The following is a 57,671-nucleotide window of genomic DNA, read 5'->3' as shown; positions in this document are numbered from 1 at the left end:
AGGCCGCTCGGATTTTCCAAACCAAGTAAATAATGTGTTAGCATTTCCGGGAATTTTCCGAGGTGCATTAGATGTAAGAGCCACGCATATTAATGAACAAATGAAAATGGCTGCTGCAAGTGCAATAGCTTCTCTCGTATCAGAAGAGGAATTACGGTCTGATTATGTCATTCCAGCTCCTTTTGATTCAAGAATTGCCCCAGCAGTCGCCGCAGCAGTCGCAAAAGCGGCTATGGAAACAGGTGTTGCTCGTATTAAAGTGGATCCGAAAGAAATTGAAGAAAAGACGAAAAAGCTTGCGATTATTGAGGAAAAGTGAGTGATTGAAACGTGACACCTTCAAATTCGAAGGTTTTCCTAAATACGTTAAAGGAAATTCGAGATATTATCCAAAACGATCAATTAGTGCCAGGCGATAAAATTCCTTCCGAACGGGAATTGGCCGAGCGTCTCTCCGTTGGTCGCTCATCTGTTCGTGAAGCTTTGAGGGCTCTTGAACTTTTAGGGATTATCGAAACAAGACGAGGTGAAGGGACATTTTTAAAAAATGTTCATGAAAATCATCTCATTCCGCTATTAGGAACATTCATTCTTCAAGAGGCAAATACAAAAAATGATTTATTAGAAATGAATGAAATGTTAGAAATGAATGCACTTATGTTAATACTAAGAAAAAGGCCGAAAAAGGAATTATATGATTTAAAAAGTCGAATGAATGAAGCACATGTCCAGTCTATCATGGCTCATTTACTATTATTAGCAGACAACAAATTATTATTTAAAATTTGGACTGTGCTCAACCAATACGTAAGGTCTGTACTTCCTGCTAACAATCATGTTTCAAAAGATTTATTCGGAAAATTAATTGATAAGTTAATGGAAGAAGATCAACAAAGTGTTATGGAGGTATATAAGCAACTATCTTCCAAAACAGTATAAGGTTTAAAGAATCTTAGCTTCGATTCTTTAAAAGGGAGGTTTCTATAGTGATCAAAAATATTTTTACAAAGAAAAAGAAATATGCAACCATCCCGTCTGAGCAAGCAAAGCAAGAAATTCCTGAAGGGATTATGACGAAATGTCCAAGCTGTAAAAAAATTATGTATACAAAAGAATTAAATAAAAATTTACGTGTATGTATGAATTGTGGACATCATCATCAGATGGGGGCAAAAGAGCGGATAGCGAGCTTATTTGATGAAAATACTTTTGTTGAATACGATAAAGGCTTAACATCGAAAAACCCGCTTGGCTTTCCAAGTTATATGGAAAAGCTTGAAAAGGATCGTGAGAAAACGGGTTTAAATGAAGCGATCGTTACAGGAGAAGGGAAAATAGAAGGTTTCCAAGTTGTAATGGCTATCATGGATTCAAATTTCCGCATGGGGAGTATGGGTTCAGTTGTAGGTGAAAAGATAACGAGAGCGATTGAAAAAGCAAATGAAAAGCAAGCGCCATTCATTATCTTTACAGCATCTGGTGGTGCTCGCATGCAAGAAGGTGTATTAAGCCTTATGCAAATGGCCAAAACAAGCTCTGCTTTAAAACTATTTAGTGAAAGCGGTGGTCTGATTATTTCTGTTATGACACACCCAACAACAGGTGGAGTATCGGCAAGCTTTGCTTCATTAGGCGATTATAACTTTGCAGAGCCTGGTGCTTTAATCGGGTTTGCTGGTCGCAGAATTATCGAACAAACGATTCGTGAAGAGTTACCAGATGATTTTCAAACGGCTGAATTTTTACTGAAGCATGGACAACTTGATGCCGTTATACATCGTCACGACTTAAGAGATACGCTCGTTAATCTTCTTGATATTCACTATGGAAAGGGTGAAGTCACGTGGTAGGAGAACTAGAGTTTGAAAAGCCGGTTATTGAGCTTAGGGAAAAAATCCGGGAATTAAAAGAATTTACCGAAACAGCAGATGTCGATCTATCTTCTGAAATTGAGAAGCTAGAAAAGAGACTTCAAAATCTTGAACAAGAAATATACCATCATTTAACTCCATGGAACCGAGTGCAAATTGCTAGACACCCAAACCGTCCAACAACTTTAGACTATATCGATCGTCTCTTTGAGAACTTTTTCGAATGTCACGGTGATCGTTATTATGGAGATGATCAAGCAATTGTTGGTGGCGTTGCAAAGTTCCATCATGTCCCGGTCACTGTCATCGGTCATCAACGTGGAAAAGACACGAAAGAAAACCTTCGCCGTAATTTTGGGATGCCTCATCCAGAAGGTTATCGGAAGGCACTTCGGTTAATGAAGCAAGCGGATAAATTTAACCGTCCGATTATTTGCTTTATTGATACGAAAGGTGCCTATCCAGGAAAAGCCGCTGAAGAGCGCGGTCAAAGTGAAGCTATTGCCAAAAATTTATTTGAAATGGCTGGGTTACGTGTTCCTGTTATTTGTATTGTCATTGGAGAAGGGGGAAGTGGTGGAGCATTAGCTCTTGGAGTTGGAAACCATATTCATATGCTTGAAAACTCGACTTACTCTGTTATTTCTCCAGAAGGTGCTGCTGCACTACTATGGAAGGATGCAAGTTTAGCTCAAAAAGCAGCCGAATCGATGAAAATTACTGCTCCAGACTTAAAGGAACTTGGGATTATTGACGAGATCATTCCTGAAGTAAAAGGAGGAGCTCATCGGAATATTGACGAACAAGCTCGTTTTATAGAAGAAACATTAAAGCGTTCATTAAAGGAATTAATGGCGATGGATGATGAACAATTAATTCAACATCGTTTCGAAAAATATAAAAAAATCGGTGAATATTCTCACGATGAATCTTTTGTAACCTCTTAAAATTTTTATTCTTTTTTACGTTCACTTACATTTTTATGGATGAAATTGTGTAAGCTAAGAAAGCGTGTACTCTTTGGTCAAAAGAGACACGTTTTCTTTTTCACAAAACAAAATTTTATCTTTAATAAAGTTTTCAATGGTGAAAGGAGTCTTTGGTGATCAGGACAAGATACCATCGGCTCAGATGGTCACAAGCTAATCCGCCCGAAAGGAAAAAGCATATTTTAGTCGGCTAGTTTGTGCTTGTCGGTGGTGAGCAAGGCGCTTGCGCTTTTCTTCCAAATGTAACATTAATGGCACAAAACTCCCCTTACATAAGTGCTAGTTTTGTGTATAATAGTAAAGGGTTAAAGTCGAACAGAATGAAGACTTTATTGTACCTTTATGTGCATATGTTATGTTTTGTAATATAGTATTTTCGAGGTGATAATGATGAAGAAAATTGGTGTGTTAACGAGTGGTGGCGATTCACCTGGAATGAACGCGGCAATACGTGCAGTTGTTCGTAAAGCGATTTATCATGATTTAGAAGTTTACGGAATTTTTCATGGTTACTCAGGATTAATTTCTGGTAACATCGAAAAGCTTGAGCTAGGTTCAGTTGGGGACATTGTTCACCGTGGAGGGACGATGCTTTACACTGCTCGTTGTGAAGAGTTTAAAACAGTTGAAGGTCAACAAAAAGGTATTGAGCAGTTAAAAAAGCATGGGATTGAAGGTCTCGTTGTTATCGGTGGCGATGGCTCATTTATGGGCGCGAAAAAACTGACAGAGCATGGATTTCCATGTGTCGGTGTTCCAGGAACGATTGATAATGATATTCCAGGAACGGACTTCACGATTGGTTTTGATACAGCCTTAAATACAGTTATTGATGCGATAGATAAAATTCGCGATACCGCAACATCCCATGAACGTACATATGTCATTGAAGTAATGGGTCGCCATGCTGGGGATATTGCTCTATGGTCAGGGCTTGCTGGTGGAGCTGAGTCCATTTTAATACCAGAAGCAGATTATGAGATGGACGATATCATTAATCGTTTAAAAAGAGGGCATGATCGCGGGAAAAAGCATAGTATTATCATCGTAGCTGAAGGTGTTGGCAGCGGTGTTGAATTTGGAAAAAGAATCGAAGAGTTAACAAAACTTGAAACGCGTGTGTCCGTATTAGGTCATATTCAACGTGGTGGTTCACCGACAGCGTTTGACCGAGTTTTAGCAAGTAGATTAGGTGCATATGCTGTAGAGCTTTTAATAAATGGCCAAGGTGGTCGCTGTGTAGGAATGCAAAACAATAAACTTGTTCATCACGATATTTTAGAGATTTTAGATAAAAAGCATGACGTTGACCAAAATATGTATAAACTATCACAGGAGTTATCGATATAAAGAGAAATACTTTATAGGTGGAATCGTTTCCATAACTCTTTTAGGAGGTTTCATTTTAAATGCGTAAAACGAAAATTGTTTGTACGATCGGCCCTGCTAGTGAAAGTGTTGAAACACTTGAAAAATTAATGGAAGCAGGAATGAATGTTACACGTTTAAACTTTTCACATGGTGATTATGAAGAGCATGGTGCACGTATTGAGAACATTCGTAAAGCGGCTCAAAAATTAGGGAAAAATGTTGCGATATTACTTGATACAAAAGGTCCAGAAATTCGTACACATACAATGGAAAATGGAGCTATAGAGCTTCAAGCTGGATCGAACCTTATTGTATCTATGACAGAAGTAGTAGGAACAACAGAAAAAATTTCTGTTACGTATGAAGGATTAATTGATGACGTTCATCTCGGTTCGACGATTTTGTTAGACGACGGTTTGATTGGCTTAGAAGTTGTTGACATTGATAAAGCGAACAATGAAATAAAAACAAAAGTATTAAATAGCGGAACGTTAAAAAATAAAAAAGGTGTAAACGTGCCAGGTGTTAGTGTAAAGCTTCCTGGAATCACGGAAAAAGATGCAAAGGATATTGTATTTGGAATAGAACAAGGTGTTGACTTTATCGCTGCATCGTTCGTTCGCCGTGCATCTGATGTATTAGAAATACGTGAACTACTTGAAGAACATCGCGCAGAAAACATCCAAATTATCCCGAAAATTGAAAACCAAGAAGGAGTCGATAATATCGATGAAATTCTTGAGGTTTCTGACGGATTAATGGTTGCTCGTGGTGACTTAGGGGTTGAAATTCCAGCTGAAGAAGTACCGCTTGTGCAGAAAGAGCTCATTCAAAAATGTAATAAATTAGGAAAGCCGGTTATTACGGCAACTCAAATGTTAGATTCAATGCAACGTAACCCACGACCTACTAGAGCAGAAGCGAGCGATGTTGCAAATGCAATTTTTGACGGTACGGATGCGATTATGCTTTCGGGGGAAACCGCAGCTGGTAGTTATCCAGTTGAAGCAGTTCAAACAATGCACAATATTGCATCACGTGTTGAACAAGCGTTAGATTATAAACATATTCTCTCAAAGCAGAGTAAAGAGGCGAGCACAACGATTACAGATTCCATTGGTCAATCTGTTGCACATACAGCACTAAATTTAGATGTATCTGCAATCGTTGCTCCTACGGCGAGTGGTTACACTGCAAAAATGATTTCGAAATATCGTCCGAAAGCACCGATTGTTGCTGTTACTGATTGCGAAGCAGTATCTCGTAAGCTAAGTTTAGTTTGGGGGGTATATTCTCGCAAAGGTGCAATTGCTACAACAACGGACGAAATGCTTGATATTGCCGTACGTGAATCGATTCAGACAGGTATTGTTAAGCATGGTGATCGTGTCGTTATAACCGCTGGTGTACCAGTAGGTGAAACAGGTTCAACGAACCTTATGAAAGTTCATGTTGTCGGTGATATTGTAGGGAAAGGTCAAGGAATTGGCAGGAAGTCAGCGTTTGGTAAAGTTGTCGTTGCCAATTCACCTGAAGAAGCAAAAGCGAAAATGACAGATGGTGCTATTCTCGTCACGGTAGGAACGGATCGTGAAATGATGGAATCGATTGAAAAAGCGGCTGCGATCGTTACAGAAGAAGGAGGCTTAACGAGCCATGCGGCTGTTGTAGGATTAAGCTTAGGAATTCCAGTCATTGTAGGAGTTGAGAATGCGACAACTGCGGTGGAAGACGGTTTAGAAATTACAGTCGATGCAACGCAAGGGATGATTTATAAAGGTCATGCAAGTGTACTGTAAAGTTGCAAGAGAAGGATGAATGTATTCACCTTCTCTTTTTTCTTTTTTTGCAATATACTTAAGTCAATACATGACAAGAGGGTGTATGTATGCGGTGGTTAGTAACACTTATCATTATTGTGCCAGCTTTAGAGATTGGATTATTGCTTTTCTCAGGGAGAACGTTAGGAGTAATGGCAACTATTTTTCTTATTATTTTAACAGGCGTACTCGGAGCTTATCTCGCTAAACGACAAGGACTTGAAACGATTCGAAGAGTACAGGAAGAGCTTCGTTACGGATCTATACCTGGGAATGCGATTTTAGATGGTCTTTGTATTTTAGTAGGAGGAGTCGTTTTATTAACGCCAGGCTTTATTACGGACACAATTGGTTTTCTTCTTTTATTTCCAAGCACAAGAAATATGCTAAAGCCTATCATCGAAAAAATCATCCGAAAATTAATCGACCAAAATCGTATTACCATTATTCGACCATAGGTACATCGTTCAAGTGAGAATTATGAGTGAAATTTAGAAATTAGAATAAAAATATAACGGGCTCTAAAAGCCCGTTATATTTTTATCTTCTTATCAACACAATTGTTATTATTTTGAAAAAATTTTCAAGGATTAGTGAAAGTCACGTCCCCTTCCTCGAGTTAAATAAGCTTATACCATAAAGACAAAGAGCTCTTTTTCGTTGTAAAAACAATTTTGTCTAAGGCTGAATAAGGCGCTTGTGCTTTTCTTATCTCTCAGCTCCTTTAATAAAGGTCCAAATATCTTGAAAAATACCAACTGTATGCAATGTTTTTAAAATGACTAAAACGACAGGGCCAATAATTAGGCCTAAAAACCCTACGAGTTTAAAGCCGACGAAAAGAGCAACCAATGTCGCAAACGGATCGATTCCGATATTAGTTGATAAAATTTTCGGCTCCATAAATTGTCTTTGAAGTAAAACGATTACATACAAAATGCTGATTCCAATTGCTAACGGTAAATTTCCACTAAAAGTAAGATAAATTATCCATGGAACAAAAACGAGGCCGGTTCCAAGATAGGGCAAAAGATCTACAAGTCCGATTATTAATGCAATGGTCATGGCATATTTAACTTTTAAAATAACGAGTCCGATTAATACAATGACGGTTGTAATAGAGATGAGTGTCAATTGAGCTCTCACAAAACCAAACAATGCCTTTTGTAATTCTTGAATAATCGTTAAACTACTCTTTTTTGCTCGGTCGGGCAAAAGGCGACTAAACAATCGCTGCCACCTGTTCCAATCTTTACTAATGAAAAAAGTAGCCAACAGTGAGAAGACAAGTACAGAAGTAGCGTCAGGCAACCAGCTTAATAAAGAGGGGATATTTTCAAGAGCTTCTTTTATAAATGTCCCAACGCTTGTAGTAATTTGCTCGCCAACATTTTGAATGTTTGTTAAAATGGTTTCTTGTTGATTGGTTTCTAAGGAGCGGAACATCGTCGTCATATTGTTATATACCGGGATAAGTTGATGAGCGATGAAATTTTCCATATATGAAATCAGTTTTTGAAAGTGATCTGGAACAACTTTGGCTAAGTGCGTTGTACCGTTAATGATTTCTGCTATCAGTAATGTAAGTAAACCAGCAATCATGCTCACCATTAATATGATAACGATGAAGACTGCCAAACCTCTAGGCATCTTCGTTCTAACTTCAAAAAATTGAACGATCGGGTTTATTAAAAAAGCGATGATAAAGGCGATAATAAAAGGGTATGTCAAAGTAGATAAAAGGAATGTAATATATCCACCTGCTATGGCAATAGCAATAACAAATATAAATCGTAAAAAACGAAACAAAAATGTACGATCCAATGTATCTCCTCTCCTCCTATAAACCGTTTCCGAAAATCGTTTTACAAACATTATATACGAAAATAGTGGTTAGAAGGGTTCATTTGATCGGGATATACTTCAAAGAAAATTATAAAAATGAAATAATAATGAATAGTGAAGGTGTGTATATGTTTAGTCAATCAACGTTATTTTTGTTGTTATTACTTATCATCGGTTTTATTGCAAAAAATCAATCGCTAATCATAGCAGTTTCCGTATTACTTATCATTAAATGGATTGGGCTTGATGACAAGCTTTTACCACCCATTCAGAAAAGTGGTATAAATTGGGGAGTAACCGTCATAACGATAGCTGTCTTAGTACCGATTGCAACAGGTGAGATTGGATTTAAACAATTAATTGATAGCCTTAAATCTCCGTATGCATGGATTGCTCTATTATCAGGAATAGCCGTTGCATTAATTGCCAAAAATGGACTTTCATTATTAGCAAACGATCCTCATATTACGACAGCTCTTGTTTTAGGAACGATTTTAGCTGTGGCTCTTTTTAAAGGGGTTGCAGTCGGTCCGCTAATAGGAGCAGGAATTGCTTATTTAGCAATGCAACTTGTAAAACTTTTTTCTTAGTAAAATATCAGAGTATATTGTATAAAAAATCCTTTTAAATGATGTTATGAGACGTGCTTTGAACAATCCAGATGTTCAAAGCATCATTTTATGAAAAAACTTTAAATTTTATTTTATTAGATAAAGGAATTTATTTAATTTGTCTAGAATGAATATATATAGAGGAAAAATATAACCTATTCAAAAATGTTTGGATAAAATAGGTTTAAACGGATATGCTGGTTTTTGTATAGCCTTTGTTTTCTTCTATAAGAGATAAGGGATACTTATTTAGAGTTATAAGTATTGTTTATTAAAAAAATAATTTTCTTAAAAAATATCTTATTTTTTGGATTCACAAAAGTCTGATAATTGTTTATAATAGAGTTGAAACAATTAATAAATATTGGATATTACTATTTAATTGTTACGTTTTCCATGATTTTTTTCGTTTTTTTAAAAAAAAGAAATGAAAGCATTTTCTTTTTTAGAGCTTTTCTTGTTTTTTTATGAGCATGCGCTCAATGATAGAAAGTATTCACATATAATTCCAGTGCCATTCGAGAAGAATACTTATATAGAAAAGGAGAGATGTTTATGACAGCAACACGCGGTCTTGAAGGGGTCGTTGCAACTACTTCATCAATTAGTTCCATTATAGATGACACGTTAACGTATGTAGGGTACAACATTGATGATCTAGCAGAAAACGCAAGCTTTGAAGAAGTCATTTATTTGCTTTGGCATCGAAAATTACCGAATAAAGAACAACTACATACGTTAAAACAGGAACTTGCTTCAAATGCGAAAGTCCCAAACGAGGTTATCGAGCATTTGAAATCATATCCAGTTGAAAAAGTACACCCAATGGCAGCACTTCGTTCAGCTATATCGTACTTAGGTCTATTTGACGATGAAGCGGATGAAATGTCACCTGAAGCAAATTATCGAAAAGCAATCCGACTTCAAGCGAAAATCTCTACCATTGTTACAGCTTTTTCTCGTATTCGAGAAGGGCTTGAACCGGTTGATCCGCGAGAAGATTTAAGTTTTGCTGCTAACTTCTTGTACATGTTAAAAGGGAAAGAACCTGATGAAATAGCAGTTGAAGCTTTTAATAAAGCACTCGTTCTTCATGCAGATCACGAATTAAATGCGTCAACCTTCACAGCTCGTGTTTGTGTTGCGACACTTTCTGATGTTTATTCTGGAATCACTGCAGCGATAAGCGCACTAAAAGGTCCATTACATGGTGGTGCCAATGAACGAGTGATGAAGATGTTATCCGAAATTGGTGAAGTGGAAAACGTAGAACCGTACATTCGAGAAAAGCTTAACCGAAAAGAAAAGATTATGGGCTTTGGGCACCGTGTTTACCGTCAAGGAGACCCTCGTGCGAAGCACTTAAAAGAAATGTCTCGAAAATTAACGGCTCTTACAGGTGAATCGAAATGGTACGAAATGTCTACAAAGATTGAAGAGATTGTAACGGGTGAAAAGTCTCTACCACCAAATGTAGACTTTTATTCCGCTTCTGTGTATCATAGCCTAGGCATTGATCATGATTTATTTACACCTATATTTGCTATTAGCCGTGTATCTGGATGGTTAGCGCACATACTAGAACAATACGATAATAACCGTTTAATTCGTCCTCGTGCAGACTATGTGGGTCCTGATAAACAAGTATATGTACCAATTGACGAGCGTCATTAATTGAGGGGGTCTCCCCCTCATTTGATAAATAAAATTATACATAACATTTAGGAGGTAATACTCGTGGCTGAAGGTCAAAAAATTACAGTAACTAATGGTGTATTAAACGTCCCAAATAATCCAATTATTCCTTTTATTGAAGGGGATGGAACAGGTCCAGATATCTGGGCTGCAGCTTCGAGGGTATTAGAAGCAGCGGTTGAGAAAGCATACAGTGGAGAAAAGAAAATTGTTTGGAAGGAAGTACTTGCTGGTGAAAAGGCTTTTAACGAAACAGGTGAATGGCTGCCTTCTGAAACGCTTAATGTTATCCAAGAATATATGATTGCGATTAAAGGTCCTCTTACAACGCCTGTAGGTGGAGGAATTCGTTCGTTAAATGTTGCTCTTCGCCAAGAGCTTGATTTATTTGTCTGTTTACGTCCAGTACGTTACTTTGATGGAGTTCCTTCACCAGTTAAACGTCCTGAAGATACAGATATGGTTATTTTCCGAGAAAATACAGAAGACATATATGCAGGCATTGAATACGCAAAAGGTTCAGAAGAAGTCCAAAAGGTTATTGAATTTTTAAAAAATGAAATGGGTGTTAATAAAATCCGTTTCCCTGAAACATCTGGTATTGGTATTAAACCAGTTTCTGAAGAAGGAACGAAGCGTCTCGTACGTGCCGCGATCAATTATGCCATTGATCATGGCCGTAAATCAGTTACTCTCGTCCATAAAGGAAACATTATGAAATATACAGAAGGTGCTTTCAAAAATTGGGGCTATGAGCTAGCTGAGCAAGAGTTTGGTGATAAAGTATTTACTTGGGCTGAGTATGATCGCATTGTTGAAAAAGAAGGGAAAGAAGCTGCTAACAAAGCACAAGATGAGGCAGTAGCTGCAGGGAAAATTATCATTAAAGATGCGATTGCGGATATTTTCTTGCAACAAATCTTGACTCGTCCACGTGAATTCGATGTCGTTGCAACGATGAACTTAAATGGTGACTACATTTCTGATGCCCTTGCTGCTCAAGTAGGTGGAATTGGTATTGCACCAGGAGCAAACATTAACTACGAAACAGGTCATGCTATTTTCGAAGCGACTCACGGTACTGCGCCTAAATACGCTGGTTTAGATAAAGTAAACCCATCATCCGTTATTTTATCTGGCGTATTAATGTTAGAACATTTAGGATGGACAGAAGCTGCCCAACTCATTATGAAATCAATGGAAAAGACGATTGCTTCAAAAGTTGTCACATATGATTTTGCTCGTCTAATGGAAGGGGCAACAGAAGTAAAATGTTCTGAGTTCGGAGATGCGCTTATTAATAATATGGAGTAAAATGGAAAAGAGGCTGCTTTCTGCAGCTTCTGCTCTTTCACGTTGAAAGAGACGATACATAATGACAGTAAAGGGGTTGCGTAATTATGATGAAACGCAAAAAGATTTCTGTTATTGGTGCAGGGTTTACTGGTGCTACAACTGCTTTCTTACTTGCTCAAAAAGAGTTAGGAGACGTTGTACTTGTGGATATCCCACAAGCAGAAAATCCGACAAAAGGTAAAGCGTTAGACATGCTTGAAGCAAGTCCAGTTCAAGGTTTCGATGCGAATATTATTGGTACATCAAACTATGAGGATACTGCTGACTCTGATATTGTCGTGATTACTGCAGGTATTGCTCGAAAACCTGGCATGAGTCGTGATGATTTAGTACAAACGAATCAAAAAGTCATGAAAAGTGTTACGAAAGAAATCGTGAAGTATTCTCCAAACTGCATAATCATTGTGTTAACAAATCCAGTAGATGCGATGACCTATACAGTGTATCAGGAATCTGGATTTCCGAAGCATCGCGTAATTGGACAATCTGGCGTATTAGATACAGCGCGTTTCCGTACATTCGTTGCACAAGAATTAAACTTATCTGTCAAAGATATTACAGGATTCGTGCTAGGTGGACATGGGGATGACATGGTTCCATTAGTACGGTACTCTTACGCAGGTGGTATTCCGCTTGAAAAATTAATTCCAAAAGAGCGCTTAGATGCCATTGTTGAAAGAACACGAAAAGGTGGCGGTGAAATCGTCAGCCTACTTGGCAACGGAAGTGCTTATTATGCACCTGCAGCTGCATTAGTAGAAATGGTAGAAGCAATTGTAAAAGATCAACGTCGTGTGTTACCTTCAATTGCTTATTTAGAAGGAGAATATGGATTTGAAGGTATTTATTTAGGTGTTCCAACCATTTTAGGTGGTAATGGTTTAGAGGATATTATTGAGCTTGATCTGACAGATGAAGAGAAAGCAGCGTTGCAAAAATCTGCAGACTCTGTTAAAAAAGTCATGAACATCTTAGTGTAAAAATGAATATGAGGAGCTTTGTTAGCTCCTCTTTAAAAACGATTGATGTAAGCGATTTCAAATAAACGGTTAGGTGGTGGAACATATGTTATTAGGCAAAAAACGAAAGCTTGGACGGCAAATTGAAGAAATGAATGTAGGTGAAAAACTCACCTTAACGGAAAAAATCGAAGATAAAGATTTACTTTTATACTTAGGGTTAACGAATGATGCAAATCCTCTTTTTATTCAACACGATTTTGCTTCCCAAACGTCATATGAAAAACCAGTCGTTCCAACCATTATGTTAACAGGAATCGTAACTTCGGCTATTTCAAAGTATTTACCTGGGCCAGGAAGTTATATTAAGTCTCAAACATTTGCATTTCCTTTACCAGTCTATCATTATAGTGTTGTTCATTTTTTATTTGAAGTAATAGAAGTTAATGTGAAAGAAAATGAAGTAGTTATTGAAGTGACAGCGAAAGATGAAAAAGAAGCTGAAGTGGTAAGGGCACGATTAATCGTTTGTCCACCAAAACAAATGGATACAATGAACGGAAGAGCGCTTGAAAATTTCTGATGATAATGAATAATGAGAATAAATATGCTGCTGATTAATCAGCAGCTTTTTTGATAAGATCAAAATTTATATCATTTTGACAAAGTTTTCAGGGATGAAGGGAATCTATGGTGTCCTGTGAAAGTGACCTCCCCCTCGAGTTCAAATAACTTTCATCCAATAAAGGAAAAGAGCACCTTTCTTGGTGAAGAACATTTTTGTCTTAGGTCGGGCAAGGCGCCTTGCGCTTTTCTTAATTTCGCTTACAATGGTTGTCGAATCAACTTTCTTTTCGTTAAAATAATAAATAGTTGTGTAACAAAAAAATATATAAAATAGTATGATAAGTGCGATTGGATGAAGGGAAATACAAGTAGAAAGTTGGATGATTTTAGTATGAGTAAAAAAGTATTAGTTGTTGATGATGAACAATCCATTGTTACTCTTCTTCAATATAATTTAGAGCAAGCAGGCTTTGAAGTTGTTACAGCTTCAGACGGCGAGGAAGGGTATAATAAAGCGTTGGAGGAAAATCCAGATATTATCATTCTCGATCTCATGCTACCGAGTATGGATGGAATTGAAGTGTGCAAACAACTTCGTCAACAAAAAGTGCAAATCCCTATTTTAATGTTAACAGCAAAAGATGATGAATTTGATAAAGTTCTAGGCTTGGAGTTAGGGGCAGATGACTATTTGACCAAACCATTTAGTCCTCGCGAAGTGGTTGCAAGGGTAAAGGCCATTTTAAGACGTGTTACGACAACTGTAAAGCAACAAGAGCGTCCTGAAGTAGAAGATAATAAAAACAAAATAACGATTGGACAATTAATCATCATGCCTGAACACTATGAAGCTTATTTTGCTGGTGAAAGATTAGATTTAACTCCGAAGGAATTTGAGCTATTAGTATATTTAGGGAAGCATAAAGGTAGAGTGTTAACACGGGATCAGCTATTAAGTGCTGTCTGGAATTATGATTTTGCTGGTGATACGCGAATTGTTGACGTTCATATTAGTCATTTGCGGGAGAAGGTGGAACGAAACACAAAAAAACCGATTTATATTAAGACGATCCGGGGGCTAGGGTATAAGCTGGAGGAACCGAAGCTCGATGAATAAGTTTCGTTCTCGATTACTATTTGCTTTAACGATGTTAATCATTGCCGTATTAGTAGCACTAGGGTTAATTCTTGGCCAATTATTTAATTCTTTTTACTTACAAACATTTGAAGAGCGGTTTGAAAAGGAAGTAGAATTCGTTGAGGCATTGTTAAGTAGAAATCCAACGACGTTTGAAAAGGAAGAGATATTGAAAAAGGCGAATGAAACGTTAAATTCCCATATTATCCTTTATGATGCAAAGGGAGAGGTTCAGTTTCATACAGATGCGTCTTATATAGATCGAAATGATGAAATGATTGCTGAAATTATCATTGCCAACCATCGTAACAAGAAAGATGGATTTCGAATCTGGGAAAAAGATAAAGGTTTTTTCTTTTATGGCAAACCCATACTAAAAAATAGTGAGGTTGACGGATATATTGTATTAGGAGCTCCCGTACAGTCCATAAATTCGGTAACGAAAGAAGTATGGTTCTTACTCATTGCCAGCTTAGGACTTGCACTACTTGTGATTATGATATTAGGTGTTCGCATTACTCGCGAATATACGAGACCAATTGAGTCTGCTACGAAAGTTGCCATTGAATTAGCGAAAGGGAATTATAAAGCTCGAACTTTTGAAGATCATTTAGATGAAACAGGAATGCTAAGTCAGGCGATCAACATATTAGCTCGTAATTTACAAGATATGACTCGTGCACAAGAAATGCAGCAAGATCGGTTAAAAACACTTATTGAAAATATGGGAAGCGGCCTAATATTAATTGATGGAAGAGGCTATATAAATCTTGTGAACAAAGCGTATAAAGAATTGTTCCATGTGCAGCCGGAAGAATTTTTATATAAATTGTATTATAATGCGTTTCACCATAAAGAAGTGATCGACATCGTGAAAGAAGTTTTTATGACGGAATCAAAAATACGAAAACACTTAATGATACCGTTAGATCTTGAACTTAGGCACTTTGAAGTATATGGAGCCCCAATTATTGGACACAACGACGAATGGAAAGGGATTGTTCTCGTTTTTCATGATATTACAGAGTTGAAAAAGCTTGAACAAATGCGTAAAGATTTTGTAGCTAACGTTTCGCATGAACTAAAGACGCCAATCACATCGATTAAAGGGTTCTCTGAAACGTTGCTAGATGGTGCAATGAATCATCGTGATACGTTAGAATCGTTTTTATCTATCATTTTAAAAGAAAGTGAACGTTTGCAAACTCTCATTCAAGATTTACTCGATTTATCTAAAATTGAACAACAAGGATTTAAATTAAATATACAAGATTGTGATATGAAGGAATTACTTACAGAAATTTACACTTTATTAGAAAGTAACGCGAATGAGAGAAATATTGATCTCTCCTTAGTGTTACCTTCCGAAAAAGTATGGGTGAAAGGAGATCCCTATCGTCTAAAACAAGTATTTATAAACCTTATAAACAATGCTTTAACATACACTAAGGCAGACGGTAAGGTGACAATTGAGCTAGAACATAGTGATGGAGAAGTCGTCGTTCGTGTAATAGATACAGGTGTCGGCATACAAAAAGATGAACTTCCACGCATTTTTGAAAGGTTTTATCGAATTGATAAAGCTAGAACGAGAAACTCTGGCGGAACCGGTTTGGGGCTAGCGATTGTGAAACATTTAGTGGAGGCACATAAAGCAGAAATTAAAGTAGAAAGCGAAGTAGGAAAAGGGACCAAGTTTACGTTAATCTTTCCAAAAAATTATATTGAAGAATAGTTTACAATATATTTACAACTTATTAAATTTAGCTTAATAATAAGCTGTTAATATAATAGATGAAAACCCCTTCATCCAAGGAGCCAATCGTTTAGGCGAGAACATCCACTGTTCTCGTCCTTTTTTTTGTATAAATTTTTTGAAACTTTAAAGAAATCATTTCGTAATAAATAATGACAGCACATTGATAGGAGGGGTAAGATGACGAGCATAAAAAAGGTTTATACCATTGTTGGCTTTTCGGTCGGAATCATTTTATTAGGCATTATTGCATTCACAACATGGTATACGGTTGATGAATCAGAACAAGCGGTCATCATTACATTTGGTAAAGTAGAAGAGGATGTTAGTGAGCCAGGTCTTCACTTTAAATGGCCATGGCCTGTACAATCAGTCCAAAAATTATCAAAAGAAACATTTAGTTTACAATTTGGGTATGAAGAAAAAGATGGGGAAATTAAAGCTTATCCAAAGGAAACGAAGATGATTACAGGTGATGAAAACATTGTATTAGCAGATATGGTCGTTCAATGGAAAATTACGGATCCTGGAAAATATTTGTTTAATTCAGATAATCCAAAGGAAATATTAACTGATGCGACTTCTGCTAGTTTAAGAAGTATCATTGGAAGCTCTAAAATTGATGATGCCCTTACATCCGGAAAAGTAGAGATTGAAGCAAACGTTCAAGAATTGTTAACATCGTTAATGGAAAAGTATGATGTAGGAATCTCCATTTTAGCCGTTAAGCTTCAAGATGTAGATTTACCGAATGATGATGTCCGAAAGGCATTTACGAATGTGACAGATGCCCGCGAAACGATGAACACAAAAATAAATGAAGCAAACAAATATAAAAATAAGCGAACGAAAGAAGCTGAAGGGGAAAAAGATGCGATTATTTCTAAAGCGCTTGGTGATAAAGCGGCTCGTATTGAAGCAGCAAAAGGAGATGTTGCACTCTTTAATGCTTTATATAATGAGTATAAAAATGCCCCTGAAATTACGAAAAAACGTATTATTTTAGAAACCATTGATGAAGTGATGCCTAATGCCAAAATTTATATTATGAAAGATGACGGAAATACGATGAAATATTTCCCGATTACACAAATGCAAAAACCGGAAACAGCACCTGTAGCTCCTCAGGAAGGAAGTGGTGGGAATGGGCAATAATAATGTAATCGATATGGAGAAATCAAAAGATAAATTTAATTGGAAAAAATATACACGATCTAGTATTGCCGTTGTGATTTTCATTGTCATTGCAATCTTTGTTTTTAGTAACCTTTTTATTGTAAAAGAAAACGAATATAAAGTAATCAGGCAATTTGGAGAGGTTGTTCGGATTATAAAAGAACCTGGTTTAAATTATAAAATCCCTTTTATTCAATCTGCTGAATCTTTGCCTAAATATCAAATGACATACGATGTAGAAGAAGCTGAGATTAATACGAAAGATAAAAAGCGAATTTTGATTGATAACTATGCGGTTTGGCGAATTGAAGACCCGAAAAAAATGATTTCGAATGCAAGAAATGTTGTAAATGCAGAAGCGAAAATGTCTGAGTTTATTTTCTCGACAGTGCGTTCAGAACTAGGGAAATTAAATTATGATGAAATTATTAATGACGAAAAGTCATCACGAGGAAGCATTAATGATAAAGTAACAAAAATTGTAAATGAATTGCTTCAGAAAAACAATTACGGGATTGTTGTAACAGATGTTCGCATGAAACGAACGGACTTACCGGAAGAAAACGAAAAATCTGTCTTTACCCGTATGATTTCTGAACGTGAATCGAAAGCACAAGAGTATTTATCAATGGGGGATGCCGGAAAAAATCGAATCATTGCTGAAACAGACCGTCAAGTAAAAGAAATGCTTGCAAAAGCAGAGGCAGAAGCGAACCGTATTCGAGGAGAAGGGGAAGAAGCGGCAGCAAAAACCTATAATGAAGCTTATTCAAAAGATGCCAACTTCTATAGCCTTTTTAGAACATTAGAATCGTATAAGAAAACCATTGATGAAGAAACGGTACTTATCATCCCGTTCGATTCTCCATATGCCAAAATATTAATGGGCGAAGAAAACTGATAAGACTTGCCATGCTTTTTCTTTCTATTCATTCTCATGATAGAATAGAGGAACAGCATGGCTTTTTACTTTGAACATAATGTCAAATACATAATACAAACTTTATGAAATGGGAGGAACCTTTGTGACAAAAAAACTTGTACTCATTGATGGAAATAGTATAGCCTATCGGGCTTTTTTTGCTCTTCCATTATTAAATAATGATAAAGGAATACATACAAATGCTATTTATGGATTTACGAACATTTTAACGAAGATTTTAGAAGAAGAAAATCCAACCCACTTACTCGTTGCATTTGATGCTGGAAAGACGACATTCCGCCACAACACGTATAAAGAGTATAAAGGGGGAAGACAAAAAACACCACCAGAACTGTCTGAACAATTTCCGTTCATTCGTGAATTGCTCGATGCGTATAACATATCCAGATATGAGCTTGAAAATTATGAAGCGGACGATATTATTGGTACTCTCGCAAAAAAAGCAGAGCAAGATGACTTTGAAGTAAAAATTATTTCGGGAGATAAAGATTTAACCCAGTTAGCAACAAAAAATATAACCGTATCGATTACGCGAAAAGGTATTACGGATGTAGATGATTACACACCTGATACGATTAAGGAAAAATATGGGTTAACCCCTTTGCAAATTATTGATATGAAAGGGTTAATGGGGGATAGCTCCGATAATATTCCGGGGGTTCCTGGAGTCGGTGAAAAAACAGCTATAAAACTTTTAAAGCAATTTGGAAACGTAGAAACATTGTTACAGTCCATTGAAGAAGTTAGTGGCAAGAAATTAAAGGAAAAGCTTCAAGAGAATAAAGATTTAGCCATCATGAGTAAAGAGTTAGCAACAATTAATTGTGAGGCGCCTGTAACGATATCGGTAGACGACTTATCGTATGAAGGATATGACGTAAAGGCTGTATCAAAAATTTATAAAGAGCTAGGGTTTAGCTCGTTGTTGGAAAAACTCGGTGTGGAAATGGAGAAATCAGAAGAAGTAAAGGACATTCCATTCGAAATTGTGCGTGAAGTATCAAGCGATGTGTTAACGAGTGATGCCGCGTTTATCGTTGAGATGCTTGAAGAAAATTATCATCTTGGCAAAATTATTGGATTCGGTATTGCAAATGAAAAGGGGAATTTCTTTATACCAGCTCAAGTTGCGCTCGAATCAAGTGATTTTAAAGAATGGGTACAAGATGAAAGAATGCGAAAAGTCGTTTACGACGGAAAAAAAGCACTCGTCTCGTTAAAGTGGAAGGGTATTGATCTAAAGGGGATTGAATTTGATGTATTAATTTCTTCCTATATTTTAAATCCATCTCTTTCGTCCGATGATTTATCGTTAATTGCAAGCGAACATGAGCTGAAGATTGTCCAATCCGACGAAGCTATTTATGGAAAAGGAGCAAAAAGGCACGTACCAGATGAAGCTACGCTAGCAGAGCACATTGCAAGAAAAGCATATGTCGTCTATCGACTACAAGAGAAATTAGATAAAGAACTAAAAGAAAACGAGCAATACGATTTATTTCGGGATCTTGAACTGCCACTTTCGAAGATTTTAGCTGAAATGGAAGTAACAGGTGTTCGTGTAGATATTGATCGATTAAAACGAATGGGAAAAGAATTAAATGAACAGTTGCAGTTATTAGAGCAAAAAATTCACGAGCTTGCGGGAGAATCGTTTAATATTAATTCACCGAAACAGCTCGGAGTAATATTATTCGAAAAACTTAAGCTCCCGGTCATTAAAAAAACGAAAACAGGCTATTCAACTTCTGCGGATGTGTTAGAGAAGCTAAAAGATGAACATGAAATGGTTGAACTAATTCTTCATTATCGTCATCTCGGCAAGCTTCAATCAACCTATATTGAAGGACTATTAAAAGTTGTTCATGGAGACACCGGTAAAGTGCATACACGATTTAATCAAGCGTTAACACAGACAGGGCGGTTAAGTTCTACAGATCCAAACTTACAAAACATTCCAATCCGATTAGAAGAAGGGAGGAAAATTCGTGAAGCTTTTGTCCCATCTGAAAAGGATTGGGTCATGTTTGCAGCAGATTATTCTCAAATCGAATTGCGTGTATTAGCTCATATTTCTGGGGATGAAAATCTCATTGAAGCGTTCCGTCAAGATTTGGACATCCACACGAAAACAGCTATGGACGTTTTTCATGTAAGCGAAGAGGATGTAACGGATCACATGAGAAGACAAGCGAAAGCTGTAAACTTCGGAATCGTATACGGCATTAGCGATTATGGTTTGTCGCAAAACTTAGGAATAACGCGAAAAGAAGCGGGAGAGTTTATTAAACGTTATTTTAATAGCTTTAAAGGTGTTAAAGAATATATGGATGAAATCATTCAGGAAGCAAAGCAAAAAGGATATGTAACGACTTTGATGCAACGTCGACGTTATATTCCAGAAATAACAAGTAGGAATTTTAATGTTCGAAGCTTTGCAGAACGTACGGCCATGAATACTCCAATTCAAGGAAGCGCAGCTGACATTATTAAAGTAGCGATGATTCATATGGCTGAAGAGTTAAAAGCACGTCATTTAAAAACGAGACTTTTATTACAAGTGCATGATGAATTAATTTTTGAAGCACCGAAAGAAGAAATTGAAACGTTAAAGAAACTCGTGCCCGAAGTGATGGAACAGGCGTTGCAATTAAAAGTGCCGTTAAAAGTGGATTATTCATATGGTCCATCATGGTATGAGGCGAAATAAATTGAGTGCAATCGCTCACGAACAGATTGCCTTCTTTAATTAATAGCGAGGTGAAGGTCAGATGCCTGAACTACCAGAGGTTGAAACCATCCGAAAAACGCTACTTGCTTTCGTAAAGGAAAAAACAATTGAACACGTTACGGTAAATTGGCCAAACCTCATTAAAGGGCCCCATCCCGTGGAAACATTTTGTTTCCTACTAAAAGGCCAAACGATTCGACAAATTGGGAGAAAAGGTAAATATTTAATATTTTATCTAGATGATTACGTTTTTCTATCCCATTTACGTATGGAAGGGAAATACGGTTATTTTTCTAAAGAGGATCCTGTTGAAAAACATACTCACGTAATTTTTACGTTTACGGATGGGACAGAATTACGATATAAAGATGTTCGAAAGTTTGGGACAATGCATCTTTTCAAGAAAGGGGAGGAAGAAAACGAGCTTCCGCTATCTCAATTAGGTCCAGAGCCGTTTTCTGACCAATTTACACTAGAGTACTTCAAAGAAAAACTCGCCTCAACACAAAGGAAAATAAAGCCAGTTTTGTTGGATCAAACAGTTGTAGCAGGTTTAGGAAATATTTATGTCGATGAAGCACTGTTCCGTGCGAACATCCATCCGGAACGATTAGCAAAGGATATTCGTGATGAAGAATTAGTACTATTACGGGAACAAATAATCGAAACATTAAAAGAGTCTGTAGAAAAGGGAGGAAGTACGGTTCGTTCTTATGTAAATACACAAGGGCAAATTGGTATGTTTCAGCTTAGCTTATACGTATATGGAAGAGAAGAAGAACCGTGTAAACGATGTGGAGCGGTCATCCGTAAAACGGTAGTAGGCGGCCGAGGAACACATTATTGTATCAATTGTCAAAAATAACCATAATCAGTCCTTTCTGATGTCCGATGAACATTTTTTTTGTCGTCACAATATACTATGTTATTAATTGGATTGGAAGGGGCGATAAAAATTGATACAATACACGTCTCTTATTCTTTTGGCATTGGCCGTCAGCCTAGATAGTTTTTCTGTAGGACTGACGTATGGATTAAGAACATTAAAAATACCGTTTAAGTCGATTGTTGTCATTGCGTGTTGTTCTGCTATTACACTACTTGCCGCAATGATGGTCGGCCAACTGCTACAAAACATGTTACCAGCCGTTTTAACAGAGCGTTTAGGTGGTTTTATTTTAATTTTGATTGGTGCGTGGGTTTTGTATCAATTTTTTCAGTCAAATGAACAAGAAGATCATGAGGATAAGACGCACGAAAAGACGATTTTAAATGTGGAAATTAAATCGATTGGTGTTGTCATTCAAATTTTACAAAAGCCAACAACTGCTGATATGGATAAGTCAGGTACAATTACGGGCATAGAAGCGCTGCTTTTAGGTGTTGCCTTATCTTTAGATGCATTCGGTGCAGGTATTGGTGCGGCATTACTTGGATATCCACCGCTTTATATGGCCGTTCTTGTGGCTACGATGAGTTCTTTATTTGTGTATGTCGGCATACAAATGGGTCATGTTTTTTCAAAAATATCGTTTGTTGAAAAGATAACGTGGTTACCTGGGCTTATCCTTATTTTAATTGGCATATTAAAGATGTAATAGGAGAGGAGCTGGAAGCATCGATGTCCCTAATTGTTGGATTAACCGGAAGTATTGCAAGTGGTAAAAGTACTGTAGCGAACATGATGAAAGAAATGTCTATTCCAATTGTTGATGCAGATAATATCGCAAGGGATGTCGTGTCTATTGGCGAGCCTGCTTATTTAAAAATTGTAGACACGTTTGGAAATGAAATTTTACAGAAGGATAAAACGATTGATCGTGCCAAGCTTGGTTCCATTATTTTTCAAGATGAAACAAAGAGGAAACAGTTAAATGAAATTGTTCACCCTGCTGTTCGTTCTGAAATGAAGCGTAAACAACAAATGTACGTTGAAAAAGGTGAACCGCTTATCGTATTAGATATCCCACTCCTGTTTGAAAGTAAGCTGACACATTTTGTGGAAAAAATTCTTGTAGTCTATGTCGATGAACAAACACAGCTCGATCGATTAATGAAAAGAAATGGATTTACAAAGGAAGAAGCGTTAGCCCGTATCAATGCGCAAATGCCCCTTAAAGAAAAAGCTGAAAAGGCTGATGAAGTTATTGATAACAACGGTTCTCTCGATGAGACGAAACAACAATTAATGAAGATCCTTGATAAGTGGGGGGTTCAATCATCAACGTCTCGTTAAATAATGGATACTAAAGCGTAAAAAAGTTCACTTTATAAAAGTGGACTCTTTTTTTAGCCTAAAATTGTAGTTTATAAAAAAATATTTAATTTTATTATTCCATTTTTAAATCAATATGATATACTGTTTATCAGAAAGTGTTTTAAAAGTATAACACAATTAGCTGGAAGGGGATATATATGAAAGCTAAAGTCGCGATAAATGGATTTGGACGAATTGGAAGAATGGTATTTCGTAAAGCAATTCTTGAAGAGGATTTAAATATTGTTGCCATTAATGCGAGCTATCCTGCAGAAACGTTAGCGCATTTAATAAAATATGATACAAATCATGGGAAGTTTGAAGGAGAAGTTATTCCAAACGATGACCATTTACTTGTTAATGGACAGAAAGTGTTGTTATTAAATAATCGTGATCCGCGCGAGCTTCCTTGGAAAGAATTAAATATTGATATCGTCATTGAAGCTACAGGTAAATTTAATGCACGTGATAAAGCAATGATGCATGTTGAAGCTGGGGCTAAAAAAGTAATTTTAACAGCACCAGGGAAAAATGAAGACGTAACAATCGTTATGGGTGTAAACGAAGATCAATATGATCAAGATAAACATGTCATTATTTCAAATGCATCTTGTACAACGAACTGTTTAGCTCCAGTTGCAAAAGTATTAGATGAGCAGTTTGGAATTGAAAACGGTTTAATGACAACGGTTCATGCTTATACAAATGATCAAAAAAATATTGATAACCCACATAAAGATTTACGTCGTGCTCGTGCATGCGGTCAATCCATCATTCCAACGACGACGGGTGCAGCAAAAGCATTATCATTAGTACTTCCGCAATTAAAAGGAAAATTACATGGACTTGCTTTACGTGTTCCTACAACAAATGTATCATTAGTTGATTTAGTTGTGGACTTAAAGAGAGAGGTAACGGCTGAAGAGGTAAATGAAGCGTTTATTACAGCGTCTCGAGGAGAGCTTAAAGGAATTTTAGACTTCTCGTCAGAACCTTTAGTTTCCATTGATTATAATACAAATGAGTTTTCGGCAACAATTGACGGTTTAACGACAATGGTGATGGGAGAACGAAAAGTAAAAGTGTTAGCATGGTATGATAACGAATGGGGTTATTCTTGCCGTGTCGTAGACTTGACGAAAATGGTTGCTTCCAAACTAAAAAACTTAACGACGGTTTGAGAGGAAAAGGGTGACTAAATAAGTCGCCCTTCATTCGTTATACGGTGCGGTATATAAGGATATTTAACTTCTGTCGGATAATTCATTGTGGTTAGGAAAGGTTAATATTAATCACCGCAAAACTTAACCCTTTAACGATAAAGTATTTTTTTTTGAGAAAAGTGTGTTGCAAAAACAAAATAAACCATATATACTATTTTTCGTGAACTTCTTAAACGCAAGGTAATGTGACTACTTAAAGGGTTAGGACCTCTTTGGACTAACTTTCCCCCGTGGTAGTTAAACATGCCGTAGTGCGAAGAATTCATAAATAAAAGTTAAAGGGGGACCATAACGATGGAAACAATGGGACGTCACGTTATCTCTGAGTTATGGGGATGCGATTTTGATAAGTTGAATGATATGGATTTTATTGAAAAAACATTTGTTAATGCAGCGTTAAAATCGGGTGCGGAAGTTCGCGAAGTAGCTTTTCATAAGTTTGCACCACAAGGAGTTAGTGGTGTAGTCATTATTTCTGAGTCGCACTTAACGATTCACAGCTTTCCTGAACATGGATATGCAAGCATTGATGTTTACACATGCGGTGATTTAAACCCAAATGTTGCAGCAGACTATATTGCGGAGGCTCTTGGTGCTGATACGCGTGAGAATATTGAAATTCCTCGTGGAATGGGTCCAGTTCAAGTAAATCAAGGGAAAGTAAACGCATTATAAAATTGTATGAATAGTTTAGAGGTGTCAGATATGAATCTGCACCTTTTTTTGTTATATGATATAAACATAGGTCGGTTTACGCATAATGGAGGTTTTTCGATGAAAGTGTCGCAAAAAATTCAATCCGTATTTTCTACACAACAAGAAACGAGGGAACATCACGAAGATCCACAGTTAAAGAGTAAATATTATAAAGTAAATAAGAAGTCTGCTCTTGAAACGATTCAATTGATTTTGAACGAATTAGATGGTTATCACATTTCGTCCATTTCTGAAGAACATGGAGAGATCAGTGTCGATATACAAATGAAGAAAAAAGCGTTTATGGTTATTTCTGTTGTAACGGTTCGTCCGTTTGAAACAGCCATTGATTTAACGGTGACAACTGAAACTTTGTGGCCACTTGATTTTGGTTTTAGTAAAGCGATCATTGTCGAATTATATAATCGTCTAGACGAGCAGTTGCCGAAATTGGAAAAGAAGTAAAAGTACGTAAAGGACTTTCTAATGCTTGTATCAAGGCGTTCTTTTTAATATGATGTTTAGTAGGAAAAGTGATTCGTATAGAATGGAGCTGGTCGTATGAAGTGTCCTTCCTGTCATCATCAAGGGACAAGAGTATTAGACTCACGTCCCGTAGATGAAGGAAAATCGATTCGAAGACGGAGGGAATGTGAAAGCTGTCAATATCGGTTTACAACATTTGAAAAAGTTGAAGAAATCCCTCTTATCGTAGTGAAAAAAGAGGGAACACGTGAAGAATTTAGTCGTGAAAAGATGCTTCGCGGCTTAATTAAAGCTTGTGAAAAAAGACCGGTAGCATTAAAGCAGTTGGAAGAGATTGTCCAAGAAATAGAAAAAGAGCTACGAAACCAAGGTGTTTCAGAAATTAGCAGCGATACTATTGGTGAAATGGTGATGGATCGTCTAGCTAAAGTTGATGATGTAGCCTATGTAAGATTTGCTTCCGTTTATAGACAATTTAAAGATATAAATGTGTTTATAGAAGAACTAAAAGAATTAATTAAAAAAGAACGTTGAAGAGCTTAACGAGCAATTAAGCTCTTTTTTTAAAATTAAAGAAAGAAATTTTTGCCCGAGGGTGAGAAAGGGCGCCCCTGCGCTTTTCAAACAAACGTAGAGGAAGTGGGAGGTTTGAGTATAATATGAATTATCATTGGAAGGAGCTTGTTCCCATTGACCGATACGTTGTACGATCCAATGGTATGTTGCATGATTACGATCGGAAAATTTTAACCTTGTTATATCAACCGTTAGTTGGAGCAAAAGCTTATAGTTTATATATGTCGTTATGGAGTGAACTAGAGGAGAATCGTCTATCTGCAGAGGAGTCAACACATCACTCCTTAATGGCAATTATGCAGCTTCCGCTAAATGAAATTTATCAAGAACGTCTAAAATTAGAAGGAATGGGGCTATTAAATACGTATCAAATGGATGCGGAAGATCCAAAAAAGTTTATTTATGAGCTTCAGCCACCATTATCCCCAAAGTGGTTTTTTAGCGATGGAATGTTAAATGTGTACTTATATAATCGTGTTGGTAAAAGGCGTTATCAACAATTAAAAGAATTTTTCTCCGATAACCAAATGCCGAACAATGTAAAAGATATAACGAAGGATTTTAATGAAGTGTTTCAATCCATTCTCATGTCTGAACTGAAAACAATTCCAGAAGATGACGAAAGCATATTAACGAAAGAGCTTATAAATCGTTCGGATGGGAAGTCTGTTATCGTGCATGACGAAACATTTGATTTTCAACTATTTTTAGCGGGGTTATCGGAAAATTTAGTCCCGAAAAAAGCGATTACGCCAGCTGTAAAAGAAGCGATTAAAAAGCTAGCCTATATATATGGCATTAGCCCAATTGATATGAAAAATGTCGTCTTGGATGCCGTCGATGAACGAGATGAAATCAATATTGAACAATTGAGAAAATCAGCGAGGGATTGGTATCAATTTGAATGTGGGGAAGATCTTCCGGCGTTAATGGAAAAAGTCCAGCCCCTTCCTTACCGTTTAAAAAAGAATGAAGTCTTGGATGTTAAAGATAGGGAACTCATTGAAAAACTTGAATCGCTTACTCCTCGTCAATTTTTAATTGATATATCAGGTGGAATCGAACCGTCACAATCAGACTTAAAAATAATTGAAGAAGTCATGTTTAAATTTCAATTACTTCCAGGTGTTGTTAATGTTCTTATTTACTATGTTATGCTAAAAACAGATATGAAGCTTTCGAAAGCATATGTAGAAAAAATCGCAAGCCATTGGGGAAGAAAAGGAGTAAAAACAGTAAAAGATGCAATGGAACTAGCGAAAAAAGAACATCGTCAATATCAAGAATGGGCCGAACCGAAACCGAAACAAAAGAAACGTAGACAAATTGTTCGAAAAGAAAAGCTCCCTTCATGGTTGAAAAATGAAGAGATCGTTGAAGAACATAACTTGGAAGATGAATCATTTGAATTAGAGCGTAAAAAATTGGAAGCGCGTATTCGAAAATTTAAAAAGAAACCTAAATCATAAGAAAGGGGGATAGCCCTTTGGAGCCTATTGAAAAATCATTAAGGAATATCATTGGTAGACAGGACTTCAATGAGCGTTTTATGCAATTAAAGCAAATGGTATTAGCAGATTCGCATATTCAACAGTTTTTACACGATCATTCGAATGAAGTCGATAACGCGATGATTGACCGCAGTCTTGTGAAATTGTATGAATTTGTTCAGCAAAGTAAAAACTGTGAGCAATGTCTGAATTTGACTGAATGTAAAAATATGATTAAAGGATATACACCAACATTAATCATACAAGGAAAAACGATCGATTGTGCGTACAATGAATGTTCAAAAAAAATGATCCATGACGCGAGAAAACGTCAAGAGGCATTAGTCAAAAGTATGTACATTCCGAAGGATATATTAAATGCACATTTAGATGATATTGCGCTAGATGAGCCGAGTCGTTTAAAGGTTGTATCATTAGCTCAAGATTTTATTGAACAATATTCAAGTGATAAACGGTTAAAAGGATTATATATATACGGTGCTTTTGGGGTTGGAAAAACGTTTGTGCTTGGGGCTATTGCGAATGAGCTAGCTGAGCACAATGTTTCATCGATGCTCGTGTATGTGCCTGAGTTTATGCGTGAATTAAAAGGGTCAATTCATGATCATTCATTAAATGAAAAAATTGAAGCTGTGAAAAAGGTTCCAGTATTAATGCTTGATGATATTGGAGCTGAATCGATGTCAAGTTGGCTACGGGACGATATATTAGGAACCATTCTTCAATTTCGTATGCTTGAAAACTTACCAACATTTTTCACTTCGAATTTTGATTTTGATGAGTTAACACATCATTTAACATACTCACAACGTGGAGAAATGGAAGAAGTCAAAGCGCTTCGTATTATGGAACGGATAAAATATTTAGCAACTCCTGTTGAATTAAAAGGAAGAAATCGTAGAATGTAAATTAAAAGCCACTCTTAATTGAGTGGTTTTTTCGTTTGAATTCGCTAAAGCGTTAAAATGCAATGAATGGAGCTTGTCCAGCGAAAGCCACCTACCCCCTCCACGTCAAATAACCTTCATCCAATAAAGTCAAAGAGCGCCTTTCTTATCGACAAAAGTCCCCGAATAAAGACATTCGTTTCACTTCTAAAAATGACTTGTCTCCCATATACATAGAAGCAGGTGTTGGCAAATAAGGGGGGAGATGAGTGATTCAAATTGTACTCTCAACGAAAAAAGAAGCAGAATATATTTTACATTTACTACTAGAAGCTGAAAAAAATGAACATGACACCGTTTGGCAAGAAAGAGATACGATTATTACTTGTACGAGCGACAGGTGGGAAGACTTTTTACAAGATGTGTTAATCCCGACTTTATTAACTTTTTTAACGAAAATAAAGGAACCACAACTCCTATTATCGATTATGAAAGAAAAGTTTTATTATACGGATGAAGATGAACAACAACAAATTTTACATATCGCACAATCTATTATGGAAGGGGAACGAGATGAAATTCCGAAGGTGAAAGATTTTGAACCAAGAGAGCAATTTTTATACACATCCTTCCTACGGTTTCTTCGTCCAGAACTAACGTTTTTTATGGATTCATTTATTCGTTTTCGGCTTCATCACTATTTAAAACGATTAACGGAATATGTTGAAATTTCCATCGAAGAATACAAGTTGGAACAAGAATACCAAAATTTTATTCAAGGCTTACGGGAATACGTCATAAAACATGAGCCGAAAGTAAAGGGAGTGCACCTTCTTCATCAAGATAATTCGAGTTTTTTAATTTATAATGATACATGGAAAGAACTGACCCCAAATGAATTGAAATCATTTATTGATCGCCATTTTATTTATCAGCATCCCATGTATATTGATTCAAAGCTACTTGCACCTCTTGTGTCAATGGCTCCAAAAACATTATCCATTTATTCCGATGAACAAGACGAAGGGATGATTGTGACGATTCAAAATATTTTTCAAGAAAGAGTGTCAATCTATTCAAGGGATGCTTTTCATCAGCGGAAAGCTTCTTTTTAGAGAGGTCTTGATTTCTTTAAAAATAACGTCTATAATACGGGTAAACCTCATATGAACAAGTTATGATGAGGACATGGGAGTATTAAGGCGGTTCCTAGAGAGGGAAGGCATAGGCTGAAACCTTCCTAACACGAGTAATGCTCTTACCACCTCTAAACTTCAGTAGTGAACGGTACACCTAGTAATTGCTGACGCTTAACACCCGTTACTGTGTCTTGAGCCGTACGACATTTTATTTAAGTATTTCTGTTGTATGGGAACAAGGGTGGAACCACGAGATTTTTGTACATAATACTCGTCCCTTTCATAGGGGCGAGTTTTTTATTTGTAAAAATTTTAAAGGAGTGATTGACACATGGCAGAAGTTGTAAACATCACATTCCCGGATGGAGCTGTTAAGGAGTTTCCAAAAGGTATTACGACAGAAGAAATTGCTGCATCTATTAGTCCTGGCTTAAAGAAAAAAGCGATCGCAGGGAAATTAAACGGAACACCGCTTGATTTGAAAACGGCGATTGAACAAGATGGTATGATTGAGATTATCACACAAGGCACTGACGAAGCGCTCGAAATTTTACGTCATAGTACAGCGCATTTAATGGCGCAAGCGATCAAACGTTTATACAAAGATGTTAAGCTTGGAATAGGACCAGTGATTGAAAACGGGTTCTACTATGATATTGATATGGAAGAAGCGATTACACCAGAAGATTTACCAAAAATTGAAAAAGAAATGAAGAAAATTGTCGGTGAAAATTTAGCTGTTATTCGTAAAGAAGTAAGCCGAGAAGAAGCGAAGAAATTATACGAAGAAATGGGCGACAATTTAAAGCTTGAATTATTAGATGATATTCCAGAAGGTGAACCGATCTCGATTTATGAGCAAGGTGAATTCTTTGACCTATGTCGCGGCGTACATGTTCCTTCTACAGGAAAAATTAAAGAGTTCAAGTTGTTAAGTGTCGCAGGCGCGTATTGGCGAGGAGATAGTAAAAACAAAATGCTTCAACGTATTTACGGAACAGCCTTTTTTACAAAGGAAGATTTAAAAGAGCATCTCCGTCTTTTAGAAGAAGCGAAAGAACGTGACCATCGTAAATTAGGGAAAGAACTTAACTTGTTCACAAATTCCCAAAAAGTTGGCCAAGGATTACCCCTTTGGTTACCAAAAGGTGCGACGATTCGACGTACGATTGAGCGCTATATCGTTGACAAGGAAGTTCAGCTTGGATATGAACACGTGTATACTCCTGTATTGGGAAGTGTTGACCTTTATAAAACGTCTGGTCACTTGGATCATTATCAAGAAGATATGTTTCCGAAAATGGAAATGGACAATGAAGAGCTTGTCCTTCGTCCAATGAATTGTCCGCACCATATGATGGTGTATAAAAATGACATCCATAGTTATCGTGAATTACCGATTCGTATTGCTGAGCTTGGTACAATGCACCGTTATGAAATGTCGGGTGCGCTAACAGGCTTACAGCGTGTACGTGGCATGACATTAAACGATGCACACATTTTTGTTCGTCCCGATCAAATTAAGGAAGAATTTATCCGTGTCGTTCGCTTAATTGAAGAAGTATATAAAGATTTTGGTATTAACGATTATTCTTTCCGTTTGTCTTATCGTGACCCAGAAGATAAAGAAAAATATTTTGATGATGATGCGATGTGGGAAAAAGCTCAAAGCATGTTAAAAGCAGCGATGGATGAGCTTGGCTTAGAGTATTACGAAGCAGAAGGTGAAGCGGCATTTTATGGTCCAAAATTAGATGTACAAGTACGAACAGCTTTAGGTAAAGATGAAACGTTATCAACAGTACAGCTTGACTTCTTATTACCTGAACGCTTTGACTTAACGTATGTAGGAGAAGATGGAAAACAACATCGTCCCGTTGTAATCCACCGTGGTGTCGTTTCAACGATGGAACGTTTTGTTGCTTTCTTAATTGAAGAATACAAAGGAGCGTTCCCGACGTGGTTAGCTCCAGTTCAAGTGCAAGTGATTCCAGTATCACCAGCGGTTCATTTAGACTATGCAAAGCAAGTAAAGGAACGCCTGCAACGTGAAGGAATCCGGGTTGAGCTAGATGCACGTGATGAAAAAATTGGCTATAAAATACGTGAAGCGCAAATGAAGAAAATCCCTTATATGTTAGTCGTTGGGGACAATGAAATTCGGGAAGAAGCAGTAAACGTAAGAAAATATGGCGAACAGAAATCTGAAACGGTAGGATTTGAGCAATTCGTTCAAAGCATAGTGATAGATGCTAAAAAATAATGGTTGCATTATATGATTGTTAGTAGTATAATACAAAATGTTGTTTGAATAATAATATTAAATGTTGACAAAGGTTCATTTCCTATGATATAATCTGCAAGGTAAATATAAATTGAATAGTGAACTAATAAACGAAGCAGAAGCACCCGCTTCTCACCTGATTGACGCAACGTCTTGCTGTTAGCAGGTTATGCATATTATTAAATTTGTATCGTATGCAAACGTGTGGGTGTAGTATGCACTCACGCGTTTTTTGTATGTTTTGAAAAACCTAAAAACGGCTTAAAACGACGTGCGCTATTCAGTTAAAAAACCTTGGAGGTGGCTCATTATTAGCAAAGACATGTTTGTAAACGAGGGCATTCGCGCTCGTGAATTACGTCTTATCGGTCAAAACGGTGATCAACTAGGAATCAAATCTCGTCAAGAAGCTCTAGAGATTGCAACACGCGCCAACTTAGATTTAGTGCTTGTCGCACCAAGTGCAAAACCACCTGTCGCTCGTATTATGGACTACGGAAAATTCCGTTTCGAGCAACAGAAGAAAGAAAAGGAAGCGCGAAAAAAACAAAAAACGATTAACGTGAAAGAAGTTCGTCTTAGCCCAACAATTGAGGAGCATGACTTTAATACGAAGCTTCGTAATGCACGTAAATTCCTTGAAAAAGGTGATAAAGTGAAAGCGTCCATTCGCTTTAAAGGACGTGCTATTACACATAAAGAAATTGGACAACGAGTGCTTGACCGTTTTTCTGAAGCATGCTCAGACGTAAGCTCAATTGAATCGAAGCCGAAGATGGAAGGACGTAGCATGTTCATAGTGCTAGCGCCTAATAACGAAAAGAAATAAAAGGGAGGAAAACCTTATGCCTAAAATGAAAACTCATCGCGGTTCAGCGAAACGTTTCAAAAAGACTGGATCTGGAAAATTAAAACGTTCTCATGCGTATACAAGCCACTTATTTGCGAACAAATCTCAAAAACAAAAGCGTAAGCTTCGCAAATCGGCTATCGTAAGCAAAGGTGACTTCAAACGTATTCGTGAAATGCTTACAAACCTTAAATAATATAGAAATAGGATTAGGAGGGAATTTTTATGCCACGCGTAAAAGGCGGAACTGTTACTCGTAGACGTCGTAAAAAAGTGATTAAATTAGCGAAAGGTTATTTCGGTTCTAAACATCGTTTATATAAAGTTGCTAACCAGCAAGTTATGAAATCTTTAATGTATGCTTACCGTGATCGTCGTCAGAAAAAGCGCGACTTCCGTAAGCTTTGGATCACTCGTATCAATGCTGCTGCACGTATGAACGGTCTTTCTTACAGCCGTTTAATGCACGGTTTAAAATTAGCGGGTATTGAAGTGAACCGTAAAATGCTTGCTGAATTAGCGGTTAGCGATGAAAAAGCATTCGCTCAATTAGCTGATGCTGCAAAAGCTCAATTAAATAAATAATCTTTTGATTTAGTCAGACCATTCTCTTCTACTTTGAGAGTGGTCTTTTATTTTAATCTCATAAGGCTGATCTATCAGAATACTGAGGCAATTAAGGTGAGGAGATAATGGAATTAATCTATTATTACATAGCGATCAATATAGTTGGTTATGCCATGATGTATAAAGATAAAATGAGAGCAAAACGAGGTGAATGGAGAATAAAAGAAAAAACATTATGGTTGATGGCATGGTTCGGTGGGGCGATTTTTATGACTTTTGCTATGTGGTCATTTCGACATAAAACAAAACATTTATCGTTCAAATATGGCTTTCCGTTCTTGGCGATTTTGCATATTTTTATCTTATTCCTATTACGCATATAGCGAGCCGAATTGCTTGGCACGCTATATGCGTTGGGACATTCCTTCTATTTCTCTTTTTGAAGAAATTCTTTAACGGGACTTTTCCAATCGATTTTTGCATATGGATAGCTATTTTTTAAGGTCTCCTCAATAAAACGGAAATCCTCCTTCTTTAACCCTTTCAGTTGATTCGGTGTTTTAGTCCAAATGAATATGGAGATGACTTCAAATGATTGATCTGTTGTACCTAAATATTTCTCCCCTTCAAATAAAGCTCCTTTGTATGTTAAAAGAAAATTTTTCCTGACGTTTTCAATGTCATCTAAAAGATAGAAAGATTTTTGTTCATAGGCTAATTCCAGTTTTCGTTTAGGGCTTAAAAAATATTTAATGAAACGATAGATAAGAAATACAATGAACGCAAATAATAAAAGACGAAGAATAAGGACTATCATGGAATGATGCCTCCCTAACACATACTCAAATATCTTGTTTCACTCTAACGATAATTGCTTTATGCTTTCCATACGATTTTCGAACAGAAAGGTTTCAACAAAAAATGAATTTGTTATAATTTTTTTGTAGGACGAACATATAGGAGTGAAACTTAAGATGAATTTAAACCTTTTATTTGACATGCAACGAGAATTGGACAAGCGAATTGAAATGAAGCATGAATTACAAAATGAGTCGCTTATTGAAAGAAAATTATTAGCACTTCTCGTAGAAATTGGGGAGTTGGCTAATGAAACGCGCTGCTTCAAATTTTGGAGTTTGAAGCCACCATCAGAAAAGAAAATCATTTTAGAAGAATATGTGGATGGTCTTCACTTTTTGTTATCGATTGGAATTGAATTAAACATGACAGCCGTAAACATTCCAAGTCCTGAGCCATCTAAAGAAGATTTGACAACACAATTTTTAATGATATATGAAGACATTTCTAGATTTAAAAATAATAGATCAAAAGAACATTATATACAACTTTTCCACCGTTATTTAAACTTAGGTGTTTCGTTACATTTTACAATGGATGATGTGTATCATGCATACGTTTCTAAAAATGAAGTGAACCATGAGCGGCAAAATCAAGGATATTAACACGCTGTCTTTGTAGAAAATTTCGACTTTTTGTATAATGGGATTGTGTGAAAAAAAGGAGGAATTAGCTTGGCAAACTTAGATGAAACGTTAACAATGCTGAAAGAATTAACAGATGCAAAAGGAATTCCTGGCAATGAACGCGAAGTGCGTGACGTCATGAAGAAATACATAACACCTTTCGCTGATGAGGTAAGTACAGACGGTCTTGGAAGCTTAATTGCGAAAAAAGTTGGTGACGCAAATGGGCCTAAGATTATGGTAGCTGGACATTTAGATGAAGTAGGCTTCATGGTTACACAAATTGATGCTAAAGGGTTTGTTCGCTTTCAAACGGTTGGTGGCTGGTGGAGCCAAGTTATGCTAGCACAGCGTGTAACAATCGTGACAAATAAAGGTGATGTGACAGGTGTTATTGGGTCAAAACCACCCCATATTTTACCGCCTGAACAGCGTAAAAAACCAGTTGAAATAAAAGATATGTTTATCGATATTGGTGCCTCAAGCCGTGAAGAAGCAATGGAATTTGGGGTGCGTCCTGGTGACCAAATTGTTCCATTTTTTGAATTTACGGTATTAAAAAATGAAAAGATGCTTTTAGCGAAAGCGTGGGATAATAGAATTGGTTGCGCGATTGCGATTGATGTTTTGAAAAATTTGAAAGACGTAGACCATCCAAACGTTGTATACGGTGTTGGTACAGCACAAGAAGAAGTCGGTTTACGCGGAGCTCGTACGTCAGCGCACACAATTGAACCGGATATTGCTTTTGGAGTAGATGTAGGAATTGCTGGGGACACTCCAGGAGTAACAGAAAAAGAGGCGCAAGGGAAATTAGGCGATGGACCACAAATTATTTTATACGATGCATCGATGGTATCACATAAAGGATTACGTGATTTCGTAACGGGAATAGCAGATGAGTTAAACATCCCTTACCAGTTTGATGCGTTGCCGGGAGGAGGAACTGATTCCGGTGCGATTCATTTAACAGCCAATGGGGTCCCAGCCTTATCCATCACGATCGCAACACGCTATATTCATTCACACGCAGCACTATTGCACCGTGATGATTATGAAAATACGGTGAAATTGATTACGGAAGTTATTAAGCGCCTTGATCAAGAAACAGTTCAAAATATTACGTTCGATTAATGAGAAAGGGTGAACGGTCAATCGTTCACCCTTTTCCTAAAATAAGAAACTTATTATTTTAATCCTTGTTCTAATGATTGGAGCATCTCTTGTTTTTCATTTTCATCTGAATGATTCCAAATGATTTCAAACAAAACTCCGAGACCAGGAAGCATTTTTTCTTCTCCACTTTGAATTGCGTCCACAATAGTATCTTTCAATTGCTCTTGTGTATTACCGGAAACATTTGCAATGATTGCATTTCGTAAGTTTAAGTTCATCCTTTCACCCCCTTTATGATGGAGATACAAATATGAATGAAATATACACTTTTCGTATTCCATTTAATGCTGGAATCTATTCTATATTTTTACCGGTGAACTTTTTAATATGTATGAAAGCTTGAAAAGAAGAGTAAGATGATGGTACGCTTGAAACGCTATAAAAAGTAAATGTTTAATGTTGAAGGAGATTTTTAATAGTTATTTAAAATATGGACAAAAGTATTCATATGTGATGGTATGTGTATATGAAAGAGTTTGCTGAACTTTTAAATGTGTCTGGGGAGGATGTAGACGTTGAAAAGGGCATACAATGTAGAAATCAAACCAACAAACCATCAGATGCAAAAAATCCATAAAACGATCGGTGTTTGTCGCTATGTCTACAATCTATATCTAGAGCGACAAACAAAGAATACTACGAAAAAGAAAAGACTTTTATGAGTGGATACGACTTCTCTAAATGGCTTAACAATGTTTATACAAAAGAACATGACCGATGGATTAAGGATGTTTCCAGTAAGGCGGTTAAGCAATCCATCATGAATGCTGAGAGGGCATTTAAGAATTTCTTTAAAGGATTCGCTAAATTTCCTAGATTTAAAAAGAAAAAGAATCAAGATGTAAAAGCATACTTTCCGAAGAACAACAAAACGGACTGGGCTGTTGAAAGGCATCGAATTAAAATTCCTACAATGGGTTGGGTTCGACTAAAAGAATTTGGTTATATCCCGACCAATGCTGTCGTGAGAAGTGGCACGATATCGCATAAAGCAGGAAGATACTATGTATCTGTGTTGTGTGAAGTAGAAGATAGGAATCAACCAATACACATAAAAGACGGCATTGGTGTAGACTTAGGTGTTAAAGATTTTGCTGTTTGTAGTCATAATAGCGAATTTAAAAACATCAACAAGACAGAGAAAGTAAGAAAATTAGAAAGAACGTTAAAACGAGAACAACGCTCTTTGTCTCGCAAGTACGAACATTTAAAAAAGAAGGGTGGTGAACCTGCTACTAAAAAAAGAGCGAACATAAACAAAAATATACTTCGTATTCAAAAAATACATGCTAGATTAGCCAATATCCGAGAAGAATATATTCGCTATGTGGTGAATAAATTGGTGAAAGCCAAGCCAACATTTATCACGATTGAAGATTTGAACGTAAGAGGCATGCAGAAAAATAAACACCTATCTGATTCAGTAAGCAAGCAGAAGTTCTATCGCTTTCGAGAATGGCTACAATCAAAGTGTAATCAGTATGGTATTGAATTACGATTAGTCAGTCGGTTTTATCCATCTTCTAAATTATGCTCTAGCTGTGGCTTTAAGAAAGTAGACCTAAAGCTATCTGATAGAATGTTCAAATGCCATAACTGCGACACAGAACTAGATCGAGACTTTAATGCTAGTTTAAATCTTAAATATGCAAGCGAATATACGATTATCACTTCTCGATAACGTATATATGTACGGTGGGCTACATCGGAATTTACGCCTGCGGAGTGTTAGACCAAACTCAAGTAGCGAGCAAGTGGCAAAAGAGGACACGGTGAAGCAGGAAGAATCTAGCATAGATACGTATATTTGTCTATGTTTTTAGTAGCAGATCGACACGAATTGAAAGTGCTTGAATCGGTGAAAAACCCAAAAATTAAAGCGTTAAAAAAGCTATTAACGAAAAAAGAGCGTGACAAAACGAAACAATTTTTAGTTGAAGGCTTTCATTTAGTAGAGGAAGCCTTAAAAGCGAAGGTAGCAGTAGAGCTGATTCTTTCAGAAAAAGTCGTTATTCCATCAGATTGGTCGGTTGAACAAGTAGACATAACGAAAGTAACACCTGCTATTATGAAAGAGCTTTGTGAAACAGAAACACCACAAGGAATTATAGCGGTGTGCCGTCAAAAGGAAGAGCATCTGTTGCCAACTTTTCGTAAGGTCTTGTTAATCGATTCAATCCAAGATCCAGGAAATTTAGGAACCATTATCCGAACAGCTGATGCCGCTAAGCTTGATGCTGTTGTTTTAGGGAAAGGAACCGTTGATGTATATAACTCGAAAGTAATTCGCTCAACACAAGGATCGATTTTTCACGTGCCGATTGTAAAAGAGGATTTACGAGACGTTATAAGCGAATTAAAAAAGATGAATGTTCCGGTATACGGAACGTCTTTAACGAACGGAACGTCTTATCGCAATATAAAGCCTAGCAGCGAATTTGCTCTTATCGTAGGGAATGAAGGAAATGGTGTTTCAGAACACGTGCTGCAATTAACGGATCAAAATTTATACATTCCAATTTACGGAAAAGCAGAATCGTTAAATGTAGCTGTTGCCTCCGCGATTTTAATGTACCATTTCGTCAAATGATATTGCGTATTGGATTATTTTTTTTTATAATAAAAATCAATTAAATAATGGAAACAACAATGATGGAGAAGAGTAGTTTACAAACTCGCCATTTAGGGAGAAAATGCCGTGACTGAAAGCATTTTTATGGTAGAGGTAAATGAATTCACCTCCTGAGTAGACACTTGGACCATATATGAACTATATATGTAAAGGTGTACCGGTTAAAAGCCGTTATCGATGAAGAAGTGAACAAAGAGAATGATTTCTTTGTTAACAAGGGTGGTACCGCGAATATCTCGTCCCTTATATAGGGGCGAGTTTTTTATTGCAAAAAAATAACCTTGCACAACAGAGGATTTTGATAAAAAGGAGGATATTTATGCAAGAGCAGTTATTACAGCTTCGTGACGAAGCGCTTGAGCGTATTCAAGAGGCGACGGATTTAAAAATGTTAAATGAGGTCCGTGTCTCCTATTTAGGGAAAAAAGGACCCATTACCGAAGTACTCCGAGGTATGGGAAAATTATCGAAAGAAGAGCGACCAAAAATTGGAGCGCTTGCCAATGAAGTACGTGAAGCGATTGCGACAGAAATTTCAAATAAGCAATCAAAACTTGAGCAAGAAGAAGTTGAAAAGAAACTTGCTCAAGAAACGATTGATGTCACATTGCCAGGACGTCCTGTCCGAGTAGGAAATCATCATCCGTTAACAGCTGTTATCGAAGAAATTGAAGATTTGTTTATCGGAATGGGGTATACGGTGGCAGAAGGCCCAGAAGTGGAAACAGATTATTACAATTTTGAAGCATTAAACTTACCAAAAGGACATCCTGCTCGTGATATGCAAGACTCTTTCTATATTACGGAAGAAGTATTAATGCGTACGCACACATCGCCTGTTCAAGCAAGAACGTTAGAAAAATATAAAGGGCAAGGACCTGTTAAAATTATTTGTCCTGGAAAAGTATATCGTCGTGATAACGATGATGCGACACATTCTCATCAATTCACACAAATTGAAGGCCTTGTTGTCGATGAAAACATCCGGATGAGTGATTTAAAAGGGACACTTGAAGTATTTGCGAAAAAACTATTCGGTGAGGATCGGGAAATTCGTTTGCGTCCGAGCTTCTTCCCATTTACAGAACCTTCTGTTGAAGTTGATGTATCGTGCTTCTCATGTGCTGGTAAAGGGTGTAATGTATGTAAAAGAACAGGATGGATTGAGATATTAGGAGCAGGTATGGTACATCCAAATGTACTTGAAATGGCTGGGTTTGATTCGAAAAAGTATAGTGGATTTGCGTTTGGAATGGGACCTGAACGTATTGCGATGTTGAAATATGGAATTGATGATATTCGTCATTTTTACACAAATGATGTCAGGTTTTTAAAACAGTTTAAGCAGGCGTAAGGAGGATTTTCTAAAAATGTTCGTTTCTTATAATTGGTTGAGCGAGTATGTTGATTTAACGAATATTTCGGCGGAAGAGCTAGCCGAAAAAATAACAAGAAGTGGAATTGAAGTTGAAGGGGTTGAAGTGAAAAATGATGGCATAAAAGGCGTCGTCATTGGTCACGTTTTAGAAAAAGAACAACACCCTAATGCTGATAAATTAAATAAATGTTTAGTCGATATCGGTGAAGAAGAACCTGTTCAAATCATTTGTGGTGCACCTAATGTCGATAAAGGTCAAAAGGTAGCGGTTGCAAAAGTCGGGGCTGTACTTCCTGAAAACTTTAAAATTAAAAAAGCGAAACTTCGTGGAGAAGCATCACATGGGATGATTTGTTCATTACAAGAGCTTGGAGTAGAAGGGAAACTTGTTCCGAAAGAATATCAGGAAGGAATTTTCGTCTTCTCAAGCGACGTAGAAGTCGGGCGTGATGCGTTAGAAGTGCTAAATCTTGATGACAAAGTGCTTGAGCTTGGTTTAACACCGAATCGTTCGGACTGTTTAAGTATGCTCGGTGTTGCCTATGAAGTAGCAGCGATCTTAAAGCAAGATGTGAAGCTTCCAGAGCCGTCATTTCAGTCAATTGATGAAAAAGCTTCAGACTATATTTCCGTAAAAGTGGAAGCGTCAGAAGAAAACCCATTATATGCAGCGAGAGTCATTAAAGATGTGAAAATTGCACCATCCCCTTTATGGATGCAAACACGTTTAATGGCAGCGGGCATTCGCCCACACAATAATATTGTAGATATTACAAACTATGTATTACTTGAATACGGGCAGCCACTACACGCATTTGATTATGATCGTCTAGGTTCAAAAGAAATTGTCGTTCGAAAAGCAAAAGATGGGGAGCAAATCGTAACATTAGACGAACAAAAACGTGTATTAACAAAAGATCATCTCGTTATTACGAACGGAAGCGAGCCGGTAGCACTTGCGGGTGTCATGGGTGGAGCGAATTCAGAAGTACAGGATGATACGAACACTATTTTACTTGAGGCTGCTTATTTCCATCCTCAAACCGTTCGTAAAGCTTCGAAAGATCACGGTTTACGTAGCGAATCTAGTGTTCGTTTTGAAAAAGGAATCGATCCAAACCGTGTCTTAAAAGCGCTCGAACGTGCGGCGCAATTAATGACTGAATTAGCAGACGGCAAAGTATTAGATGGAATTGTTGAGGTAAATACACTTGATGTTGAGCAGAAAATCATTTCGATAAGTGCTGAGCGAATTAATCGTTTATTAGGTACAGCAATTGAAACGAATGAAATGGTCGCTATTTTTAAGCACCTAAAGTTTGAAGTGACAGAACAAAATGGGATGATGGAAGTAACGGTTCCAACACGTCGTGGTGACATTGCAATTGAAGAAGATTTAATTGAAGAAGTCGCACGATTATATGGATATGATCACATTCCAACAACATTACCTGTAGCTTCTCAATCGCCAGGAATGTTAACGGACTATCAAAAAAAGCGTCGTAAAGTACATCGCTATTTAGAAGGTGCAGGACTATATCAAGCCATTACTTACTCATTAACGAGTGAAGAAAAAGCGCCATTATATGCTCTTGAAGAAAGTGAATTGACACGTTTATCTCTGCCAATGAGTGAGGATCGCAGTGTTCTTCGTCTAAGCTTAATCCCTCATTTAATAGAGGTCGTAAAATACAATAATGCAAGACAGCTAGATGATGTTGCTTTGTATGAAATTGGTTCTGTGTTCGTATCAGAAGGTAATGTTCAGCCGACAGAAAAAGAACGTCTTGCCGGAATTATAACAGGTACGTGGCATGAGCAATTATGGCAAGGGGAGAAAAAGAAAGTAGATTTCTTTGTCTTAAAAGGAGTGCTAGAAGGCTTATTCGATGTGTTAAACCTTTCTTCTTCCATTACGTACAAACAAGCGAAACGTGAAGGAATGCATCCAGGTAGAACGGCTGAAATTTATTATGGAGAAGAGCTTGTCGGCTTTATCGGACAGCTTCATCCGAACGTTCAAAAGGATTATGACTTATCAGAAACGTATGTTTTTGAACTATCGCTTTCGAGTATATTAACGACAGAAACGGCTTCTGTCGTTTACGAAACGATTCCGCGCTTTCCTTCCATCACTAGAGACATTGCGCTTGTTGTGGATCGAACTGTTTCTGCTGGTCAATTGAAAGAAACAATCATTGCTGCAGGTGGTAAGCTGTTGAAGGACGTGAAAGTGTTTGACGTTTACGAAGGTGAGCATTTAGAAGCTGGTAAAAAATCAGTCGCTTTCTCCTTACGTTACTTCGACCCTGAACGTACATTAACGGATGAGGAAGTAACAAAAGCTCATACTCAAGTACTTACAGCAGTAGAAGAGGAGTTTGGAGCAACGTTACGTGGATAACAAAATCGCTAACGCGACTTTGTTAGAGGCCAGAGTTAAGAGGCCAGTATAGTTGAAACCGGCGAAATAGCCGATTTCAATTATCCGCACATGGAAATCAGCGGTTTCTTATAGCCGAATAAGGGTGTAAGATACAAGTTTAGTTACGTTTAAAAAGAAGGTGCAGCCATGCACCTTCTTTTATTGCTTATAAAAAAGTTTTTTCGCCTTTTCCGTGTTGGCAAAATGATATTTAGTGAAATGGTATAGGGACTTTTCTCCTTTTAACTTAATTAATTTAGCCCCCGCTTCATCTACCTTATGTCCCGCTCCTTTTGGTAAAGTAAATTCTGCTTCAGCTGACAATTTATCCATCTCTTTTAAAAAGGCATATCGAGAAATAATGGATGCACAAGCGACGGCGATGTGAATACCTTCCGCTTTCGTACTAAAGTATGTTCGGTTTTTTAAGGGTATTTCTTTATTTATGTTATGACGAAAATAAATATCAGGCTGAACGAATTGGTCAATAAGCACAGCTTCAGGAATTGTAGGTGCAATTTTTTTTCGTACATGATTAATCGCTTGATTGTGCAGCACTGCTTTCATCTTTCCTTGGCTCATTCCTTTTTTCTGAAGTTCATTATACTTCTCGTTATGTAAAATAAGTAAGCTATACGGTACTTTGTGAATGAGCTTTTGCGCAATTGTGCGAATGTGTGTGTCGCTTAAATTTTTTGAATCTTTGACACCTAACTGCTTTAGCGCATGAATGTTTTCTTTGTCAACATACACAGCAGTCACTGTAATGGGACCGAAATAGTCACCTGTACCTACTTCATCTGAACCGATGACGGACATAGATGAAATGTTATTAGGTGGTTGATAGGGAGAGGACTCGTTTAGATGTTTCGATTGTTTCGGTTTGGAAGCTTCTTTTTCTCCCCACTTAGCTGCTTCTATCTCACTTTTTGGCCCTTGAAACAAAACCTTCCCAGAATGGTAAGCTGTAATTGTACAACCGTCTACTTTTGCGGTAAATAATGCACCTTGTGGAACTTTATCGTGAAAATACGGCTTGTAATGCTCGTTGATTTGTTCCATGCTTGTTTTGTTTACTTTTATAACACAATTAGACAAAAAAAGAACCTCGCTTTCAAAAATTTCTATCTACTATCATACCCTTAGGCGGATGTTCTTTCCATAAAGTAATTAAACATGTTATGATTATGTTTAGGATTTTGTCTGTTCATAATCGGAAAAGTTTCAATGAATAGGATGGAGGATTTGCTTTGTCTGAACAACCTAAAAATAAAACGACCGTTGATATATATGGTCAACAATTTTCCATTGTTGGTCGCGAATCTACAAGTCATATGCGTATGGTTGCTTCGATTGTAGATGAGAAAATGAGAGAGATTAGCCGTAAAAATCCAACACTTGATATAAATAAATTAGCTGTTTTAACTGCTGTAAATGTTGTACATGATTATATAAAATTAAAGGAACAGTGTGAGAATCTAGAAAAACAATTGCAAGAAAAGGACTGAAAACGAAAATGCTAGATTTAATTTTACTATTCTTTTTACTAGTAGGTATTCTTGTCGGCTTAAAACGAGGCTTTATTTTGCAAATTATTTATTTTGCAGGCTTTATCGTTGCGTATATCGTGGCTGTTATATATTATGATGATTTTGCACCGAATTTACGTCTATGGGTACCGTATCCGGAAGTAGGAGAAGCAAACCAAGTTTTTTCATTATTAAACGGGGAACATATGGAAGAATCGTATTACCATGCAGTCGCTTTTGTCATCTTGTTCATTGGGACGAAAATTGTGATGCAAGTGATTGGCTCAATGCTAGATTTTGTCACGATGCTCCCTATTTTAAAACAAATGAACCGTCTTATTGGAGGTGTATTTGGGTTTGTTGAAACGTACTTAATTATGTTTATCATACTTTTTATTGCTGCACTTTTGCCCATTGAAGGCATTCAACAATTACTAGACAAATCTATATTGGCTAACTTCATGGTCAATCATACACCTTATTTTTCAGATAAAATACATGAGCTTTGGATAACGTATATTGGAAACGGTCAAGCCGTTTAATGTGATGGGGACTTATTGGCCGTTATAAGATAAAGGACGAGGTGATCTGAAGGTCCCCATCGTCCTTCTCTTTTTAATGGTAGGATTTAAATGTAATTAGTAAGTCACTAACGATTAACGTTGAATATAAAAGTCATCCATTTCTAAAAATCTATAGTAGGATAGGATGGAGGTAAAAAGGATGGTCATGAATAAAAAGAAAGTGATTCAATTACTAGAAATGATTGCTATTTATATGGAATTAAAAGGGGAAAATCCATTTAAAATATCAGCCTTTCGAAAAGCAGCTAATGCGTTGGAACAAGATGAACGCAGCCTTTCTCATATTGAAGATTTTACAGCAATTACTGGAATTGGAAAGGGTACGGCTGCCGTTATAAATGAGTTCATTGAAAGCGGGACGTCTGAAGTGCTTGAGTCATTAAAAAAAGAAGTACCTGAAGGACTTATTCCCCTCTTGAAGCTCCCCGGCTTAGGTGGTAAGAAAATTGCTAAGCTATATCATCAATTAGGTGTTTCTGATGTTAAAACATTAAAAAAAGCTTGTGAAGAACATAAAGTTCAAACATTAGCGGGTTTTGGGAAAAAAACAGAAGAAAAAATATTAGCGGCGATTGAAGAGCTAGGGAGTCGACCAGAACGATTAAGTCTTGCTTACATGCTCCCAATTGCAGAAGAAATCGAACATTGTCTTCAATCATTTGAGGGTGTTATCCGTTATTCGCGAGCAGGAAGTTTACGAAGAGTGAAGGAAACGGTGAAAGATTTAGACTTTATCATTGCTACAGATGAGCCAAGAATTGTTCGCGAACAACTATTGAAGCTTCCAAACATCGGTGAAGTTATTGCAAATGGTGATACGAAAATATCGTTACAACTATTGTATGATGTACATGTAAACGTTGACTTTCGTCTCGTTGAACCGAAAGCATTTGCAACGACATTACATCACTTTACCGGATCAAAAGAACATAATGTAAAAATGCGTCAGTTAGCGAAAGAACGGGGAGAAAAAATTAGTGAATACGGTGTTGAAAACTTGGAGACTGGTGACGTGAAAACGTTTGAATCAGAAGAGCAGTTTTTCGCACATTTTTCCCTCCCATATATTTGTCCAGAGCTCCGAGAGGATGGGACAGAGGTAGATCATCTTCCGGATTCCCTCATTTCTTTCGAGCATATTAAAGGTGATTTGCACATGCACACCACTTGGAGTGACGGTGCTTACTCTATTCAAGAAATGGTTGAGGCATGCAGACAAAAAGGATATCGTTACATTGCCATTACAGACCATTCTCAGTTTTTAAAAGTGGCAAATGGATTAACGCCAGAGCGTTTAAAGGCTCAAAGGTCTGAAATAGAAGAGCTACAAAACTTTTATTCGGATTTTACCATTCTAAAAGGGATTGAAATGGATATATTACCTGATGGTACGCTAGACTATGAAGATGAAGTGTTACAAGATTTAGACTTTGTCATTGCCTCTATTCACTCAAGTTTTAATCAGCCACAAGAAGTAATTATGGAACGATTAAAAACAGCTCTATACAACAACTATGTTGATATGATTGCCCACCCGACAGGAAGGCTTATCGGTAAACGAGAGGGGTATAATGTAGATATTGAACTACTTCTTGATTTAGCAAAGGAAACGGATACGATACTAGAATTGAATGCGAATCCGAACCGATTAGATTTATGTGCCGACTATGTAAAAAAAGCCCAAGAAAAAGGGGTTAAAATTGCGATAAATACAGATGCGCATAATCTTGAAATGTTAGAACATATGAAAATTGGCGTGTCCACTGCTATAAAAGGCAACGTGAAGCACGACAATGTTATAAACACATGGGATATTGATAAATTAAAAGATTATTTACAAAAACGAAAACGTAAACACGCCCGTCAACGTTGAGCGTTATGAATCAGGAGGTATGTCATTTGCAACACCGGGTATTAGACGTTTTAGAGTTTTACAAAATAAAAGAAAAATTAAAGCAGCATGCGTCATCTTCATTAGGGAAAGAAAAAGTAGATGAATTAATGCCTTCAATAAATGTCGACGAAGTGCAAAGATGGCAAGATGAAACAGATGAAGCAAGTACCATTTTGCGATTAAAAGGACACGCTCCACTAGGTGGATTAAAAGATGTGCGGGCACATGTGAAACGGGCAAAAATCGGTGGAGTGCTCAGTCCAATCGAATTAGTAGAAATCTCAGGAACGTTGTATGCTTCAAGGCAGATGAAGCACTTTATCGAAGAATTAGTAGAAGAACAAGAGGTGAACTTACCTTTCTTTATTGATTATGTTCGTCAAATCACCATCTATACAGATGAAGAGAAGAAAATAAAGCGTTGTATTGACGATAATGGTGAAGTGTTAGATAGTGCAAGTGAGGTGCTTCGATCAATCCGTTCGAGTAAACGGGCAACAGAAGCTCGTGTACGGGAAAAGTTAGAATCAATTATTCGTTCAAGTGCAGCACAAAAAATGTTGTCAGATGCCGTTGTCACGATTCGAAATGATCGATATGTGATTCCCGTGAAACAAGAGTATCGAGGGGCATATGGCGGAATCGTCCACGATCAGTCATCTTCTGGTGCTACGTTATTTATTGAGCCCCAATCCGTTGTGGACTTAAACAATACGTTAAATCAAATTCGTATAAAAGAAAAGCAAGAGATTGAACGAATTTTATCGGAGTTATCGAGTATCATTGCAGAACATGGGGATGGCATTCTTCACAATGTAACGATGATGAAAGAAATTGATTTTATGTTTACAAAAGCACGGTATGCAAAAGCATTAAAAGCAACAAAACCTTCTATTAATGACGGAGGAATTATTAAGCTATATCAGGCTAGACACCCTTTGTTAAAACAAGAAGAGGTTGTCGCCAATGATATTGAGCTAGGGGAACATTATACATCCATTGTGATTACAGGTCCGAATACGGGAGGTAAGACCGTTACGTTAAAAACGATTGGCTTATTTACATTAATGGCCCAATCTGGTTTGCACATTCCTGCGCTAGATGGTTCCGTTATGTCCGTTTTTGATGAAGTTTATGCGGACATTGGGGATGAACAATCCATCGAACAAAGCTTAAGTACATTCTCTTCCCACATGGTGAATATTGTAGATATTTTAAAAAATGTAGGCGATCGTTCACTCGTTTTATTTGATGAGTTAGGTGCTGGAACAGACCCGCAGGAAGGGGCAGCTTTAGCAATTTCCATTTTAGATGAAGTGATGAATCGCGGTGCACGTGTCATTGCCACAACCCATTATCCTGAATTAAAAGCGTATGGATATAATCGAGAAGGGGTCATCAATGCAAGTGTTGAATTTGATATTGAAACACTTTCACCTACTTACAAATTATTAATTGGCGTACCGGGCCGAAGCAATGCTTTTGAAATTTCCAAACGTCTCGGCTTAAGTGAACGTGTTATCGAACGTGCAAAGTCACACATAACAGAAGACCGTAATGAAGTGGATTCAATGATTGCATCGTTAGAGGAAAGCAAAAAGCAAGCAGAAATCGAGTTAAAAGAATCTAATTATTTAAGAAAAGAAGCGGAACAATTACATCGTGAATTACAACAACAAATCATCGAATTTAATCAACAACGTGACAGACTTTATGAAGAGGCTGAGAAAAAAGCGGCTATGAAAGTTGAGGAAGCGAAACGAGAAGCTGAAGAGATCATTCGAATGCTTCGTAAAATGCAAAAAGATCAACGTGCGACGATTAAAGATCACGAATTAATTGATGCTAAGAAACGATTAGAATCCGCAATACCACAATTTGAAAAATCAAAAATGAAACAAGAAGCTGAGAAGAAAGCATCGAGAAGAAAGCTCCAGCCTGGTGACGAAGTGAAAGTGATTAGTTTGAATCAAAAAGGACATTTACTAGAAAAAGTAAATGATGGAGAATGGCAAGTTCAAATTGGAATTTTAAAGATGAAGGTGAAGGAAGCGGATTTGGAATATAAGAGTCGTCCGAAACCAGTAGAAGATAAGCCGTTAGCGACGGTAAAAGGAAAAGACTATCACGTGTCGTTAGAGCTTGATCTTCGTGGAGAACGTTATGAAAATGCTTTATTACGAGTAGAGAAATACTTGGATGACGCGATGTTAGCTGGTTATCCGAAAGTCAATATTATTCATGGAAAAGGCACAGGTGCACTCCGTCAAGGTGTTCGTGAATATTTAAAGAACCATCGTTCCGTCAAATCGATGCGTTTTGGTGATGTGTCAGAAGGTGGAAATGGCGTTACGGTTGTAGAACTTAAATAAGTTGAGGGGACGAATATGAATCCATTTTGGGAACATGAGCTTGTACAAACAGCAGCTTATTACAGTGTTGTTGTTTTATGCGGAATTGTCTTTTTAGCAATTTTTGAGCTTGTAACAAAATATAAAAACTGGGATGAAATAAAAAAAGGAAATTTAGCTGTTGCGATGGCGACAGGTGGTAAAATATTCGGGATATCAAATGTATTTCGTTACTCGATTGAACAGCATAATACGTTACTTGAAATGATTGGCTGGGGATTGTATGGATTTACATTACTATTATTAGGGTACTTCATTTATGAGTTTTTAACTCCACGTTTTAAAATTGATGAAGAAATTCAAAATGATAATCGAGCAGTCGGCTTTATTTCCATGGTGATTTCTATCGGTTTATCATACGTAATTGGAGCAGGAATTGGGATTTAAGGGAGAGTAGAAATGGAGACATTAGCAAAAGTATTATTAGTACTATGTGGTGTTTTTATTGTAATAGGCATGATTTACTTACTCTTTTTTGTTTAAATAACATACTTGAAAATGTTGTGTCTAAGGAATAGGCACAGCATTTTTTATGTAAGAAATAGTTTTCAGGGATTATTGCCACCTAGCCCCCGAGTCAAATAACTTTACGACGTAAGGAAAAACTCCTTTTCATTGTAAGAATCCTTTACTGGGGTGGAGAAAGGTACTGTTGATTTTTTATAAAAATCTAAAAATAAATTAATTTCTGAAATTAATTTTGTTATAATGATAAAAAAGGTTCTAAAAGGGGGCGAATGGATGGAATATAAAAGGCCGTGGTATAAGCATTATCCACCCGAAATTCCGCAGGAAATCTATTGGGAGAAAAAGCCACTTCATCAATATTTGAAAAATGCAGCTGAGGAATTTACGGATCAAACAGCTATTTATTTCTTAGGTAAGGAGCTAACCTTTCACGAGCTGTATGAACAAACATTAAAGATGGCTAATTATCTTCAAAAACTAGGGGTTCAAAAAGGTGATCGAGTTTCTATTATGCTTCCAAACTGTCCACAAGCTGTTATCGCTTACTATGCGGTTTTAGAAGTTGGAGGTATCGTTGTTCAAACAAACCCATTATATACAGAAAGAGAACTAGAATATCAAATGAAAGATAGTGGAGCAACTCTTATTGTGACGCTTGATTTACTTTTCCCAAAGGTGTCAAAAGTGAAAGCGCTAACAAATTTGGAGCATATCATTGTAACAAGTATAAAGGATTACTTACCTTTTCCTAAAAATGTTCTGTATCCAATCGTTCAGAAAAAGCAAAACAACATTGTTGTGCAAATTGAAAAAAGTAACGATGTACATCCGTGGAAACATTTACTGAAGACGTCTGAAGCGAATGAACTTAATATTCCGATTAACGTTGAGGAAGATGTTGCTATTTTGCAATATACTGGAGGTACAACAGGCTTTCCGAAAGGTGTTATGCTAACACATAATAATTTAGCCTCCAATACAAAAATGTGCTCTGTATGGCTCCATGATTGTGAGCGTGGGAAAGAATCGATCTTAGGAATTTTACCGTTTTTTCATGTATACGGAATGACAACGGTGATGAATTTATCGATAATGGAAGGCTATAAAATGATTTTAGTACCGAAGTTTGAAGTGCTTGATGTATTAAAAGTTATTGATAAGCAAAAACCTACTCTTTTCCCAGGTGCACCGACCATTTATATCGGATTATTAAATCATGAACAATTAAAAAAATACGATTTATCATCTATCAAATATTGTATTAGCGGTTCTGCTCCTTTACCTGTTGAGATACAACAACAATTTGAAAAAGAAACAGGTGGAAAGCTGGTCGAAGGGTATGGATTATCTGAAGCATCACCTGTTACTCATGGGAATTTATTACATTCGAACAATGGGAAAAGGGGGAGTATTGGAATCCCATGGCCGAATACGGATGCGGGGATTTATTCGTTTGAAAAAAGTGAAATGGCTGGACCGAACGAACTCGGTGAAATAATTGTGAAAGGGCCGCAAGTAATGAAAGGATATTGGAACAAGCCGGACGAGACGGATGCCGTCATTCGAGATGGCTGGCTTTATACAGGTGATGTCGGATATATGGATGAAGATGGATATTTCTATATTGTAGATCGTAAAAAAGATATGATTATAGCTGGTGGATTTAATATTTATCCACGTGAAATTGAAGAAGTTTTATACGAGCATGAAAAAATTCAAGAAGCCGTTGTTGCGGGTGTTCCAGATCCTTACCGTGGAGAAACCGTCAAAGCGTATGTTGTTTTAAAAGATGGCGTACAAATAACTGAAGAAGAATTAGACCAATTTGTAAGGAAGCATTTAGCGGCGTTTAAAGTACCAAAAATATATGAATTTAGAAAAGAATTACCTAAAACAGCAGTTGGGAAAATTTTGCGGCGCCAATTAGTTGAAGAAGAAAAGGAAAAGCTGAAAAAGGTTCACTAATTGCTGCCAGTAGCATTCAAGGCAGCTTTTTTTTTAATATTAAGAAGGATGGTTGACAATTTTTCAGCAAATTATTAATATTAAGTTATGAATGAATAATCATTCATTTTCGAAAGGAAGAGTTATGTTGAAAGATAAACGACCGAAATATAAAAAAATTATTGATGCTGCAGTTGTTATTATTGCAGAAAATGGTTACCACGCAGCACAAGTCTCAAAAATTGCGAAGCAAGCAGGAGTCGCTGATGGAACTATCTATTTATATTTTAAAAATAAAGAAGATATATTGATTTCTTTATTCAAAGAAAAAATGGGACTACATGTAGAAAAAATTCTTCATAAATTAGAAGGAAAACAGACAGCTTCAGAGAAATTATATACATTAGTAGAAAATCATTTCGCTCAATTTGTTCAAGATCCTCATTATGCCATTGTCACTCAATTAGAGTTGAGGCAAACAAATCGTGAGCTTCGTCAAAAAATCAATCAAGTATTAAAATCATATTTAAACGTGATTGATGACATCATTGAGCATGGAAGAATGACAAATGAGTTTCGACAAGACCTTGATCTCCGTATCGCTCGTCAAATGATTTTCGGAGTTGTCGATGAGATTGCGACAACGTGGGTCATGAATGATCAAAAGTACAATCTACTTGATCTTGTCCCTCCGGTATATGAGTTATTAATGAATGGGTTTGGCAAGAGGAATTAGCATCCGAATAAATCTTGAGATGCAGCCTCTTTTCAACATATAGGCTTTTTTCAAACGATGCTACGCTTAACAATAATGAATGACAGTGAAGATTGTTGTTCATTAAGTGAGAGAAGATGGTGAGCAAGCGTTCAGTCACTGATTGAGCTGCTTGTGCCTCTCTTTGTTATCCGTGAATAGCAATCATGTTGAAAAGAGCCAAAAAACATGTTTTACAAGGATAAAGGAGGAAAGTGGCTTGGAATTTCTGTCAGTCAAAAAAGAAAATCATGTTGCAACAATTACGTTTCATCGTCCACCTGCAAATGCTTTAGCGTCTACAGTTTTGAAAGAGCTTTCCAAATTGCTTAGCGATATTGAGCAAGATGATGACATTCGAGTAATCGTCCTCCATGGAGAAGGAAGATTTTTCTCGGCAGGAGCAGATATAAAAGAATTCACTACAATCGAGAGTGCTGAACAGTTTTCAAAACTTGCAGCAGATGGACAAGCGGTTTTTGAAAAAATGGAGTCATTCCCAAAACCGATTATTGCGGCGATACACGGCGCTGCTCTTGGTGGCGGACTTGAGTTAGCTATGGCTTGTCACATTCGTGTCGCAACAAAAACAGCTAAGCTAGGTTTACCTGAATTACAATTAGGTCTCATTCCAGGGTTTGCAGGGTCTCAACGCTTACCTCGCTACGTAGGTGAAGCGAAAGCGCTTGAAATGTTGTTAACGAGTGAGCCGATTACAGGTGAAGAAGCATACAAATATCGATTAGTGAATCATGTTGTCGATGAAGAAGAATTGATGGATCGAGTAATGGCGCTTGCTGCAAAAGTGGCGGAAAAATCTCCAGTTTCAGTTAAGGCTGCGATTGAACTTGCCTTTTATAGCAAAAATGAAAGATTCCAAGATGGAGTTAATAAAGAAGCAGAATTATTTGGAACAGTATTTACAAGCGATGACGCAAAAGAGGGGATTCAAGCCTTTATAGAAAAGCGTAAACCAACATTTGTAGGCAAATAAGGATAAATTCAAGAATGGGGAATCCTTGCATTTTAATAAATCAATATGTCTTAAACATAACAAAGGGGATGGAAACATGAATATTTACGTGATTATGAAAAGAACGTTTGATACGGAAGAAAAAATCGTCATTGAAAATGGCCGTATTGTTGAAGATGGTGCAGAATTTATTATTAACCCTTATGATGAGTATGCAATTGAAGAAGCCATTCAATTGCGAGATGAGCATGGTGGCGAAATTACCGTTGTAACAGTTGGTTCAGAAGAAAGTGAAAAGGAGCTTCGCACAGCATTAGCAATGGGCTGTGATAAAGCGGTTTTAATCAATGTGGAAGAGGATCTTGAAGATGGAGATCAATTTACGACAGCGAAAATTTTACATGAATATTTAAAAGACCAAGAAGTAGATTTAATTTTAGGCGGTAATGTAGCGATTGATGGCGGTTCAGGGCAAGTTGGTCCACGTTTAGCAGAATTATTAAACATCCCGTATGTTACAACCATTACGAGTATCGAAGTGGATGGAGAAAATGTGAAAATTGTTCGTGATGTGGAAGGGGATTCGGAAGTTATTGAAACAACGTTACCATTATTAGTAACAGCTCAGCAAGGGTTAAATGAGCCGCGCTATCCTTCCCTACCAGGAATTATGAAAGCGAAGAAAAAGCCACTTGAAGAGCTAGAATTAGATGACTTGGACATTGATGAAGATGATGTAGAAGCAAAAACAAAAACGTTAGAAATTTACTTACCACCGAAAAAAGAGGCAGGTAAAGTGTTACAAGGTGAGCTTCAAGATCAAGTGAAAGAATTAGTTTCGTTATTAAGAAGTGAAGCAAAAGTGATTTAATATACGGATGATGGGGAGAGACACGGTTTTAAAACTCCTTTAAATTGAGGCGAGACTAAAAAAGGGCTGGCTTCATACAAGTAACGTAACAATTTTACGAAAAGGATAGAGCAGTTCTTTAAAAAAGGAAAACAGGGGGAAAACAATATGGCACGTAAAGTTCTAGTATTAGGAGAAGTCCGCGACGGCGCGTTACGAAATGTTTCGTTTGAGGCGGTAGCAGCAGGGAAAGTTGTAGCTGAAGGTGGCGAAGTTGTTGCGGCTTTATTCGGTCATCAAGTAGTTGATTTAGCTTCTGAGATGATTGCTTATGGAGCGGATCGAGTTGTAACAATTGAGCATGACAAGTTAAAGGATTATACACCAGATGGTTATTCTCAAGCGGTAATGGCTGTTATTGAGGAGGAAAAACCAGAAGGAATCGTATTTGGTCACACGGCATTAGGAAAAGATTTATCACCAAAAATTGCTGCAAAGTTAAACTCTGGATTAATTTCGGATGCAACTTCTGTTGAAGTCGTTGGGGGAAATATTGTCTTTACAAGACCAATCTTTTCTGGTAAAGCGTTTGAGAAGAAAATCGTAACAGATGGTATGATTTTTGCGACGATTCGTCCAAATAATATTCCGGCTCTTGAAAAGGACGAGGGTAGAACAGGTGACGTATCTTCAATATCCCTAGATATTAAAGATTTACGTACAATTGTTCAAGATGTTGTCAGAAAAGCAACTGAAGGTGTTGATTTATCAGAAGCAAAAGTGATTGTAGCAGGTGGACGTGGTGTGAAAAGTGAAGATGGGTTTAAGCCACTCCAAGAACTAGCCGATGTGTTAGGGGGAGCAGTTGGAGCAAGTCGCGGTGCTTGTGACGCTGATTACTGCGACTATTCGTTACAAATTGGCCAAACAGGTAAAGTTGTAACACCAGACCTTTACATTGCTTGTGGTATTTCTGGAGCAATCCAACATTTAGCTGGAATGTCAAACTCAAAAGTAATCGTTGCCATTAACAAAGATCCAGAGGCAAACATTTTTAAAGTTGCTGACTATGGGATTGTCGGAGACTTATTTGATGTTGTGCCGATGTTAACGGAGGAATTTAAAAAGCTTAAAGTACACTCTTCTTAATAGAACGAGAAAGCTGTTGGTGATGCCAACAGCTTTCTGTTATCTAACATACATAAATGGAGAAAATTTCGGTTACATTAGACACGAAACAAATCATTCGCATCGTAACAAAGAAGATGATATACTTTCAACTATACAGAAAGTACCTATATAGGAGGAATTTATCATGGCAATTACAAATGCAACTGATCAAAACTTTGCACAAGAAACGAGTGAAGGCTTAGTATTAGCTGATTTCTGGGCACCTTGGTGTGGACCTTGTAAAATGATTGCTCCAGTTCTTGAAGAGCTAGATCAAGAAATGGGCAGTGATGTAAAAGTCGTTAAAATCGATGTTGATGAAAACCAAGAAACAGCTCAAAAGTACGGTGTGATGAGCATCCCTACATTACTCGTTTTCAAAAACGGTGAAGTAGTGGACAAAGCAGTTGGTTATCAACCAAAAGAAGCATTGGCTGCAATGTTAAACAAGCATAAGTAATGTGAAGAAAACCTCCTAAATTCGGAGGTTTTTTCATTTTTTGAAAGGAATTATATTGACAATGAGAATCGTTCTCCTTTATAATCAAGATTGTTATTATTGATAATCATTTTCACTATTACATAAAAGGGGAGCAACAATCATGAAAAAAAGAAAAGCCTTATCATTATTTGCAAGCGTCTTACTTGCAGGTGGAGTACTTGCTGCTTGTGCTGACGAAAAAGCAGAAGAAAAAGAATCAACGGCCACAGAAGAAACGGAAACGGCTGACGAAAAAGAAGAAGTAGCAGAAGCCTTAGCTGTTGAAACGCAAGTTACTGCTTATAATGATATGAAAACAGAACTTGAAAAAATGAAAGAAGATCAAAAAGTTGACTGGGATGTCGTAAATACGATTTATACAGAAAAGTTGCAAGCGGAAGTAAACAAAATCGATGAAACGGGAGAATTTGACCAAGCGATTTCAGCTGCTATCACAGCTGGTAAAAATGGTGAGCTAGAACAAAATATCGCTCGTCAAATAATTGATAAAGTGACACAATCTTATTTCTATCAAAAGCAAAAGAGTCTTCATAAAGATGTTGTTGCTTCTTTAGAAGCAGGAAAAAAAGATGAAGCAAAAACTTCTTTTGAAGAAATTAAACATTTAGCGAATGAACTATTTATTCCAACAGCAGTAAAGCGTGATGAGTATTATCAGCTTAAGGGTGAGCAAAGTTTAGAACAAAACATCAATGCGGGGATTGCTGCACAGGAAGAAGCATTAAATAATGAGAATGTGGAAGATTTCCAAGTGTTTAAACAGTTAACAGATAAATCCATTTACCGTAGCTACTATTTAGCAGCGAACTCTTATGCGGAAAAAATCGGAAAAGGCATTGAAGAAGGTACTGAAGAAGCTGAATTAAAAATTGAACAAGCAGAAGCTTGGGGATTCTTACAAGCGATTAAAGGATCACTAGCTGGTGGAGATGAAGAAGCTGCTACGAAATTAAATGAATTATTCTCTCTTGATCAAACAGACGTGAAAACAATTAATGCTGAAGAAGTCGATCAATTATTTACAAAAGCGATTTTAGGAAAAGCAAAAGGATATCATGAAAAAACAGCTAAAGCATTAGAGGCTGGAGAAAAAGTAGAGGCACGTGTTGAAGCGTTAGAAGGCAATATGTTTACAAAAATGATTGAACTTGAACTTCTTGACGTATTAGGTGAAGAAAAAACGAAAGAAGTATTTGAACATGCACAAAGCTGGTTCGATGCTGTAACAGCAGAAAATGCTGAAGAAGCAAAAACACATAGTGAAGCTGTCTTAACGTTATTACAAGAATTAGAGTAATTTGAAAGCCGCATTATGCGGCTTTTTCGTTGTGTGAGATATATAGTAGTGATAGTGCAAGGTGGCGCATAAAAATGGCTAGCTATTTTGTATTTTCATATGGAAATAATGATCATATTGCCTTTATTCGCAAGAAGATGTATATTGTTAGGATGAAATATAGTAGTTAAGGGTGTCATTATGAATGTTATTGTAACCGGAGGAGCTGGATTTATTGGAACGCATGTTTCACGTGCCCTTATATTAAAGGGGCATCGGGTACTCGTTTTAGACAATCTCCATCCGTATTATTCAGTTGAACGTAAAAAAGATCATCTCGCTTACATAAAAGAAGCCGGTGAATTTAATTTTCTAAAAGTAGACTTGCGGAACGAAACGGAAACGTTAAAAAGCTTTCGACTATTTGAACCAGATGCTGTTATTCATTTGGCAGCTTTACCTGGTGTGAGGAATTCTATTTTACATCCGCAAGAATATATCGATTATGATATTAAGGCGACGGTCAATGTTTTAAAAGCAGCCGGTGAAGCAGGTGTAAAACATGTCGTATTTGCCTCTTCTTCGTCCGTCTATGGGAATCGCCATCAAGAGCCGATGAAAGAGGAAATGGCGAACGGAAAGGTTATTTCTCCTTATGCTGCAGCAAAATATGGAGCGGAATCCTTTTGTTTTGCTTATGAGCATTTATACGGCTTTAAAGTATCGGTTTTACGATTTTTTACCGTATACGGCCCGTGGGGAAGACCGGATATGGCGATAGCTAAGTTTATACTGAAAGGGTTAAATAGTGAGACAATTGAGGTATACGACTTAAATTCAGCAAGAGATTACACGTATATAGATGATGCGGTAGATGGAATTTTACGTGTATTATTTCACAGTCCGAACTCTAATAT

General features: G+C 37.0%; 54 protein-coding genes, 1 pseudogene and 2 other annotated features (2 of these 57 cut by a window edge). Of the genes and pseudogenes, 51 read left to right on the top strand and 4 right to left on the bottom strand.

Annotation, left to right across the window (positions count from 1 at the left end):
- The 7 genes from ystJ to MLD65_RS07485 form a co-directional block, all read left to right on the top strand.
- Positions 1 to 319: the final stretch of an NADP-dependent malic enzyme gene (ystJ, locus tag MLD65_RS07515; protein ID WP_243291247.1), read on the top strand. Its footprint begins 917 nt before the window's first position; the window shows 319 of its 1,236 coding nt (coding positions 918-1,236); its start codon lies off the left edge, out of view; the stop codon is at positions 317 to 319.
- 11 nt (positions 320 to 330) lie between these two features.
- A complete protein-coding gene (locus MLD65_RS07510) occupies positions 331 to 939 on the top strand; it encodes a FadR/GntR family transcriptional regulator (protein ID WP_243291246.1) in 609 nt (202 codons plus the stop codon).
- 47 nt (positions 940 to 986) lie between these two features.
- Positions 987 to 1,850, top strand: a complete 864-nt coding sequence (accD, locus tag MLD65_RS07505; protein WP_243291245.1) for an acetyl-CoA carboxylase, carboxyltransferase subunit beta — start codon at positions 987 to 989, stop codon at positions 1,848 to 1,850.
- Positions 1,844 to 2,818 (top strand): acetyl-CoA carboxylase carboxyl transferase subunit alpha, encoded by a 975-nt coding sequence (accA, locus tag MLD65_RS07500; RefSeq protein WP_243291244.1) that lies wholly within the window; start codon positions 1,844 to 1,846, stop codon positions 2,816 to 2,818. Before accD ends, accA begins: the two co-directional genes overlap by 7 nt.
- A 432-nt stretch (positions 2,819 to 3,250) precedes the next feature.
- Complete coding sequence (gene pfkA / locus MLD65_RS07495) at positions 3,251 to 4,210, top strand: 6-phosphofructokinase (RefSeq protein ID WP_243291279.1); 960 nt, start codon at positions 3,251 to 3,253, stop codon at positions 4,208 to 4,210.
- A gap of 59 nt (positions 4,211 to 4,269) precedes the next feature.
- Positions 4,270 to 6,030 (top strand): pyruvate kinase, encoded by a 1,761-nt coding sequence (gene pyk / locus MLD65_RS07490; RefSeq protein ID WP_243291243.1) that lies wholly within the window; start codon positions 4,270 to 4,272, stop codon positions 6,028 to 6,030.
- A gap of 89 nt (positions 6,031 to 6,119) precedes the next feature.
- The gene (locus MLD65_RS07485; RefSeq protein ID WP_243291242.1) at positions 6,120 to 6,509 is read left to right on the top strand and encodes an FxsA family protein; all 390 of its coding nucleotides are present in this window, start codon (positions 6,120 to 6,122) and stop codon (positions 6,507 to 6,509) included.
- Positions 6,510 to 6,759: 250 nt separating this feature from the next.
- On the opposite strand, the gene ytvI is transcribed toward MLD65_RS07485, so the two are convergent.
- Positions 6,760 to 7,875: a sporulation integral membrane protein YtvI gene (gene ytvI, locus MLD65_RS07480; RefSeq protein WP_243291241.1), complete on the bottom strand. Its 1,116-nt coding sequence runs from the start codon at positions 7,873 to 7,875 to the stop codon at positions 6,760 to 6,762.
- Between the two features lie 149 nt (positions 7,876 to 8,024).
- On the opposite strand from ytvI, the gene MLD65_RS07475 reads away from it, so the two are divergent.
- From MLD65_RS07475 to MLD65_RS07355, 25 genes are all read left to right on the top strand, one after another.
- A complete protein-coding gene (locus MLD65_RS07475) occupies positions 8,025 to 8,486 on the top strand; it encodes a DUF441 domain-containing protein (RefSeq protein WP_243291240.1) in 462 nt (153 codons plus the stop codon).
- A gap of 576 nt (positions 8,487 to 9,062) precedes the next feature.
- Positions 9,063 to 10,181: a citrate synthase gene (gene citZ, locus MLD65_RS07470; protein ID WP_243291239.1), complete on the top strand. Its 1,119-nt coding sequence runs from the start codon at positions 9,063 to 9,065 to the stop codon at positions 10,179 to 10,181.
- A gap of 63 nt (positions 10,182 to 10,244) precedes the next feature.
- Positions 10,245 to 11,516: an NADP-dependent isocitrate dehydrogenase gene (gene icd / locus MLD65_RS07465; protein ID WP_243291238.1), complete on the top strand. Its 1,272-nt coding sequence runs from the start codon at positions 10,245 to 10,247 to the stop codon at positions 11,514 to 11,516.
- 89 nt (positions 11,517 to 11,605) lie between these two features.
- The gene (mdh, locus tag MLD65_RS07460; RefSeq protein ID WP_279325999.1) at positions 11,606 to 12,538 is read left to right on the top strand and encodes a malate dehydrogenase; all 933 of its coding nucleotides are present in this window, start codon (positions 11,606 to 11,608) and stop codon (positions 12,536 to 12,538) included.
- An 85-nt stretch (positions 12,539 to 12,623) separates the two neighbouring features.
- Positions 12,624 to 13,100 carry a MaoC family dehydratase gene (locus tag MLD65_RS07455; RefSeq protein WP_243291237.1) on the top strand — a complete coding sequence of 159 codons (477 nt, stop codon included), beginning with the start codon at positions 12,624 to 12,626 and terminating at the stop codon, positions 13,098 to 13,100.
- A 375-nt stretch (positions 13,101 to 13,475) separates the two neighbouring features.
- Positions 13,476 to 14,201 (top strand): response regulator transcription factor, encoded by a 726-nt coding sequence (locus tag MLD65_RS07450; RefSeq protein ID WP_243291236.1) that lies wholly within the window; start codon positions 13,476 to 13,478, stop codon positions 14,199 to 14,201.
- Positions 14,194 to 15,957 (top strand): two-component system histidine kinase PnpS, encoded by a 1,764-nt coding sequence (gene pnpS, locus MLD65_RS07445; RefSeq protein WP_243291235.1) that lies wholly within the window; start codon positions 14,194 to 14,196, stop codon positions 15,955 to 15,957. The genes MLD65_RS07450 and pnpS overlap by 8 nt, the downstream gene beginning before the upstream one ends.
- A 201-nt stretch (positions 15,958 to 16,158) precedes the next feature.
- A complete protein-coding gene (gene hflK / locus MLD65_RS07440; protein WP_243291234.1) occupies positions 16,159 to 17,133 on the top strand; it encodes an FtsH protease activity modulator HflK in 975 nt (324 codons plus the stop codon).
- Entirely contained in the window at positions 17,123 to 18,055 is a 933-nt protein-coding gene (hflC, locus tag MLD65_RS07435) for a protease modulator HflC (protein WP_243291233.1), read from the top strand. The genes hflK and hflC overlap by 11 nt, the downstream gene beginning before the upstream one ends.
- A 124-nt stretch (positions 18,056 to 18,179) precedes the next feature.
- On the top strand, positions 18,180 to 20,807 hold the full coding sequence (gene polA / locus MLD65_RS07430; protein WP_243291232.1) for a DNA polymerase I: 2,628 nt from the start codon (positions 18,180 to 18,182) through the stop codon (positions 20,805 to 20,807).
- Positions 20,808 to 20,868: 61 nt separating this feature from the next.
- Positions 20,869 to 21,693, top strand: coding sequence for a DNA-formamidopyrimidine glycosylase (mutM, locus tag MLD65_RS07425; RefSeq protein WP_243291231.1), 825 nt, complete (start codon positions 20,869 to 20,871; stop codon positions 21,691 to 21,693).
- Between the two features lie 94 nt (positions 21,694 to 21,787).
- Positions 21,788 to 22,426, top strand: coding sequence for a sporulation membrane protein YtaF (ytaF, locus tag MLD65_RS07420; RefSeq protein ID WP_243291277.1), 639 nt, complete (start codon positions 21,788 to 21,790; stop codon positions 22,424 to 22,426).
- A 23-nt stretch (positions 22,427 to 22,449) separates the two neighbouring features.
- Positions 22,450 to 23,064, top strand: a complete 615-nt coding sequence (coaE, locus tag MLD65_RS07415; protein ID WP_243291230.1) for a dephospho-CoA kinase — start codon at positions 22,450 to 22,452, stop codon at positions 23,062 to 23,064.
- Between the two features lie 179 nt (positions 23,065 to 23,243).
- Positions 23,244 to 24,266, top strand: a complete 1,023-nt coding sequence (locus MLD65_RS07410; RefSeq protein WP_243291229.1) for a glyceraldehyde-3-phosphate dehydrogenase — start codon at positions 23,244 to 23,246, stop codon at positions 24,264 to 24,266.
- Positions 24,267 to 24,602: 336 nt separating this feature from the next.
- A complete protein-coding gene (speD, locus tag MLD65_RS07405; protein ID WP_243291228.1) occupies positions 24,603 to 24,983 on the top strand; it encodes an adenosylmethionine decarboxylase in 381 nt (126 codons plus the stop codon).
- A 99-nt stretch (positions 24,984 to 25,082) separates the two neighbouring features.
- Complete coding sequence (locus MLD65_RS07400; RefSeq protein WP_243291227.1) at positions 25,083 to 25,469, top strand: cytosolic protein; 387 nt, start codon at positions 25,083 to 25,085, stop codon at positions 25,467 to 25,469.
- A 96-nt stretch (positions 25,470 to 25,565) separates the two neighbouring features.
- Entirely contained in the window at positions 25,566 to 26,024 is a 459-nt protein-coding gene (gene nrdR, locus MLD65_RS07395) for a transcriptional regulator NrdR (protein WP_243291226.1), read from the top strand.
- Between the two features lie 125 nt (positions 26,025 to 26,149).
- Positions 26,150 to 27,535 (top strand): replication initiation and membrane attachment family protein, encoded by a 1,386-nt coding sequence (locus MLD65_RS07390; RefSeq protein WP_243291225.1) that lies wholly within the window; start codon positions 26,150 to 26,152, stop codon positions 27,533 to 27,535.
- A gap of 17 nt (positions 27,536 to 27,552) precedes the next feature.
- Positions 27,553 to 28,485: a primosomal protein DnaI gene (gene dnaI / locus MLD65_RS07385; protein WP_243291224.1), complete on the top strand. Its 933-nt coding sequence runs from the start codon at positions 27,553 to 27,555 to the stop codon at positions 28,483 to 28,485.
- Between the two features lie 248 nt (positions 28,486 to 28,733).
- On the top strand, positions 28,734 to 29,579 hold the full coding sequence (ytxC, locus tag MLD65_RS07380) for a putative sporulation protein YtxC (RefSeq protein WP_243291223.1): 846 nt from the start codon (positions 28,734 to 28,736) through the stop codon (positions 29,577 to 29,579).
- A 355-nt stretch (positions 29,580 to 29,934) separates the two neighbouring features.
- Positions 29,935 to 31,866: a threonine--tRNA ligase gene (gene thrS, locus MLD65_RS07375; protein ID WP_243291222.1), complete on the top strand. Its 1,932-nt coding sequence runs from the start codon at positions 29,935 to 29,937 to the stop codon at positions 31,864 to 31,866.
- Positions 31,867 to 31,994: 128 nt separating this feature from the next.
- Positions 31,995 to 32,128, top strand: a sequence feature (ribosomal protein L20 leader region).
- A gap of 66 nt (positions 32,129 to 32,194) precedes the next feature.
- Positions 32,195 to 32,716, top strand: a complete 522-nt coding sequence (gene infC / locus MLD65_RS07370) for a translation initiation factor IF-3 (RefSeq protein ID WP_243291276.1) — start codon at positions 32,195 to 32,197, stop codon at positions 32,714 to 32,716.
- A gap of 16 nt (positions 32,717 to 32,732) precedes the next feature.
- Positions 32,733 to 32,933: a 50S ribosomal protein L35 gene (rpmI, locus tag MLD65_RS07365; protein ID WP_243291221.1), complete on the top strand. Its 201-nt coding sequence runs from the start codon at positions 32,733 to 32,735 to the stop codon at positions 32,931 to 32,933.
- Positions 32,934 to 32,962: 29 nt separating this feature from the next.
- A complete protein-coding gene (rplT, locus tag MLD65_RS07360; RefSeq protein WP_243291220.1) occupies positions 32,963 to 33,322 on the top strand; it encodes a 50S ribosomal protein L20 in 360 nt (119 codons plus the stop codon).
- A 107-nt stretch (positions 33,323 to 33,429) separates the two neighbouring features.
- Positions 33,430 to 33,687 (top strand): DUF1294 domain-containing protein, encoded by a 258-nt coding sequence (locus tag MLD65_RS07355; RefSeq protein WP_243291219.1) that lies wholly within the window; start codon positions 33,430 to 33,432, stop codon positions 33,685 to 33,687.
- A 44-nt stretch (positions 33,688 to 33,731) separates the two neighbouring features.
- On the opposite strand, the gene MLD65_RS07350 is transcribed toward MLD65_RS07355, so the two are convergent.
- Positions 33,732 to 34,121 (bottom strand): sigma-w pathway protein ysdB, encoded by a 390-nt coding sequence (locus MLD65_RS07350; protein ID WP_243291218.1) that lies wholly within the window; start codon positions 34,119 to 34,121, stop codon positions 33,732 to 33,734.
- Between the two features lie 157 nt (positions 34,122 to 34,278).
- On the opposite strand from MLD65_RS07350, the gene MLD65_RS07345 reads away from it, so the two are divergent.
- Together MLD65_RS07345 and MLD65_RS07340 are read left to right on the top strand one after the other, a co-directional pair.
- Positions 34,279 to 34,767 (top strand): dUTP diphosphatase, encoded by a 489-nt coding sequence (locus tag MLD65_RS07345; RefSeq protein ID WP_243291217.1) that lies wholly within the window; start codon positions 34,279 to 34,281, stop codon positions 34,765 to 34,767.
- Between the two features lie 69 nt (positions 34,768 to 34,836).
- Entirely contained in the window at positions 34,837 to 35,922 is a 1,086-nt protein-coding gene (locus MLD65_RS07340; protein ID WP_243291216.1) for a M42 family metallopeptidase, read from the top strand.
- Positions 35,923 to 35,975: 53 nt separating this feature from the next.
- On the opposite strand, the gene sspI is transcribed toward MLD65_RS07340, so the two are convergent.
- On the bottom strand, positions 35,976 to 36,182 hold the full coding sequence (sspI, locus tag MLD65_RS07335; protein WP_243291215.1) for a small acid-soluble spore protein SspI: 207 nt from the start codon (positions 36,180 to 36,182) through the stop codon (positions 35,976 to 35,978).
- A gap of 297 nt (positions 36,183 to 36,479) precedes the next feature.
- On the opposite strand from sspI, the pseudogene MLD65_RS07330 reads away from it, so the two are divergent.
- The 4 genes and pseudogenes from MLD65_RS07330 to pheT all read left to right on the top strand — a co-directional run bounded on the left by MLD65_RS07330 (position 36,480) and on the right by pheT (position 42,378).
- Positions 36,480 to 37,645: pseudogene (locus tag MLD65_RS07330) on the top strand (RNA-guided endonuclease InsQ/TnpB family protein).
- Positions 37,646 to 37,777: 132 nt separating this feature from the next.
- Positions 37,778 to 38,554: a TrmH family RNA methyltransferase gene (locus tag MLD65_RS07325; protein ID WP_243291275.1), complete on the top strand. Its 777-nt coding sequence runs from the start codon at positions 37,778 to 37,780 to the stop codon at positions 38,552 to 38,554.
- Between the two features lie 50 nt (positions 38,555 to 38,604).
- Positions 38,605 to 38,843: a binding site (T-box leader), on the top strand.
- Positions 38,844 to 38,915: 72 nt separating this feature from the next.
- Positions 38,916 to 39,950, top strand: a complete 1,035-nt coding sequence (gene pheS, locus MLD65_RS07320; RefSeq protein WP_243291214.1) for a phenylalanine--tRNA ligase subunit alpha — start codon at positions 38,916 to 38,918, stop codon at positions 39,948 to 39,950.
- Between the two features lie 16 nt (positions 39,951 to 39,966).
- A complete protein-coding gene (gene pheT, locus MLD65_RS07315) occupies positions 39,967 to 42,378 on the top strand; it encodes a phenylalanine--tRNA ligase subunit beta (RefSeq protein ID WP_243291213.1) in 2,412 nt (803 codons plus the stop codon).
- Positions 42,379 to 42,558: 180 nt separating this feature from the next.
- On the opposite strand, the gene rnhC is transcribed toward pheT, so the two are convergent.
- Positions 42,559 to 43,497, bottom strand: a complete 939-nt coding sequence (gene rnhC, locus MLD65_RS07310; protein WP_243291212.1) for a ribonuclease HIII — start codon at positions 43,495 to 43,497, stop codon at positions 42,559 to 42,561.
- 152 nt (positions 43,498 to 43,649) lie between these two features.
- On the opposite strand from rnhC, the gene zapA reads away from it, so the two are divergent.
- From zapA to MLD65_RS07245, 13 genes are all read left to right on the top strand, one after another.
- The gene (gene zapA, locus MLD65_RS07305; RefSeq protein WP_243291211.1) at positions 43,650 to 43,907 is read left to right on the top strand and encodes a cell division protein ZapA; all 258 of its coding nucleotides are present in this window, start codon (positions 43,650 to 43,652) and stop codon (positions 43,905 to 43,907) included.
- An 8-nt stretch (positions 43,908 to 43,915) separates the two neighbouring features.
- On the top strand, positions 43,916 to 44,470 hold the full coding sequence (locus MLD65_RS07300; protein ID WP_243291210.1) for a CvpA family protein: 555 nt from the start codon (positions 43,916 to 43,918) through the stop codon (positions 44,468 to 44,470).
- Positions 44,471 to 44,651: 181 nt separating this feature from the next.
- Entirely contained in the window at positions 44,652 to 46,385 is a 1,734-nt protein-coding gene (polX, locus tag MLD65_RS07295) for a DNA polymerase/3'-5' exonuclease PolX (protein WP_243291209.1), read from the top strand.
- 26 nt (positions 46,386 to 46,411) lie between these two features.
- Positions 46,412 to 48,778: an endonuclease MutS2 gene (locus MLD65_RS07290; protein WP_243291208.1), complete on the top strand. Its 2,367-nt coding sequence runs from the start codon at positions 46,412 to 46,414 to the stop codon at positions 48,776 to 48,778.
- Positions 48,779 to 48,793: 15 nt separating this feature from the next.
- Positions 48,794 to 49,204: a DUF350 domain-containing protein gene (locus tag MLD65_RS07285; protein WP_243291207.1), complete on the top strand. Its 411-nt coding sequence runs from the start codon at positions 48,794 to 48,796 to the stop codon at positions 49,202 to 49,204.
- A 321-nt stretch (positions 49,205 to 49,525) separates the two neighbouring features.
- Entirely contained in the window at positions 49,526 to 51,250 is a 1,725-nt protein-coding gene (locus MLD65_RS07280) for a long-chain-fatty-acid--CoA ligase (protein WP_481748502.1), read from the top strand.
- A 127-nt stretch (positions 51,251 to 51,377) separates the two neighbouring features.
- Positions 51,378 to 51,965: a TetR/AcrR family transcriptional regulator gene (locus MLD65_RS07275; RefSeq protein ID WP_243291274.1), complete on the top strand. Its 588-nt coding sequence runs from the start codon at positions 51,378 to 51,380 to the stop codon at positions 51,963 to 51,965.
- 238 nt (positions 51,966 to 52,203) lie between these two features.
- The gene (locus MLD65_RS07270) at positions 52,204 to 52,977 is read left to right on the top strand and encodes an enoyl-CoA hydratase (protein ID WP_243291205.1); all 774 of its coding nucleotides are present in this window, start codon (positions 52,204 to 52,206) and stop codon (positions 52,975 to 52,977) included.
- A gap of 76 nt (positions 52,978 to 53,053) precedes the next feature.
- Positions 53,054 to 53,827 (top strand): electron transfer flavoprotein subunit beta/FixA family protein, encoded by a 774-nt coding sequence (locus tag MLD65_RS07265; protein WP_243291204.1) that lies wholly within the window; start codon positions 53,054 to 53,056, stop codon positions 53,825 to 53,827.
- 147 nt (positions 53,828 to 53,974) lie between these two features.
- On the top strand, positions 53,975 to 54,955 hold the full coding sequence (locus tag MLD65_RS07260; RefSeq protein WP_243291203.1) for an electron transfer flavoprotein subunit alpha/FixB family protein: 981 nt from the start codon (positions 53,975 to 53,977) through the stop codon (positions 54,953 to 54,955).
- A 166-nt stretch (positions 54,956 to 55,121) separates the two neighbouring features.
- Complete coding sequence (gene trxA / locus MLD65_RS07255) at positions 55,122 to 55,436, top strand: thioredoxin (RefSeq protein WP_243291202.1); 315 nt, start codon at positions 55,122 to 55,124, stop codon at positions 55,434 to 55,436.
- A gap of 142 nt (positions 55,437 to 55,578) precedes the next feature.
- The gene (locus MLD65_RS07250) at positions 55,579 to 56,775 is read left to right on the top strand and encodes a hypothetical protein (protein WP_243291201.1); all 1,197 of its coding nucleotides are present in this window, start codon (positions 55,579 to 55,581) and stop codon (positions 56,773 to 56,775) included.
- 180 nt (positions 56,776 to 56,955) lie between these two features.
- Positions 56,956 to 57,671, top strand: the 5' portion of a protein-coding gene (locus tag MLD65_RS07245) for an NAD-dependent epimerase/dehydratase family protein (RefSeq protein ID WP_243291200.1). Its footprint extends 235 nt past the window's final position; 716 of the gene's 951 nt are visible here — the first part of the coding sequence; it begins with the start codon at positions 56,956 to 56,958; the stop codon falls past the right edge of the window.

Source organism: Bacillus sp. FJAT-47783, from assembly GCF_022808615.1.
Classification (GTDB): domain Bacteria; phylum Bacillota; class Bacilli; order Bacillales; family Aeribacillaceae; genus Bacillus_BZ.
The sequence above is the reverse complement of the archived record's forward strand: the minus strand, read 5'-3'. Positions and strand labels throughout refer to the sequence as shown.

Excerpts from the sequence above, each read along its gene's own strand:
- pheS (WP_243291214.1), top strand. The coding sequence starts at position 38,916 with ATGCAAGAGCAGTTATTACAGCTTCGTGACGAAGCGCTTGAGCGTATT.
- MLD65_RS07325 (WP_243291275.1), top strand. The coding sequence starts at position 37,778 with ATGTTTTTAGTAGCAGATCGACACGAATTGAAAGTGCTTGAATCGGTG.
- hflK (WP_243291234.1), top strand. The coding sequence starts at position 16,159 with ATGACGAGCATAAAAAAGGTTTATACCATTGTTGGCTTTTCGGTCGGA.
- MLD65_RS07450 (WP_243291236.1), top strand. The coding sequence starts at position 13,476 with ATGAGTAAAAAAGTATTAGTTGTTGATGATGAACAATCCATTGTTACT.
- mdh (WP_279325999.1), top strand. The coding sequence starts at position 11,606 with ATGAAACGCAAAAAGATTTCTGTTATTGGTGCAGGGTTTACTGGTGCT.
- polX (WP_243291209.1), top strand. The coding sequence starts at position 44,652 with ATGGTCATGAATAAAAAGAAAGTGATTCAATTACTAGAAATGATTGCT.
- sspI (WP_243291215.1), bottom strand. The coding sequence starts at position 36,182 with ATGAACTTAAACTTACGAAATGCAATCATTGCAAATGTTTCCGGTAAT.
- citZ (WP_243291239.1), top strand. The coding sequence starts at position 9,063 with ATGACAGCAACACGCGGTCTTGAAGGGGTCGTTGCAACTACTTCATCA.
- MLD65_RS07300 (WP_243291210.1), top strand. The coding sequence starts at position 43,916 with ATGCTAGATTTAATTTTACTATTCTTTTTACTAGTAGGTATTCTTGTC.
- rpmI (WP_243291221.1), top strand. The coding sequence starts at position 32,733 with ATGCCTAAAATGAAAACTCATCGCGGTTCAGCGAAACGTTTCAAAAAG.
- MLD65_RS07260 (WP_243291203.1), top strand. The coding sequence starts at position 53,975 with ATGGCACGTAAAGTTCTAGTATTAGGAGAAGTCCGCGACGGCGCGTTA.
- rplT (WP_243291220.1), top strand. The coding sequence starts at position 32,963 with ATGCCACGCGTAAAAGGCGGAACTGTTACTCGTAGACGTCGTAAAAAA.
- nrdR (WP_243291226.1), top strand. The coding sequence starts at position 25,566 with ATGAAGTGTCCTTCCTGTCATCATCAAGGGACAAGAGTATTAGACTCA.
- thrS (WP_243291222.1), top strand. The coding sequence starts at position 29,935 with ATGGCAGAAGTTGTAAACATCACATTCCCGGATGGAGCTGTTAAGGAG.
- pnpS (WP_243291235.1), top strand. The coding sequence starts at position 14,194 with ATGAATAAGTTTCGTTCTCGATTACTATTTGCTTTAACGATGTTAATC.
- pheT (WP_243291213.1), top strand. The coding sequence starts at position 39,967 with ATGTTCGTTTCTTATAATTGGTTGAGCGAGTATGTTGATTTAACGAAT.
- MLD65_RS07285 (WP_243291207.1), top strand. The coding sequence starts at position 48,794 with ATGAATCCATTTTGGGAACATGAGCTTGTACAAACAGCAGCTTATTAC.
- pfkA (WP_243291279.1), top strand. The coding sequence starts at position 3,251 with ATGAAGAAAATTGGTGTGTTAACGAGTGGTGGCGATTCACCTGGAATG.
- MLD65_RS07350 (WP_243291218.1), bottom strand. The coding sequence starts at position 34,121 with ATGATAGTCCTTATTCTTCGTCTTTTATTATTTGCGTTCATTGTATTT.
- MLD65_RS07400 (WP_243291227.1), top strand. The coding sequence starts at position 25,083 with ATGAAAGTGTCGCAAAAAATTCAATCCGTATTTTCTACACAACAAGAA.
- MLD65_RS07475 (WP_243291240.1), top strand. The coding sequence starts at position 8,025 with ATGTTTAGTCAATCAACGTTATTTTTGTTGTTATTACTTATCATCGGT.
- MLD65_RS07250 (WP_243291201.1), top strand. The coding sequence starts at position 55,579 with ATGAAAAAAAGAAAAGCCTTATCATTATTTGCAAGCGTCTTACTTGCA.
- pyk (WP_243291243.1), top strand. The coding sequence starts at position 4,270 with ATGCGTAAAACGAAAATTGTTTGTACGATCGGCCCTGCTAGTGAAAGT.
- MLD65_RS07410 (WP_243291229.1), top strand. The coding sequence starts at position 23,244 with ATGAAAGCTAAAGTCGCGATAAATGGATTTGGACGAATTGGAAGAATG.
- MLD65_RS07265 (WP_243291204.1), top strand. The coding sequence starts at position 53,054 with ATGAATATTTACGTGATTATGAAAAGAACGTTTGATACGGAAGAAAAA.
- MLD65_RS07390 (WP_243291225.1), top strand. The coding sequence starts at position 26,150 with ATGAATTATCATTGGAAGGAGCTTGTTCCCATTGACCGATACGTTGTA.
- MLD65_RS07345 (WP_243291217.1), top strand. The coding sequence starts at position 34,279 with ATGAATTTAAACCTTTTATTTGACATGCAACGAGAATTGGACAAGCGA.
- trxA (WP_243291202.1), top strand. The coding sequence starts at position 55,122 with ATGGCAATTACAAATGCAACTGATCAAAACTTTGCACAAGAAACGAGT.
- MLD65_RS07485 (WP_243291242.1), top strand. The coding sequence starts at position 6,120 with ATGCGGTGGTTAGTAACACTTATCATTATTGTGCCAGCTTTAGAGATT.
- hflC (WP_243291233.1), top strand. The coding sequence starts at position 17,123 with ATGGGCAATAATAATGTAATCGATATGGAGAAATCAAAAGATAAATTT.
- speD (WP_243291228.1), top strand. The coding sequence starts at position 24,603 with ATGGAAACAATGGGACGTCACGTTATCTCTGAGTTATGGGGATGCGAT.
- mutM (WP_243291231.1), top strand. The coding sequence starts at position 20,869 with ATGCCTGAACTACCAGAGGTTGAAACCATCCGAAAAACGCTACTTGCT.
- coaE (WP_243291230.1), top strand. The coding sequence starts at position 22,450 with ATGTCCCTAATTGTTGGATTAACCGGAAGTATTGCAAGTGGTAAAAGT.
- MLD65_RS07355 (WP_243291219.1), top strand. The coding sequence starts at position 33,430 with ATGGAATTAATCTATTATTACATAGCGATCAATATAGTTGGTTATGCC.
- MLD65_RS07455 (WP_243291237.1), top strand. The coding sequence starts at position 12,624 with ATGTTATTAGGCAAAAAACGAAAGCTTGGACGGCAAATTGAAGAAATG.
- MLD65_RS07280 (WP_481748502.1), top strand. The coding sequence starts at position 49,526 with ATGATAAAAAAGGTTCTAAAAGGGGGCGAATGGATGGAATATAAAAGG.